The organism is Streptococcus sp. KHUD_010 (genome assembly GCF_040207525.1).
GTDB lineage: Bacteria > Bacillota > Bacilli > Lactobacillales > Streptococcaceae > Streptococcus > Streptococcus hominis.
In genome coordinates this window covers 57,672-115,342 of sequence record NZ_CP157941.1, presented here as the reverse complement: position 1 = coordinate 115,342, position 57,671 = coordinate 57,672, and the positions used below count along the sequence as shown (strand labels likewise).

54 protein-coding genes and 2 pseudogenes (2 of these 56 cut by a window edge) are annotated in these 57,671 nt (G+C 38.1%); 25 read left to right on the top strand and 31 right to left on the bottom strand.

All coding sequences use genetic code 11. The features are described from left to right. The 15 genes from nrdD to ABKA15_RS00505 all read right to left on the bottom strand — a co-directional run. On the bottom strand, nucleotides 1–1,062 hold the 5' end (the start) of the coding sequence (gene nrdD, locus ABKA15_RS00575; protein WP_049514669.1) for an anaerobic ribonucleoside-triphosphate reductase. It extends 1,149 nt beyond the left edge of the window; only the first 1,062 of its 2,211 coding nucleotides appear in the window; its start codon is at nucleotides 1,060–1,062; its stop codon lies off the left edge, out of view. A 106-nt stretch (nucleotides 1,063–1,168) separates the two neighbouring features. Further along, nucleotides 1,169–2,710, bottom strand: a complete 1,542-nt coding sequence (locus ABKA15_RS00570) for a hypothetical protein (RefSeq protein ID WP_049514667.1) — start codon at nucleotides 2,708–2,710, stop codon at nucleotides 1,169–1,171. Between the two features lie 54 nt (nucleotides 2,711–2,764). Next, complete coding sequence (locus ABKA15_RS00565; RefSeq protein WP_021002194.1) at nucleotides 2,765–2,899, bottom strand: hypothetical protein; 135 nt, start codon at nucleotides 2,897–2,899, stop codon at nucleotides 2,765–2,767. A 63-nt stretch (nucleotides 2,900–2,962) separates the two neighbouring features. Next, nucleotides 2,963–4,495, bottom strand: coding sequence for a cardiolipin synthase (gene cls / locus ABKA15_RS00560; protein ID WP_049514666.1), 1,533 nt, complete (start codon nucleotides 4,493–4,495; stop codon nucleotides 2,963–2,965). 392 nt (nucleotides 4,496–4,887) lie between these two features. Beyond that, the gene (locus tag ABKA15_RS00555) at nucleotides 4,888–5,325 is read right to left on the bottom strand and encodes an SP_0198 family lipoprotein (RefSeq protein WP_049514664.1); all 438 of its coding nucleotides are present in this window, start codon (nucleotides 5,323–5,325) and stop codon (nucleotides 4,888–4,890) included. A gap of 48 nt (nucleotides 5,326–5,373) precedes the next feature. Continuing rightward, the gene (locus ABKA15_RS00550) at nucleotides 5,374–6,615 is read right to left on the bottom strand and encodes a folylpolyglutamate synthase/dihydrofolate synthase family protein (protein WP_049514662.1); all 1,242 of its coding nucleotides are present in this window, start codon (nucleotides 6,613–6,615) and stop codon (nucleotides 5,374–5,376) included. A gap of 200 nt (nucleotides 6,616–6,815) precedes the next feature. Continuing rightward, nucleotides 6,816–7,127: a DUF1292 domain-containing protein gene (locus ABKA15_RS00545; protein ID WP_003027765.1), complete on the bottom strand. Its 312-nt coding sequence runs from the start codon at nucleotides 7,125–7,127 to the stop codon at nucleotides 6,816–6,818. 17 nt (nucleotides 7,128–7,144) lie between these two features. Further along, on the bottom strand, nucleotides 7,145–7,564 hold the full coding sequence (gene ruvX, locus ABKA15_RS00540; RefSeq protein WP_049514661.1) for a Holliday junction resolvase RuvX: 420 nt from the start codon (nucleotides 7,562–7,564) through the stop codon (nucleotides 7,145–7,147). Next, nucleotides 7,564–7,830 carry an IreB family regulatory phosphoprotein gene (locus tag ABKA15_RS00535; RefSeq protein ID WP_009569646.1) on the bottom strand — a complete coding sequence of 89 codons (267 nt, stop codon included), beginning with the start codon at nucleotides 7,828–7,830 and terminating at the stop codon, nucleotides 7,564–7,566. The genes ruvX and ABKA15_RS00535 overlap by 1 nt, the downstream gene beginning before the upstream one ends. Before the next feature lie 122 nt (nucleotides 7,831–7,952). Further along, entirely contained in the window at nucleotides 7,953–8,510 is a 558-nt protein-coding gene (locus ABKA15_RS00530) for an SP0191 family lipoprotein (RefSeq protein ID WP_049514659.1), read from the bottom strand. Between the two features lie 104 nt (nucleotides 8,511–8,614). Further along, nucleotides 8,615–9,184: an SP0191 family lipoprotein gene (locus tag ABKA15_RS00525; protein WP_049514657.1), complete on the bottom strand. Its 570-nt coding sequence runs from the start codon at nucleotides 9,182–9,184 to the stop codon at nucleotides 8,615–8,617. 82 nt (nucleotides 9,185–9,266) lie between these two features. After that, nucleotides 9,267–9,665 carry a transcriptional regulator Spx gene (gene spx, locus ABKA15_RS00520; RefSeq protein WP_049514656.1) on the bottom strand — a complete coding sequence of 133 codons (399 nt, stop codon included), beginning with the start codon at nucleotides 9,663–9,665 and terminating at the stop codon, nucleotides 9,267–9,269. Nucleotides 9,666–9,751: 86 nt separating this feature from the next. Then, nucleotides 9,752–10,885, bottom strand: a complete 1,134-nt coding sequence (recA, locus tag ABKA15_RS00515; RefSeq protein WP_049514654.1) for a recombinase RecA — start codon at nucleotides 10,883–10,885, stop codon at nucleotides 9,752–9,754. A 47-nt stretch (nucleotides 10,886–10,932) separates the two neighbouring features. Then, nucleotides 10,933–12,201 (bottom strand): competence/damage-inducible protein A, encoded by a 1,269-nt coding sequence (locus ABKA15_RS00510; RefSeq protein ID WP_049514652.1) that lies wholly within the window; start codon nucleotides 12,199–12,201, stop codon nucleotides 10,933–10,935. 320 nt (nucleotides 12,202–12,521) lie between these two features. Continuing rightward, nucleotides 12,522–15,995 carry a Cna B-type domain-containing protein gene (locus ABKA15_RS00505; RefSeq protein WP_350015354.1) on the bottom strand — a complete coding sequence of 1,158 codons (3,474 nt, stop codon included), beginning with the start codon at nucleotides 15,993–15,995 and terminating at the stop codon, nucleotides 12,522–12,524. A gap of 138 nt (nucleotides 15,996–16,133) precedes the next feature. Between ABKA15_RS00505 and ABKA15_RS00500 the strand changes: the two genes are divergently transcribed. Next, nucleotides 16,134–16,334 (top strand): hypothetical protein, encoded by a 201-nt coding sequence (locus ABKA15_RS00500; RefSeq protein WP_261799154.1) that lies wholly within the window; start codon nucleotides 16,134–16,136, stop codon nucleotides 16,332–16,334. Nucleotides 16,335–16,572: 238 nt separating this feature from the next. Further along, the gene (locus tag ABKA15_RS00495) at nucleotides 16,573–16,986 is read left to right on the top strand and encodes an EamA family transporter (RefSeq protein ID WP_186832717.1); all 414 of its coding nucleotides are present in this window, start codon (nucleotides 16,573–16,575) and stop codon (nucleotides 16,984–16,986) included. A gap of 102 nt (nucleotides 16,987–17,088) precedes the next feature. Here ABKA15_RS00495 and ABKA15_RS00490 read toward each other — a convergent pair whose 3' ends face one another. From ABKA15_RS00490 to mutL, 3 genes are all read right to left on the bottom strand, one after another. After that, nucleotides 17,089–17,667 (bottom strand): DNA-3-methyladenine glycosylase I, encoded by a 579-nt coding sequence (locus ABKA15_RS00490; protein WP_186832713.1) that lies wholly within the window; start codon nucleotides 17,665–17,667, stop codon nucleotides 17,089–17,091. Between the two features lie 10 nt (nucleotides 17,668–17,677). Further along, nucleotides 17,678–18,268 (bottom strand): Holliday junction branch migration protein RuvA, encoded by a 591-nt coding sequence (gene ruvA, locus ABKA15_RS00485; RefSeq protein WP_186832714.1) that lies wholly within the window; start codon nucleotides 18,266–18,268, stop codon nucleotides 17,678–17,680. A gap of 133 nt (nucleotides 18,269–18,401) precedes the next feature. Continuing rightward, nucleotides 18,402–20,348 carry a DNA mismatch repair endonuclease MutL gene (mutL, locus tag ABKA15_RS00480; protein ID WP_186832715.1) on the bottom strand — a complete coding sequence of 649 codons (1,947 nt, stop codon included), beginning with the start codon at nucleotides 20,346–20,348 and terminating at the stop codon, nucleotides 18,402–18,404. 258 nt (nucleotides 20,349–20,606) lie between these two features. Here mutL and ABKA15_RS00475 point away from each other — a divergent pair. Both ABKA15_RS00475 and ABKA15_RS00470 read left to right on the top strand, forming a co-directional pair. Then, nucleotides 20,607–21,048: pseudogene (locus ABKA15_RS00475) on the top strand (LytTR family DNA-binding domain-containing protein). Further along, nucleotides 21,045–21,503 carry a DUF3021 domain-containing protein gene (locus ABKA15_RS00470; protein ID WP_049508830.1) on the top strand — a complete coding sequence of 153 codons (459 nt, stop codon included), beginning with the start codon at nucleotides 21,045–21,047 and terminating at the stop codon, nucleotides 21,501–21,503. Before ABKA15_RS00475 ends, ABKA15_RS00470 begins: the two are co-directional and overlap by 4 nt. Before the next feature lie 187 nt (nucleotides 21,504–21,690). Here the strand turns inward: ABKA15_RS00470 and mutS are convergent, their stop codons facing one another. After that, nucleotides 21,691–24,249 carry a DNA mismatch repair protein MutS gene (gene mutS / locus ABKA15_RS00465; protein WP_049514642.1) on the bottom strand — a complete coding sequence of 853 codons (2,559 nt, stop codon included), beginning with the start codon at nucleotides 24,247–24,249 and terminating at the stop codon, nucleotides 21,691–21,693. Between the two features lie 372 nt (nucleotides 24,250–24,621). After that, a complete protein-coding gene (gene argR, locus ABKA15_RS00460) occupies nucleotides 24,622–25,062 on the bottom strand; it encodes an arginine repressor (RefSeq protein ID WP_003027809.1) in 441 nt (146 codons plus the stop codon). Between the two features lie 103 nt (nucleotides 25,063–25,165). Between argR and argS the strand changes: the two genes are divergently transcribed. Next, entirely contained in the window at nucleotides 25,166–26,854 is a 1,689-nt protein-coding gene (gene argS / locus ABKA15_RS00455) for an arginine--tRNA ligase (RefSeq protein ID WP_049514640.1), read from the top strand. Between the two features lie 54 nt (nucleotides 26,855–26,908). Here the strand turns inward: argS and nrdI are convergent, their stop codons facing one another. The 4 genes from nrdI to malQ form a co-directional block, all read right to left on the bottom strand. Further along, nucleotides 26,909–27,364: a class Ib ribonucleoside-diphosphate reductase assembly flavoprotein NrdI gene (gene nrdI / locus ABKA15_RS00450; RefSeq protein WP_049514639.1), complete on the bottom strand. Its 456-nt coding sequence runs from the start codon at nucleotides 27,362–27,364 to the stop codon at nucleotides 26,909–26,911. Nucleotides 27,365–27,439: 75 nt separating this feature from the next. Next, entirely contained in the window at nucleotides 27,440–27,949 is a 510-nt protein-coding gene (locus tag ABKA15_RS00445) for a hypothetical protein (RefSeq protein WP_003027812.1), read from the bottom strand. Nucleotides 27,950–28,108: 159 nt separating this feature from the next. Next, entirely contained in the window at nucleotides 28,109–30,367 is a 2,259-nt protein-coding gene (gene glgP / locus ABKA15_RS00440; RefSeq protein WP_049514637.1) for a glycogen/starch/alpha-glucan family phosphorylase, read from the bottom strand. Nucleotides 30,368–30,392: 25 nt separating this feature from the next. Beyond that, entirely contained in the window at nucleotides 30,393–31,916 is a 1,524-nt protein-coding gene (malQ, locus tag ABKA15_RS00435) for a 4-alpha-glucanotransferase (protein WP_049514635.1), read from the bottom strand. 329 nt (nucleotides 31,917–32,245) lie between these two features. Here malQ and ABKA15_RS00430 point away from each other — a divergent pair, with 329 nt between their 5' ends. The 6 genes and pseudogenes from ABKA15_RS00430 (at nucleotide 32,246) to pulA (ending at nucleotide 39,714) form a co-directional block, all read left to right on the top strand. Next, the gene (locus tag ABKA15_RS00430) at nucleotides 32,246–33,508 is read left to right on the top strand and encodes an extracellular solute-binding protein (RefSeq protein ID WP_049514633.1); all 1,263 of its coding nucleotides are present in this window, start codon (nucleotides 32,246–32,248) and stop codon (nucleotides 33,506–33,508) included. Between the two features lie 73 nt (nucleotides 33,509–33,581). Next, nucleotides 33,582–34,877 carry a sugar ABC transporter permease gene (locus ABKA15_RS00425; protein WP_022526080.1) on the top strand — a complete coding sequence of 432 codons (1,296 nt, stop codon included), beginning with the start codon at nucleotides 33,582–33,584 and terminating at the stop codon, nucleotides 34,875–34,877. Nucleotide 34,878: 1 nt separating this feature from the next. Continuing rightward, a pseudogene (locus tag ABKA15_RS00420) lies at nucleotides 34,879–35,720 on the top strand (sugar ABC transporter permease). Between the two features lie 95 nt (nucleotides 35,721–35,815). Then, on the top strand, nucleotides 35,816–36,628 hold the full coding sequence (locus ABKA15_RS00415; protein WP_049514630.1) for a maltodextrose utilization protein MalA: 813 nt from the start codon (nucleotides 35,816–35,818) through the stop codon (nucleotides 36,626–36,628). 10 nt (nucleotides 36,629–36,638) lie between these two features. After that, nucleotides 36,639–37,625, top strand: coding sequence for a LacI family DNA-binding transcriptional regulator (locus ABKA15_RS00410; RefSeq protein WP_049514628.1), 987 nt, complete (start codon nucleotides 36,639–36,641; stop codon nucleotides 37,623–37,625). Nucleotides 37,626–37,638: 13 nt separating this feature from the next. After that, complete coding sequence (gene pulA / locus ABKA15_RS00405) at nucleotides 37,639–39,714, top strand: type I pullulanase (RefSeq protein WP_049514627.1); 2,076 nt, start codon at nucleotides 37,639–37,641, stop codon at nucleotides 39,712–39,714. Nucleotides 39,715–39,818: 104 nt separating this feature from the next. Here pulA and ABKA15_RS00400 read toward each other — a convergent pair whose 3' ends face one another. The 4 genes from ABKA15_RS00400 to hisS all read right to left on the bottom strand — a co-directional run bounded on the left by ABKA15_RS00400 (nucleotide 39,819) and on the right by hisS (nucleotide 44,181). Further along, the gene (locus tag ABKA15_RS00400) at nucleotides 39,819–40,754 is read right to left on the bottom strand and encodes a YitT family protein (RefSeq protein ID WP_049514625.1); all 936 of its coding nucleotides are present in this window, start codon (nucleotides 40,752–40,754) and stop codon (nucleotides 39,819–39,821) included. Then, nucleotides 40,741–42,495 (bottom strand): aspartate--tRNA ligase, encoded by a 1,755-nt coding sequence (gene aspS, locus ABKA15_RS00395; protein WP_049514623.1) that lies wholly within the window; start codon nucleotides 42,493–42,495, stop codon nucleotides 40,741–40,743. The genes ABKA15_RS00400 and aspS overlap by 14 nt, the downstream gene beginning before the upstream one ends. A 118-nt stretch (nucleotides 42,496–42,613) precedes the next feature. After that, the gene (locus ABKA15_RS00390; protein WP_049514621.1) at nucleotides 42,614–42,820 is read right to left on the bottom strand and encodes a hypothetical protein; all 207 of its coding nucleotides are present in this window, start codon (nucleotides 42,818–42,820) and stop codon (nucleotides 42,614–42,616) included. 80 nt (nucleotides 42,821–42,900) lie between these two features. Further along, nucleotides 42,901–44,181: a histidine--tRNA ligase gene (gene hisS, locus ABKA15_RS00385; RefSeq protein ID WP_049514620.1), complete on the bottom strand. Its 1,281-nt coding sequence runs from the start codon at nucleotides 44,179–44,181 to the stop codon at nucleotides 42,901–42,903. A 228-nt stretch (nucleotides 44,182–44,409) separates the two neighbouring features. Between hisS and rpmF the strand changes: the two genes are divergently transcribed. Both rpmF and rpmG read left to right on the top strand, forming a co-directional pair. After that, the gene (gene rpmF, locus ABKA15_RS00380; RefSeq protein WP_049514618.1) at nucleotides 44,410–44,592 is read left to right on the top strand and encodes a 50S ribosomal protein L32; all 183 of its coding nucleotides are present in this window, start codon (nucleotides 44,410–44,412) and stop codon (nucleotides 44,590–44,592) included. A 15-nt stretch (nucleotides 44,593–44,607) separates the two neighbouring features. Beyond that, the gene (gene rpmG, locus ABKA15_RS00375) at nucleotides 44,608–44,757 is read left to right on the top strand and encodes a 50S ribosomal protein L33 (RefSeq protein ID WP_003026692.1); all 150 of its coding nucleotides are present in this window, start codon (nucleotides 44,608–44,610) and stop codon (nucleotides 44,755–44,757) included. Nucleotides 44,758–44,835: 78 nt separating this feature from the next. Here the strand turns inward: rpmG and ABKA15_RS00370 are convergent, their stop codons facing one another. Next, nucleotides 44,836–45,009: a FanG protein gene (locus ABKA15_RS00370; protein WP_071788300.1), complete on the bottom strand. Its 174-nt coding sequence runs from the start codon at nucleotides 45,007–45,009 to the stop codon at nucleotides 44,836–44,838. A gap of 28 nt (nucleotides 45,010–45,037) precedes the next feature. On the opposite strand from ABKA15_RS00370, the gene ABKA15_RS00365 reads away from it, so the two are divergent. The 8 genes from ABKA15_RS00365 (at nucleotide 45,038) to ABKA15_RS00330 (ending at nucleotide 52,193) form a co-directional block, all read left to right on the top strand. After that, on the top strand, nucleotides 45,038–45,652 hold the full coding sequence (locus tag ABKA15_RS00365; RefSeq protein ID WP_000615750.1) for a CadD family cadmium resistance transporter: 615 nt from the start codon (nucleotides 45,038–45,040) through the stop codon (nucleotides 45,650–45,652). Between the two features lie 11 nt (nucleotides 45,653–45,663). Next, a complete protein-coding gene (gene cadX, locus ABKA15_RS00360; RefSeq protein ID WP_000711094.1) occupies nucleotides 45,664–46,002 on the top strand; it encodes a Cd(II)/Zn(II)-sensing metalloregulatory transcriptional regulator CadX in 339 nt (112 codons plus the stop codon). Between the two features lie 42 nt (nucleotides 46,003–46,044). After that, on the top strand, nucleotides 46,045–47,460 hold the full coding sequence (locus tag ABKA15_RS00355) for a helix-turn-helix transcriptional regulator (RefSeq protein ID WP_049514616.1): 1,416 nt from the start codon (nucleotides 46,045–46,047) through the stop codon (nucleotides 47,458–47,460). Nucleotides 47,461–47,783: 323 nt separating this feature from the next. Further along, the gene (locus tag ABKA15_RS00350) at nucleotides 47,784–48,233 is read left to right on the top strand and encodes a sigma factor-like helix-turn-helix DNA-binding protein (protein ID WP_003032329.1); all 450 of its coding nucleotides are present in this window, start codon (nucleotides 47,784–47,786) and stop codon (nucleotides 48,231–48,233) included. 201 nt (nucleotides 48,234–48,434) lie between these two features. Next, nucleotides 48,435–48,755 carry a hypothetical protein gene (locus ABKA15_RS00345; protein WP_049514614.1) on the top strand — a complete coding sequence of 107 codons (321 nt, stop codon included), beginning with the start codon at nucleotides 48,435–48,437 and terminating at the stop codon, nucleotides 48,753–48,755. Next, nucleotides 48,755–49,855 carry a type IV secretion system DNA-binding domain-containing protein gene (locus tag ABKA15_RS00340; RefSeq protein WP_049514612.1) on the top strand — a complete coding sequence of 367 codons (1,101 nt, stop codon included), beginning with the start codon at nucleotides 48,755–48,757 and terminating at the stop codon, nucleotides 49,853–49,855. The genes ABKA15_RS00345 and ABKA15_RS00340 overlap by 1 nt, the downstream gene beginning before the upstream one ends. After that, a complete protein-coding gene (locus ABKA15_RS00335) occupies nucleotides 49,852–50,457 on the top strand; it encodes a hypothetical protein (protein WP_049514610.1) in 606 nt (201 codons plus the stop codon). Before ABKA15_RS00340 ends, ABKA15_RS00335 begins: the two co-directional genes overlap by 4 nt. Nucleotides 50,458–51,017: 560 nt before the next feature. Beyond that, entirely contained in the window at nucleotides 51,018–52,193 is a 1,176-nt protein-coding gene (locus tag ABKA15_RS00330; RefSeq protein ID WP_049514020.1) for an IS256 family transposase, read from the top strand. Nucleotides 52,194–52,323: 130 nt separating this feature from the next. Here ABKA15_RS00330 and ABKA15_RS00325 read toward each other — a convergent pair whose 3' ends face one another. After that, complete coding sequence (locus ABKA15_RS00325; RefSeq protein ID WP_049512803.1) at nucleotides 52,324–53,187, bottom strand: cation diffusion facilitator family transporter; 864 nt, start codon at nucleotides 53,185–53,187, stop codon at nucleotides 52,324–52,326. A gap of 170 nt (nucleotides 53,188–53,357) precedes the next feature. On the opposite strand from ABKA15_RS00325, the gene ABKA15_RS00320 reads away from it, so the two are divergent. Further along, a complete protein-coding gene (locus ABKA15_RS00320; protein WP_049512812.1) occupies nucleotides 53,358–53,879 on the top strand; it encodes a TetR/AcrR family transcriptional regulator in 522 nt (173 codons plus the stop codon). A gap of 65 nt (nucleotides 53,880–53,944) precedes the next feature. Next, entirely contained in the window at nucleotides 53,945–55,114 is a 1,170-nt protein-coding gene (locus ABKA15_RS00315; RefSeq protein ID WP_049512806.1) for an MFS transporter, read from the top strand. Nucleotides 55,115–55,180: 66 nt separating this feature from the next. Here the strand turns inward: ABKA15_RS00315 and ABKA15_RS00310 are convergent, their stop codons facing one another. Beyond that, on the bottom strand, nucleotides 55,181–55,765 hold the full coding sequence (locus ABKA15_RS00310) for a DNA-3-methyladenine glycosylase (RefSeq protein WP_049512808.1): 585 nt from the start codon (nucleotides 55,763–55,765) through the stop codon (nucleotides 55,181–55,183). Nucleotides 55,766–56,018: 253 nt separating this feature from the next. On the opposite strand from ABKA15_RS00310, the gene ABKA15_RS00305 reads away from it, so the two are divergent. Then, nucleotides 56,019–56,843 carry a Cof-type HAD-IIB family hydrolase gene (locus tag ABKA15_RS00305; protein WP_049512810.1) on the top strand — a complete coding sequence of 275 codons (825 nt, stop codon included), beginning with the start codon at nucleotides 56,019–56,021 and terminating at the stop codon, nucleotides 56,841–56,843. Between the two features lie 224 nt (nucleotides 56,844–57,067). Next, a protein-coding gene (locus ABKA15_RS00300) for an ISL3 family transposase (protein WP_350015353.1) crosses the window boundary here: on the top strand, nucleotides 57,068–57,671 show its beginning. 653 nt of this gene lie beyond the right edge of the window; only the first 604 of its 1,257 coding nucleotides appear in the window; the start codon lies at nucleotides 57,068–57,070; its stop codon lies beyond the right edge, outside the window.

Genomic DNA, 57,671 nt, shown 5'->3' with positions numbered 1-57,671 from the left:
CAATCCACGCTTCAACGTGAAAATCAATTTAGGGAAGATAGCTGTACGGTGCTCAGAGCCAAGACCTTTGATGCGGATTTGAAGAATAGCTTTTTGAATTTCACGCTCAAAACGATTGGTTCCAAGTCCAAAACCAAGTGAAGTAAACGGCGTTTGTCCATTTGAGGTAAACAAGGTATTGATTTCATACTCCAAAGATTGCATAGCATCATAAATGTCTTTTTTAGTCTTTGCCCATGCATACTCTTCCTGCTTTTCAAGAAGCACCCATTCACGCGCATCCTTCAAATGTTTTTCATAATTTTTTTCAGCGTAAGGCGCCAAAACTTCATCAATTCGGTCAGCAGAGCAACCACCATATTGGCTAGAAGCTACGTTTGCAATGATTTGAGAAATTTGCGCAGTCGCAGTTTGAATTGACTTCGGACTTTCTACCTCTGCATTTCCAATCTTAAAACCATTTCCCAACATGCCTTTAAAATCAATCAAACAACAGTTCGTCATCGGAGTATAAGGGCTGTAATCCAAATCGTGATAGTGGATGTCTCCTTTTTGGTGTGCATTTGCCACATGTGGTGGCAGCATTTGCAAACCAATCGATTTCCCAACAATTCCCGCCGTCAAATCACGCTGGGTGTTGAAAACATCGCTATCTTTATTGGCGTTTTCATTGACAACTGCTTGGTCTTTGTTAAGCAATTTACCGATTGTGAAGTTGATATCTGTTGCTTTTGAGCGCGCAAAATCACGTTGTGTGCGATAAGTAATATAACTTTCAGCAATGGCATATTCATTAGCATTCAGTAATTCGTGCTCCACGATATTTTGAATTTCATAGATTTTAACGCCCGCAGGAAAACGTGAAATCACTTCGGCCACGATTTTATTGGTAATACCTTCAAGTTTTGCTTCTAACAACGGAGTCATCGTCGTAACTTCTTGGCTAGCCTTGACAAGAGCTTTGTAGATCTTGTCTGCGTCAAACGCCACACGACGACCGTCACGTTTTTCTACATAAATATCAGCAAATCCTTGTACTGTTTCTTCTTTTAATGCAATCATGAGCTCCTCCATTCGTATAAAACATATTATATCACTCAAATAAAAAAAATCAATATCTTGTGGTAAAAAACTTTAAATTTTATTTTAAACACAAGATATTGATTTGTTATTTCAGCTTATAGAACTTGAAATGATTGAGTTTTAGGTCTGTCTGTTGATAATTTTCTTTTAATTGTTTTTTGATATCCGACAGAAGAGGTACTTGATTGTTGACCAAAATAAAAGTTGGTTTCGTTTCTTTTAGGCTACTCACTAAGGACATTTGATTTTCACCTGTCCCTTGGTACAAGCTAGGAGATAAAATCGGTACCGAAGATAAGCGCCCACTCGCTCGGTAAAGAGCTGCCGTTGTGTCCCAAGCATAGATTTTATCAGTATTCTTTGATTTGCTCTTGATATAATTTGCCGCAGAAATACGCTCACTTGTTTCACCTGTCGATAAAACATACTGATTGACAAACGGAAAACCAATTAAATAAATCATTGCTAGAAGCGGTAGAAAAGCATTCTTTGTGATATAAGTTCCGAAAGCAGACGAAGATTTTTGAACTCTACTGTGCCTTCCACCTCTATTGAACGACTGTTTCCCAAGCCACATACTGACTAGAACCATAAAAAATGGCAAAATCGGCAACAGTTGATAAGCTCCCCGATCTGGCAAAAAGAAAACAAACACAACAAGAAAGAGAGAGGCTAAAAAACTAAATAGCTGCAGAAAGCGCTCCAAAGAATTCGTTGGCAATGAAAAACTTCTCACCCAAGTCACAACTACGCCAAGCCCAATAATGAGCCCGCCATAAAGTAAACCATTATACAACAAGTGCTGCCCTGAAAAATGCAGACTTTCCAACGGATAAAGAATCTGACTAATGGCGAGACCAAAACTACCATTTAAAACTGTATAATATCCCAAAGGATAAAAAACAAGCGAAAAGCCTACAAGCGTAGCCAAAAATTGATAAAGACCGTGTGCTTTTTTCTTTGCCCCAATATTATAGACTAATAAAGCAAGGAAAGCCACCAGATAAAACACAAGACTTGTCATTGGGTCCGTCATAAACATCAGCGCACCAAGAGCACCAAAACCAATAAAGCCTCTGTCACTAGCTTCTCCTGCCACATAGCGCATTAGAAAGTATAACGCCCCAAATACAAATGGGAAAGCAAATATACTAGAGTATAAGCCACCCCAGCCTAAAGCGAGCGTCAAACAATAAAATAAAGAAAGTATTTTGACAGAAGTATTTTTTACAGCCGTTAATTGATATACGATTTTAAACAGATAAATCCCCGCAAAAAATAAAGCGAGGAACTGCAAGCCTACAAATAGCATACTCCCCATAAAAAGGCTACCTACCCAATTCATTAGGTAGTATAGCAAACCACTCGTCCCATAGATATTCCGATAAATAATCTGCCCTTGTGTCATTGCCCAACCTGCATATAAATTTTGAGATTGCAGATTTGTGGCAAGATTAGTTAGCAATGGATTTGCAACACTCAGAATACTAACTAATAAACTCCATAAAAATAAAATAACAAAAGGTGTTGAAGTAGGCTCTATAAAAATCGATTGCTTTTTGCTCTCTTCGTGAAGCGTCTCTGCTACTGTCTCTTTCATCTCTTGTTCAGGCATTGTATCGTACATAAAGATTCTCCTTGATATCAGTCTTATCTAGTATATCAAAATCTTCCCTATCTGTCAGCTTGATTCTGACAAGTTCTGCATCTTTTGCAAAAGTAAAGTGTAGTATTCCAATTCTCGAAAACGATGATAACTTACAGCCGCATACTCTTTCAAAAATTCCTTTTCTTCACTTGTTAAATCGATGACCATTCTGCCTCCTTTTACTAGATTATTCGTAAAAAAGAAAAAATTCCTCTTATTGCAAGAAGAATTTTATAGCATCGGTGCAAATAATTCGACAATTTCTTTAATCAAGCGTTGATACCAGGTATTTTTAATGGTATCTTCATGTATTTCTTGTGAGGTTTCAAACAATTCCTCAAAATCTCGCTTCAAGTCAAACATAGAAGGCGTTTTATACATCAAAACAGCATTTTCATAGTGATGAACTAAGCTGCGGTAATCAAAATTGATTGTTCCGACAACACCAAAATCATCATCAGCTACTACATGCTTACTGTGAATAAAGCCCGGTGTATACTCATAAATCCGAACCCCAGCCGTCATTAAATCCGGATAAGCTCCTCGCGTAATGAGCTGAATAATTTTTTTATCCGGAATATAAGGTGTCACAATTCGGACATCTACCCCCCGCATAGCAGCATTTTTGATGTCTTCCGTCAAATCATAATCAATGATTAAATACGGCGTGGCAATATACACATAATCTGTCGCCTGGCTGATTATATTTTGATAGACATTTTTACCCACTTGAGCTTTGTACATGGGCTTCGGTCCGCTTCCATACGGAATATAGAGCCCTGGCGCATCTACAGCTTTGTTATCCAAATGATAGCGATCGAAATCACTGATTTTCCCACGGTTGATATACCAGTTCATCAGAAACAGCCGTGTCAAGGCTTTTACAGCGCGCCCATTCAAACGAATCCCGCCGTCTTTCCAGTGACCAAATCGCTTGATGTGATTGATGTATTCATCTGCCAGATTAATGCCACCAGTATAGCCAATCTGCCCGTCAACGACGAGGATTTTCCGATGATCTCGATTATTATAAGCCACCGTCATCCGCGGAATCACTTTGTTAAACTTATGAGCGTCAATCCCCATAGCCTGCAATCGGCTGGTATAATCTCCCGGAAGAGTTGCCATACAGCCAATGTCATCATAGAGCATTTTCACTTCCACACCTTGGGCTGCCTTTTCACGTAGAATATCTAAAATACTATTCCACATGAGGCCTTCTTCTACAATGTAATATTCTAAAAAGATAAATTTTTCTGCATTGCGTAAATCTTCCAGCATTTTCTGGAACATCTCTTCTCCCAAAGGGAAAAATTGCGATTCCGTTCCGTCGTAAACATCCGCATTATGATCCATGCTGAGAAGCGACTTGATAATCCCGTAAGCTGATTTATCTGTCTTTTTCAAGTCTAACCGCAACTCATAGCTATTGTCCTCACGAAATTTCATTTGATCCATATTTTTCAACTGTTTCAGCTCACTTCTGGACAATCGGCGCTCACCAAACATCAAATAAAGCAAGGGACCAATGACTGGAACAAACGCTACCAAGAGCCAAGTTACTTTACTTTCCGGTGTCATTGAACGATTGACAATCGCTAAAATCGTTGCCAGACTGAATAAAATCACAAAGACAATCCATAAAGTAGGTGTCCAGCGACCAAGCCAAAAGAAAAACCAAAAAATAAATGCAAGTTCTAGTATCATGATAATAATACTAAAACCATATTTTGACATCAATAGTTGAAATTTCCTAAGATTCATTTTCTCTCCCTGTTTTTACTTAGTACTAGTATAACGGGGATTTCCTAATAAATCAAGCCAGAATCACTCATTCTTCGATATTCAAAGTATTTTTTCATTAGAGCAAAAAAGAGTAAAAGAAAAGTTGTGATTCGTAACCATCAACTTTCTCTCCTACTCCCTATTCTACATTTTAACTAGAATACTGATTGTCGTCCACTACCAATTTAGAAAGCAGTTAGAGGCAACAGATAAAGTTCATGAAGCAAGCCCCTTTGTGAATAATTCGCTAAAACAAACGTAGCTTCTCCTATCGACTTGTATGAATCAATAAACTTAAATCTAACGCGTCCTTGTTCTCGCAAACTCATATCAAATTTTTATCAAGAAATTTTGTACCAACATTAGACAGGTTATTGCTTCGTTAAAACGAACGTATCATTCTCACCATTTTCTTGCTCAATATCCTCAATCGTTAACCGTTTGCCATCAATCATATAACGCTCAATGTCATCACCAATCGTCATTCGCTGATTTGTCGGGTCAATGCTCACCTGTTTTACTTTCTCTTTACCGTTTGGCTCTTTTTCTGTCCACATACCACTATTTCCTTTGATAACCAAAGTAATCTCATCTTCTTCGTCCATACCTTTATAAGTACCGTCTAATTTTTCTGACGAATTTTCTGCAATAGTTGACGAAGCACTACTCTCACTTGAGACTGTAGTTGATTGGCTACTTGAGACAGATTGAGAAGACGGTGAAGTTTGGTTAGACTTGGCGCATGATGCCAAAATGATAAGTCCTATCAGAAAAAATGCGATGTAGCTGAATTTCTTTAATTGTATCATTTTTATCCTCCTTTACTTACATTTCTATTATACCATCCACCATTCTAATCAGTCAATTTCTTTCTCCAAAAGAAAAGCACGAACTTCCGCAATGAAATAAAGAGAACCTGTCACAAAAAGAAGCTGATTATCAGTAGAATTTTTAATGAATTGTTCAATAAACTCCCGATAAGAGGAAACATAGGTTTCAGTTGTCAGATTCCGCTTATCTATTGCACCGTCATCCTCAAATGTCGTTACGAATAACTGCACATGAGGCAATTCTTGTTTTAGATAAGACAGCATCCCCTGATAATTTTTGCGTTTCAAAGCACCGAATAAGAGAAAAATTTCTTTTTGTTCTTGCTGGCGAATAAACTCCACCAAACGGGACAAAGCTGGTAAATTGTGAGCCCCGTCCAGATAAATTCCTCGCTCAAAATATTCCAGCCGCCCTGCCCAATGTGTCTCTTGCAGAGCTTTTCGTACTAGCTCTATTTGCACTTGCCAGCTGTGTTGCCCCATAAACAAAAGAAAACTTTGCAAAGCAACAGCGGCATTTTCTTCCTGATAAGTACCTGCTAGGCTCAACTTTAGATGAGGAATATTCACATCTGGGCTGAAAAATTGTCCTTTTGAAAATGAAAAATCTCTGCCATATTCGTACAAAACAACATCTAGCTTTTTCGCACGCAGTTCACAGATCCTTCTCGCTTCTTCAGCCAGTGGTCCGATGACAGCCACTTTTTTCTCCTTAAAAATCCCTGCTTTCTGCTCCGCAATGGCGGCTATGGAGTCTCCTAAGGTTTCTTGATGATCCAAACCCACAGACGTCACCACCGCAATATCTCCTGCCACTACATTTGTCGTGTCTAAAAGCCCACCAATGCCCACTTCAATTAAAGCCACATCTACTTGCTCTTCTTTGAAATACAATAAAGCCATAAGGGTTAAAATTTCAAAATAAGAAAGTGGGTCATGTGTTTGTCGAAGCTGTCTTTCCATTTCCCGAACTTGGCGTCCCAGTCGAGTGAAGTCTTCATCGGAAATGGGTTCATGGTTAATACAAATCCGGTCATGAACACTTACCATGTGAGGCGACGTAAAGGTCCCTACTTTCTTTTCATGCTGCACGAATAGCTGACTCATAAACGCAATCGTTGAGCCTTTCCCGTTCGTTCCTGTCACATGAATAATGGGATAATTTTCTTCAGGATGATTCAAAAGACTTACCGCCTGACTCATTCGATCTAAACCAGAGCGAAAGTTTAGTCCAATGCGACTTTCCAACCACATTTCAATTTCATTCATATTCTTCTCCCAGCAAAAAGGGAGTGAAACAGAACCAGATTTTGGTTCATGTCACACCCCACAACTCATTTGAATAGTTAGCACTCTTACTCCACATAGAAATTAAACCAACCACTCATTCGTATACCATAAAATAACGATTCACACAGCCTTTTAATCTCTTCATCGTCTGTAATATAAAAAGCTAGTGTACACAATTTTTATTCTTCCATAAAGCTGTTGAAAACTTCTTCAATCATGTCCCATTCAGCATCTGAATCTTCTGGGATTGGTTGCAAATCGCCTTCTGTTCCGTCCTCATTTTCAGTAAACGAGTAGGCTTGAATTTCTACCTCGCCATTTTCATCTTCTTCTGCGCTAGCTGGAATCAAGAGAACATAGTTTTTACCAAATTCTTCTTTCCCGTCAATAGTCAAGAGAATTTCAAACAAAGTTTCATTCCCTTGCTCGTCTACTAGCGTAATCAATTCACGTTCTTCGTGTTCATGGTCATGGTTATGATCGTGTGCCATGTTTTCTCCTTTATTTATTAAAAATTTCGATCTAAATAATTTTGTAAAATGAGCTGCGCTGCGAGCTTATCAATCACTTTTTTCCGCTTCTTTCTGCTCACATCTGCCTGCTCAATCAACATTCTCTCCGCAGCTACTGTTGTTAGGCGCTCATCTTGGTATTCAACTGGCAAATGAAATAACTGCTCAATCTTAGTCCCATAAGCCTGACTTGCTTCTACACGTGGTCCGCTTGTATTGTTCATATTCTTAGGAAGACCTACAACAAACTTGTCCACCTTATATTCTTGGACAAGTTCAGTCAAACGCTCAAAACCAAATTCCCCTTTTTCTTCATCAATAGGAATAATTTCAAGTCCTTGAGCTGTAAAACCAAGTGGATCACTAACCGCGACACCAACCGTTTTTGAACCAACATCTAACCCCATAATTCTCATTAGAGATCAATGCCTTGCCCTTTCAAATAATAACGAACTAATTCTTCTACAATCTCATCACGTTCATATTTACGAATTTGATTTCGTGCATTATTATAGCGAGGTACATACGCAGGATCACCACTAAGCACGTATCCTACGATTTGGTTGATTGGGTTATAGCCCTTTTCATTCAGCGACACATAGACATCTTTCAATGTTTCACTAATCTCTTTTTTGTTTGAATCATCAAGATTAAAACGTACTGTCTCATCTGTAAATCCCACAATTACACCTTCTTTCACCAGAATATCTATATTATAGCACATTTCAAGAGTTTTCACAAATGAAAGGGGTTGAAAAAAGCTGAATAAATTCAGCTTTTTTTGTTTCATATACACCTATAAAATCATGGATTTGCAACTTCTTTAGCACCAGCTGCTTTGACAGATTCAATATATTGTTTGGGTGTTAAATTTTTGATAGTTGAAAACATAGAGCCATATGTATCCAGTTTTGATGCTTCATCAAGGTTGATTTTGCTCATATCAATATTGATTGTAACTTTAATAATATAGTCTTTTGTAATGTCTGTTTTAACATCAACACCGCCCAAAGACTTAAATTTATCCAATCCTGCAGCCTTTTCAAAAGCAGAAATCAAGTACGGCTTAGTGCTTTCTAAATCTTGACCCGCTAATGCACTCTTCATATTTTCAGGAAGTATTTGTTCAAGATTTATCACAAACTTCTTAAAGGTTTTTCCTTCATAAGAAATAGTTTGCGTAAGTGTTTGTTCAATCCCTTGGACAGTCTGTTTTTGTTGAAAAGACCTGGTCACAACAGAATCCTTTTTCACAACACTCGAACCAGTCTTACTGTCCCCTGACTGATTCTGACCGGATTTTTGACCACAAGCTGTGAGCAGCAACAAACTTGTTCCTAACAAAACAACCGATTTTCTCATAAAAATATCCTCCTTGTATTTTAGAGCTTTATAAGAATAGTATACCCTCTTTTGTAAGCGTTGTCAAAAAGAACCGTCTAAAAAATCAATTCGTGTTTAACAAGTTATTGATTGACTTCCGTTGCACCACTGGCAATCTGATCTTCAATATATTCTTTTGGTTTCATTTTTAAAAATTCTTTTAATTTCATATTCTTTAAATACTCAGTATTTGCGGCTCTATTAATATCCAAAACTTGAAAATCAAAGGTCTGGACTCGCCTCAATTCTTGTTCGTTTATAATCTTCAAAGAAGTCGAAAATCCTTCTAAATCCTTTGCTTTCACAAATTCGCTATCCTCATCCAAAGATTTTTCCAGTATATTTTGTGCCTCAGCAACTCCAACTTCCGCAACTACTTTTTTCATTTCTTCTTTCATCGGCATGATTTGCTCAATCGTTAAACTTAAAAATTGATCACCTTTGTAAGTAATTGTTTGTGTTTGTTGAACCCCTTCAGCTGTTTTAGGGAATGATAAGGTTTTTGTCACAACTGTTTCTTTTTCAGCGTTTGCAATAACTGGCAACGTACTATTAATTGATTGCTTGCTTGTTTTTGATTTTGTTTCTTTCTTTTGACCACATCCTGCTAAGACTGTAAGAACAATGGTTAATAGAATCAGGCTTCTTTTCATGGATTAACTCCTCCTCGTTTTTTATTTTACCACATTTCCAAACATAACAAACTGTAAAATAAAAAGAGCGGAAATCCACTCTTTACAAGGCTGCACGTAAGCGTGCTTCTGTATTTTCAACATTACGAACTGAACGAGGCAAGAATGCACGAATATCATCTTCTTTATAACCCACTTGTAAACGTTTGTCATCTACCAAAATAGGACTTTTTAGGATACGCGGAGTTTCCATAATCAAATCAATCACTTCACTCACACTTAATTCTTCAATATCTACTCCTAAGCCCTTTGCATAGCGATTTTTTGAAGAAACAATACTTGCTACTCCATTTTCAGTCTTTGTTAAAATATCCAGCAACTCTTCTTTCGAGATTCCTTCTTTACCAAGATTTTGTTCTTTATAAGTTAACTGGTGAGCATTGAGCCATGTTTTTGCTTTTTTACAACTAGTGCAACTTGAGACAGTATAAATTGTAATCATGTAAGTACTCCTTTCGCCACACGGTACTATTATCATACTATATTATACCACAAAATCCCTCCGTCTTGCGACCTATTTTTAAAAAATTATTCCTCAATCTCAATAGCATCATCCAAATCTAGTGTGACTTCCTCTACTTTATTTGCTTCTGCATCTTTTTCATCTTCAGTGTCATCCTCGATCAAACCATAGTGAACTCGAACTTTGTGATCAATCTCTTCAAAAATCTCGGGGTGATCTGCCAAATATTTCTTAGCATTTTCAGACCCTTGACCAATCTTTTCATCATTATAAGAATACCAAGCACCCGCTTTTTTGATAATATCAAGGTCTGTCGCAATTTTAATCAACTCGCCTGTTTTAGAAATTCCTTCGCCATACATGATTTCTACGAAAGCTTCCTTGAATGGCGGAGCAACCTTATTCTTCACAACCTTAATTTTAGTTTCCTTACCAACATTGGTATCTTTTTCATCACCAGTTCCCTTGATTTGGGTATTCCCGCGAACATCCAAACGAACAGACGCATAAAATTTCAAGGCACGACCACCAGGTGTTGTTTCTGGATTTCCAAACATAATACCAACTTTTTCACGCAATTGGTTGATGAAAATCGCAATTGTCTTCGTTTTGTTAATAGAAGCAGACAATTTACGCATAGCTTGACTCATCATCCGCGCTTGCAAACCAACGTGACTATCTCCAATGTCTCCATCAATCTCAGCACGTGGTACGAGGGCTGCCACGGAGTCAATAACTACCAAATCTACCGCACCAGAGTCAATCAATTTCCCAGCAATCTCAAGACCTTGCTCACCAGAGTCTGGCTGAGAAAGTAAGAGTTCATCAATATTAACTCCAAGGGCTTGTGCATAAGCCGGGTCAAGAGCGTGTTCTGCATCAATAAAAGCTGCAATACCGCCTTCTTTTTGAGCTTGCGCTACTGCATGAAGAGCTACGGTCGTCTTACCAGAAGACTCTGGTCCATAGATTTCAATAATCCGCCCCTTTGGATACCCTCCTGCACCAAGAGCGATATCTAGCGCCAAGCTACCTGAACTCATGACTTGAACTTTTTGTTCAGCGCGCTCACCTAGGCGCATAATCGCCCCTTTGCCAAAATCTTTTTCAATATTTTTAAGTGCAGTATCTAGTGCTTTTTGACGTTCCTCGCCAAATTTCTTTGAAATTTCTTCTAATTTTTTTTGTTTTTTCGCCATTTATTTCTCCTGTATACTGATAAATTATTTTTTTACCTATCTAATTATTATAGCATATTTTCGTTTTTTAACAAAGTTTTTCGTAGCAAATTGAAAGCATGCAGAACGGCTATTTTACGTACATCTGTCCGACTGCGACCCGCAATATTAACCTTAATAGACTGAACATCCTCTGTGGTTGCTAAGCCGATATAAACTGTCCCTGCTGGATGTCCTTCTAAGCTATCTGGACCTGCCACACCTGTCAAGCTCACCGCATAGTCACTAGCGGTCAATTTTCTTGCCTGCTCTGCCATTTTCTCCGCTGTAAAAGCTGAAACTACCCCATGCTTTCCCAAGTCTGCCAAGGAAATGCCCAGCATTCGGCTCTTTTCCTCTATACTGTAGGTAACAAAGCCACCACTAAAGACATTTGAGGCTCCAGCAAAGTTTGCCAAAGTTGCTTGAAAGAGTCCTGCAGTCAAACTTTCAGCTGCTGTGACGGTCTTTCCTGCTCTCCTCAGCAGTTCAAAAGCTGTTTGCCCCAGAGAATTATCATCTCCATAAGCGTAGAAAAGGTCTGCTAAATGTTGTTTCTCAAAAGTCTGTACTGCCAAAATTTTCTTTTCTAAATGAGCAAACTTAACATCTGCTTCCTTTTGACTGCCAGCCTTAGTGGACAATCGCAATGTCACCTCTCCCGTCTTAGCATAAGGAGCAATGGTTGGATCGGTCTGATTATCAATTAAATCTCCTAAAAGGGTTACTAATTGACTTTCACCAATACCAAAGAAACGCAAAACTCTTGAATACAATTTTTGACCAGTTGCTAAAAGCGGAACCAGCTCATTATTTACCATAGGTTTTAATTCACTAGGCGGTCCAGGCAGAACGACATAAGTCACGCCACTGACTTCAATCACGCCTCCCACCGCAAGTCCGGTTTCGTTTTGGAGAGGAGTCGAGCCTTCCACTATCTGAGCTTGCCGCTCATTATTGGGTGTTCGCACATAGTCTGATCTGCTTGCGAAGAAACGGTCCAATTTCTCCGTAGCCATTCGGTCAAATACCAATCTACGATTTAAGAATTTTGACAAAGTCTGCTTAGTCAAGTCATCTTCTGTTGGGCCTAATCCTCCAGTTAAGATGACCAAATTACTCCGATTCCGAGCAATTTCTAAAATGGATAACAGACGAGCTTTATTATCTCCGACCGCAGTTTGAAAATACACATCTACTCCCAGACTCGCTAATTTTTCAGATAAAAATTGGGCGTTTGTATTGACAATCTGACCTGTCAGAATTTCAGTACCCACAGCAATAATTTCTGCTTTCATAGAACCTCCCCTACCTTACTATTCGCAATTGATTTTATTTTATCACAAAAAATCTTAAAAACTGCATTTTAAGAAAAGAATCTCCCATAAATTAGCGAGAAATTTTGATAAAACAAAGGTATTGTTCTTCATGAATCCTTCACAAGCCATAGACAATTTACTAATTTTTTAGCTCTGTATACAAATTGAGGAAGCTAATTTGATTTCACCTCAATGTTAAGATAAATCAACTAATCATCATCCATATCCGTTGCCAAAGAATCTGAAAAAGCCCACTAGATTTCTCTAATGGACTTTCATTGTTCTACCTGATGATAGAATTACACCTTCTTCTTTAACAAGTAAACAGCTCCACCTAATGTGAACAAACCTGCAAATAATGCCAAGAATGAACTGTGACTACCTGTTGATGGGAGAATGGTCTTCTTTGGCTTTTCTGGTGTACTTGGTGGGGTTTGTGGTTTCTCTGGCGTATGACGATTCGTGATATTCATGCCTTCTACCTTCGCTGTGTATCCTTCTGGTACCGCAACTTCTTCCACCGTATAAGTGATTTCCTTACCTGCTTCATATTTGGCAAGCTGTTCAAAACTATACTTCCAACCAGTTGCTGCGCTTGCTGTTGCTACTTTGCCTGTATCTTTTCCATTTGCAAGCAATCTTACTTGAATCTCTTTTGGACGAAGACCGTCTTTGTCATTGTCATCTTCCCAAGTCTTTTGACCTGTCAAGTTTACCTTTTCTGGAGTACGCTTGTTGGTAATCGTGTATTTACCGTCTTGAGATTTTTCAACTATTGGCTTTTCGTAAGATTCTACAGCAACTTCTTTGACATCATATTCGATTTCTTTACCGTTTTCATACTTCGGTAATGGTTTGGATTCAAATGCCCAACCTTTTTCTTCTGAAGTTTCAACTTCATCAACGATTGTGCCGCCTTTCAGAATTTGAACCTTGACTGTTTTTGTTCGCTTGCCGTCTTGGTTGTTAGCATCTTCCCAGACTTTCTTACCAGAAATGACGATTGTTTCTGGGTCATGGGTGTTTGTGATTTCTTGACCCTTGATAGATGTTTCATATCCTGCTACGGCATCTTCCTTAACAGAATAGACAATTTCTTGACCTGTTTCGTATTTTGGAAGATTAGTAAAGGTATGTTTCCAAACATTGCCATTCGCTGGATCTGCTTCTGCGACTTTGATATCATATTTCTCAACTTCGGTAGTCACACCGCCAACTGTCTTCAGCAAGTGAACCGTGATATGGTCTGGACGTTTGCCATCTTGGTTATTATTGTCATTCCAAGTCTTCGTCACTTGATAATCAATCATTTTTGGTGTGTATTTGTTGGTAATATTGAAATCATTGATTTCGCTGGTGTATTCAGAAACGACTTCTTCGGTCAGGCTATATTTAATCACCTTCCCATTTTTGAATTTAGGAAGTTTTGTAAAGACTGTAGACCAAGTGCCGTCAGCTGCTGCTTTCACTTCTTGGGAAGCTACTTTTTCACCGTCGGCCATGAGGTTGACCGTAATCGATTTCGGACGTTTGCCATCTTGGTTATTGGCATCATCCCAGTTCTTTGTGGCTTTAATGTCAATCGTTTCTGGAGTATATTTATTAGTGATTGTAAAACCAGTTGTTGCATCTCCGCTGATTTCACTTGTATAACCAGCCACCGTGCTTACTTCAACCACTTTATAATCAATTGCTTTTCCGCCTTTATCTGCGTCTAAATCCGTGAAGTTACCTGACCAGCCATTAGCTTCTGACAATTCAAGAGTTTTGCCTGTATCTTGACCGTCTGCCAGGAGCTTAACTGTGATAGAAGCAGGACGTTTGCCATCTTGATTGTCGGCATCATCCCAGACTTTCTTCACTGGAATTTGTGTTTTAGCAGGGGTATATTTATTCGTGAAGACAAGGTCACTGGCTTGTTTAGAAACCGTTGCTTTTAATTCAGTGGCACTGATTTTTTCAACCTTGACTTCTACTTCTTGAATAGTTTTATCGTAAGTAATACCCGTTTCAGTTCCTGCAACTTCTTCAACCGTATACTTGTGCGTACCGACTTGATTTTCATCGTAAGTCAATTCATCGAAAGCGAAGTTTCCGCCTACGTCATTGGTAACGGTTTGAACGACGCTACCATCTGCTTTCTTCAGAACAAAGCTATATTTTCCTGCTTCGAGTATTTTACCTTCCAACACTTTCTTACCAGCAATTTTTGCTTTGGTATCAGGTGCTGGGGTGTAGGTGTTAGTAATCGTATAACCATCTGTAGCATTTCCTTCTACTTTAGATTGGTATCCTTCTTCAACCTCTACTTCTTTAACGGTATAATCGATAAGTTTCCCATCTTTATACTGTTCCAAATTATCAAAAGTATGTTCCCAGTTATTTGCTTGATTTAAAGTTGCTTCAGCTACTGTTGTACCGCCAGCCTGAAGTTCAACTTTCACTTCAGATCCTGTCTTACCAACCCATTTTTTATTTACCTTAACAGAGGTTTTTGCTCTCTTATTCGTAATGGTTTTAAGGGTTGCATCATCCGATGTGATCGTGACAGTATATGTTTCCGAGTTCAGCTCATACCCTGCAGGTGGTGTTACTTCTGTAATTTCATATTGACCCGGAACCAGCTTATCAGATGTTGCTTCACCATTTGCATCTGTAGTTAGCTCAAATGTTGTGCCATCTTGAAGTTTTTTGATTGAAAACTTAGCACCAGCTAGCTTAGTTGTGTTATTTTCTGCATCGACTTTAAGAATACGAAGCTTACTCAATAAACTTCCCGAACCACTACCACTAGAAGTAGCATCGTGGAAAGTCTCGTTGTGTTCATGGGTTTCTCCATTTGTATAAGTGCCCTTAGCCTTGTTTCTAAGAATACTACCAGGTATATAGGTAGATTTATACTCCAATTTATATTGAGTTTTATTAATATCTCCTATGGCTAACTCAAATTTTGTATTATTATCAGTAAGGGTTAATTTATCCTTGATATCTACCTCTTTTATAACTCCTTGTTGACCACCATATTGATCATATTCAACTTCATAAAGATGAAATGAGTCTGGAATAAGGTGTACACCACCTAAATCCCCACTTTTTGTCCAAAGTCCATCTTTGTAAACAAAGTTTTTGTAAGTTCCTTTTTTATGATTGATTCGAACATACCATTGAACAGTATTATCACTCTCTTTAATAGCTGTTCCCCATTTACCAATTTCTTCATCTTTCAGAGGATTCGGTCCCGTAATTTCTATTTCAGTTGTTTGAACTTTTCCATCAACTGAAACTTCAAATTTATTCTTTTCATCGTATTTTATGTTAGTAAAACTAGCAGCCAGCTCCATTTTACCTTTGATATTATAATGATTCTCTACTTCTTTTGTGAAAGTAACTTTGACCATTCCTCCTTGTTCGTTTGCATTAGGTGAAACAACTGCATTGGCTATTACTTTCCCACTGCTATCTTTTATTTCAAATTTTGTAGCAGATGTATTTGTAGGAAATTTCATATTATCTGGTAATTTTATATTAAAATAATCACCTTCTTTTAACGTATTGCTATATGAAGAAGCATCCCATTCCATATTAATCTTAAATCGTTCATTGTAGTGAAATTTCTGATTAGTCGACCCATCTTCATGAGATAATGTAAAATTGGTTATCTTCACATCAGGTTTTACCTCACCGGCAAAAATCTTATGAACATTAGTAGCACCAAACACGGTAAATATTGCTAACAATGATAAGAAATAACTTATCCATTTATGCTTTTTCATTGCATATTTCTCCTGTAATTAATATTATACTAATATCAGTATACCCCCCCCCCCCCGGAAAAGTCAACGTTTTTTTACCATTTTGAAAATTTGGCATCTGTTTTTTCGAAGGCCTAGAGAACTACAAAAGTTGCACAAATGTTCAAACGCTTAACTTCAGTCTCAAATTTAGCAGGAATTTATTTGTACCATCATGAATTTCAACAATATGAAAAAATTGTCACACTAGCTTTAGAAGCTCAAAAGTTAAAGAGGTATGATGCTTTAGCTTTGTGTAATATTAGATTAGGAATTTGCCAAAATAATAACAAACGAATCGAAAAAGGATTGGCCTATTAAAAATCACAAACGAACTTGAGTTACTACAAGATATGAAATATGAAACATGAAATCAATCATTTCCACAGGTCTTAGCTTGTGACCTTTTTATCAACTAGATTCAAATCCTTTTCACGCTTTGATTTGTACAAAGAAACCCAGACAGTTCTTGTTGTCTAAGTTTCTTTGGTTTTACTATGTTTAGATAGAATCAAATGTGATAAAATAAAGAAAACAAAACTTTTAAAGAGATTCAATGATGTGGGCAGTTTTTGCATTTCTTTCTGCTTTGTTTGCAGCACTGACATCTATCTTAGCCAAAATCGGGATTTCTGGCGTCAATTCTAATCTAGCGACAGCTATTCGGACAGTGGTCGTTGTTTTAATGGCTTGGGGTATGATCGTTTTGACCAAAGGACAACTCAGTCTCGCTAACATCAGCAAGAAAAGTTGGATTTTCTTGATTTTATCTGGATTAGCGACGGGCGCTTCCTGGCTCTGTTATTACCGAGCATTGCAGGAGGGAAAAGCCTCCAAGGTCGTTCCTATTGATAAGCTTAGTGTTGTCCTCACACTCATTCTTGCTTTTATCTTTCTCCACGAGGATTTTACTATGAAATCCTTGATTGGTAGCATTTTGATTACGATTGGAACTTTGGTCATGGTTTTGTAGTGATGTCATATCATCACAAATACGGCAATATTACGAAAAATATAAAACAGTATCGGTCAATAAATATTGCACTGACTGCTCACATAAAAAATAGCAAAGCTATTAACATCGTTTGTTTGTTTTTCTTGCTGGATTAAAATCGCAAGTCTCCTCATGGTCATTGACGAGACCTGCCGCCTGCAGGAAAGAATAGACACAAACTGGTCCTACAAACTTGAAGTCTCGTCTCTTCATGTCTTTAGCCAGTTTTTCAGACAATGGAGTCTTGGAGGGCATCTGCTTGTAATCCTTTACAGGATTGTCAATTGGTGTAAAGTCTACAAAAGACCAGAGATAATAATCAAAACTGCCAAATTCTGCCTGTATTTTCAGAAAAGCTTGGGCGTTGGCACGTGTTGCATAGATTTTCCGACGATTTCGGACGACGGCAGGATTTTGTAAAATACCTTCTAACTCCGCGTCTGTCATGGCTGCCACCTGATGAGCATCATAGCCATGAAAAGTTTGTCGAAAGGCTGCTCGTTTATTGAGAATAGTCTCCCAAGATAGTCCTGCCTGATAGGTCTCTAGGCAGAGCAACTCAAATAAAGCCCGCTCATCATGCAAAGGAATCCCCCACTCTTGATCATGATAAGCGACATATAAAGGATTATTCTCTTTTACCCAGCTACACCGTTTCATCTTTTCTCCTTTATTTTACCAGCATTTTGAGAGCGGATTTGATATAGTTTTCCGCGGTATCATTGGTTCCTTCAAAGAATTTCTTAATTTTCTTGAGTTCAGCCGCCTTGTATCCCAGAGCTAGCATGGCTTCCATGGCTTCTTCCAATTCTTGATTGTCACTAGTAGCTGCAACAGCAACTTGCTTAGGAGCAACACCTGTTGCCACAACCTTACCTTCTAAGTCCAGCACCATTTGTTGGGCTGTTTTTTTGCCGATTTTAGGAAATTTTGTCAGATAAGTAATGTTTTTCTGCTCAATGGCTTGCACCAAGCCAGCATTATCATCAGCTGCGATTATCGCAAGAGCAGAAACGGGGCCAATACCAGAAACCGAAATCAAATTGAGAAAAAGCTGCTTTTCATCCTCTGTGCGAAAACCGTAGAGGAGCTGGGCATCCTCTCTGACCACCTGATGAACAAAAACTTGAAGCTCCTGATTGACCTGACCTGAATAGGCATAGGGATTTGCCACATGCAGGATATAGCCAATTTGCCCCACCTCCACTACAATATATTTGGCTGTGATTTTACTTAAAATTCCTTTAAAATATTCGTACATGACTTCTCCTTTTCAACCCTTTTAGTATATCATATTTTCAACTAGAAAAAATTGAAGCTGTTGGAAAAACCTCACATTGGATAGAAAAAAGCTAAAAAACAGAGAATATGGTAACTCTCTGTTTTCAGGATATTTAGTATTTCCCCAATTCTCTCAGACTGGTATGATTTTCCTGAATCCGACGGAACATTTTTTCCATATCAGATTTAGTGAAGTTGACCAAAACGGGACGACCGTGAGGGCAGTTGTAGGGATTGTCGCATTGTGATAACTGAAAAATCAAATCACGTGCTGAATAGTCATCCAAACTGTGATTAGCTTTAATAGAGCGTTTACAACTCATCATAATAGCCAGCTCAGCGCGATATTTCTTGATAGAGACTTCCTTGGTTAGAAGGAGCATATCGCACATCTCATAAATACCTGATTCGATCTCCTCTTCCTTAAGCCAAATGGGATGTTCACGAAGAATAAATTGATTAGTTCCGTATTCTTCAAGGAAAACACCGGCTTCTTCCAAAAGAGACATACGTTGTTTCAGACGTAGCATATCATCGGCTGGAAATTCAAAGATATAGGGAACCAGAATCTGCTGCTGACTAGCATCTACATCTCCGATTTTTTCACGGTAATATTCGTACTTCACTCGCTCTTGAGCCGCATGCTGGTCAATGATATAGAGACCACCGTTTCCTTGAGCAAAAAGGTAGGTGCCATGCATTTGCCCGAAATATTCCAATTCTGGAAAAGTTGAAGTTTCTTCTCCATCTAGCTTATCTAAAGCTCTCTCTAAGCTCGCCTGATCCAGCTCTGGATGATCTAGTTGATTGTAAGAAGGAGATTGCCTTTCTGCAAATTTGACAGAAGCAGCTTTTGAATTGAGTTCAGCTGTATCAGCAGATTGTTGGTCTAATCGGTCAGATTCCTCAAAAGAAGGTTGGGCTTCTGACACCTGTGATTTCACAAAGAAGTCATTTCTTTCTTTATCGTAATAGAGTCGGTTTTCTTTGAGTGGGAGACTCGTCTGCTCAGGCTTATTTGCTCGGTTAATGGTTGATTTTGCTAAATTTTCCAAAGCATCCGGAATCAAATCCTGCTCTTTTAAACTCGCAGAAATGGCTTGCGAAATCAAGGCCATCAGTTCTCTCTCTTTTGAAATCCGCACTTCTTGCTTGGTCGGATGAACATTGACATCAGCAAGATATGGGTCAATCCGAATATCAATCACAGCAATCGGAAAACGCCCCACCATGAGCTTGCTACCATATCCATCTAAAATAGCTCGATTGAGCAGGAAATTCTTGATGTAGCGACCATTGATGAGAATGGTGATGTAATTCCGATTAGCCCTTGTTAATTCTGGCAAACTAATATAGCCTGATACTTCAAAATCCAAATCAGATGCTGAAATTTCAATCATTTTTTTTGCTGTTGTTAATCCATAGATACCAGCAATTGCTTGACGCAAATTTCCTGTTCCTGCCGTCCGAGTCAACTCTTTACCATCATTGAGCAAGATAAAAGCGACCTCTGGATGTGCTAGACTCAAACGGTTCATTACATCTACAATGTGAGACAGTTCTGCTTGTTGACTTTTCATATATTTTAAGCGAGCAGGTGTGTTGAAAAAGAGATCTTCCACCTTGATTTTGGTGCCTCTAGGACAGCTACTTGGTTCTATAGTTTCAATTTCTCCACCTTGCGCAATCAGAAGCGTTCCATGTGTTCCACCATTTGTCGCAGTTTCAATCGTCAAGCGTGAAACAGAAGCAATAGACGGAAGCGCCTCGCCCCGAAAGCCCAATGTCCGAATTCGAAAAAGGTCGGCTTGTTTCTTAATTTTACTAGTAGCATGCCGCCGCAAAGCCAAGGAAACCTCCTCATGCTCAATTCCTTCGCCATTATCGATAACTTTAATGCTCTTGAGTCCCGCTTCTTCAATCTCAACTATAATCTGAGTTGCATTAGCATCAATAGAGTTTTCTATTAACTCCTTGACAACGCTGCCAGGCCGCTCAATAACCTCACCCGCCGCAATCTGATTGGCAAGATTTTCTGGTAGTTCAATAATTTTTGACATAGTTTTCTCCGTAAGTATTCTAGCTACTATTATAACATAAAGCTGTTTTTCTATCAGAAGTCTGGTGTGAGGGGGCCTGGACCAGCTTCTCCTTTTAAAAGAAACCAAATAGACAAACAAAGCAACCACTTAGGTAAAAGCCCTTGTTTTCCTAGTCGAAATAATGTTTAATAGATTTAGGAAGAGGGAGGTAGTTAGTATCCTCTTGGTATGAACGAAAATCAGCAACAAGCTAACATCTGGAAAGAAGGGATGTTTATGAAAGTTCAATTGCATATTGACGAAAAGTTTTCAGAGGAAAAAAGTCATTATTGAAGCACCGGCTTTGTCAGACGCCATTCAGCAATCGCTGAAATTTGCTCAACAACTCGATAAAAACAAAGTTATTCGAGCTAAAAAAGAGGAAGAGATTTACCTATTAGATACTGCTGAAATTCAGCGGGTTTATATTGAAAACCGCCAAGTTTGGGCTGAAACAGCGACAGACAATTATCACATAGGGCTCCCACTTTATCAAGTTTTGGAATTGCTTCCTGCTGATTTTCTACAGATTTCCCAATCTGAAATCATCAATACCAAACAGATTGATCATCTGAAATTGACCGGCAGCGGTCTGATTCAGATTACACTAAAAAACGGTCAGATAACTTATTCATCTCGCCGTTATCTCAAAGCTATAAAGGAGAAATTACAACTATGAAAAAAACATTATTCAGAGATGCTCTAGGAGGCATTGTTATCGGACTCCTCCTATCCGTCATCTTTTCTTACTTTTTTGCACCTGCCTATCATCCGCTCAACCCTTATTCAGCAGTTGGTCTTTGGATGGAACAGTATCATATTCACGGCGCCTTAGTCGTTCTCTATTGCGCAGCTATATGGGGTCTAATCGGCTTACTCTTTAGCTTAGGAAAAGAGCTTTTCAAAAAAGATTGGAGCATCCTCAAAGCAACTATCTGTCACTATGGGCTTATGATTCTAGGATTTATTCCCTTAGCTCTTTTAGCTGGCTGGTTTCCAAGTGAACCCATTTTCATCTTACAGTTGATTTTGGAATTTACTGTTGTTTATCTTATCCTTTGGGCAATCCTGTCTTATCTGACTAAAAAGAAAATTGAGAAAATCAATCATCACTTAAAGGAACAATGCAAATAGCAAGAAATAACCGCTGTGAAAAAACTCACGGCGGTTATTTGAGCCCAACTAAAAATGCAGATTGATAGAAAACATCATAGCTTGCTAAATTGTTGTGGTTTGAAGATTAGACCCTAGCTGCAATTCTGGTATGACATTTCAGCAAATTGAGCTGTTAGCCAGCCACACCCACTATAGCTTCAACATTTTAAAGTTTCTTCTTCAGCTCTGCCACAGCCAACATCACTTCCATTGGGGTCATATTATAAATGTCCAACTGGCGCAACTCGTCTAAAATAGGTGATTCGGTTATTTCTGGAAATAAAGATATCTGCTCAGATACTTGATTTTCCTTACTATCATTAGCTCCTTTATTAGAAGGATTGAGAGATGACTTCTCATTTGCTTGGCTTTCTAATCGTGTCAATATTTGATCCGCTCTTGTCAACAAATCATTTGGCAAACCTGCAATTTTTGCTACATGAATCCCATAAGATTTATCAGCAGGTCCAACTTCAATCTTATGAAGAAATGTTACTTGACCATCTCTTTCTAGGGTTGCTACATGGACATTTTCTAGTTGTGTCAAGCTAGTTGACAGTTCTGTCAACTCGTGATAGTGAGTCGCAAAAAGTGTCTTGGAGCCTGTCCGATTGTGAATATACTCAATAATCGCCTGAGCAAGCGCCATGCCATCATAGGTCGCTGTTCCTCTTCCTAACTCATCGAAAAGAATGAGTGAATTTTCTGTTGCTTGAGAAATAGCATGGTTCGCTTCCATCATTTCAACCATAAAGGTTGATTGTCCAGAAACCAAGTCATCCGCTGCACCAATTCGAGTAAAGATTGCATCAAAAATCGGCAATTGAGCGCTTTCAGCTGAAACATAAGAGCCCATTTGAGCCATAATCACAATGATTGCTAACTGCCGCATATAAGTTGACTTCCCACTCATATTTGGACCTGTAATTAGCTGAACATTAACATTCTCGTCCATTGAAATGCTATTAGGAATATAGGTTTGTGCACCCATAACTTTTTCTACGACCGCATGCCGCCCTTTATCAATTTGGATAGAGCGCTGCTCAGTAAATTCTGGTCTCACAAAGTGTTGCTTTTCAGCTACAGTTGCAAAGCTTTGCAGCACATCAACCGTTGCCAGAGTTTGCGCCAAGGATTGCAGACGTTTGATATATTTACCAGCTTCCTCACGAATGCGCATAAAAATCTCGTATTCCAAATTAGCTGATTTTTCACGCGCTTCCAACATCTCGCCTTCAATACGAGCCAGTTCTTCCGTACCAAAACGCTCCGAATTTTTCAAAGTTGCCTTGCGGAAAAAATAACTGGGTACGTGTTCAAGCTGGGAATTGGTGACATGGAAATAATAACCATCTTTTTTATTGTAATCAATCTTCAGGTTGTTAATTCCACTAGTTTCTCTTTCTTTCGCCTCAATATCTGCAATCCAGCTCGTTCCATCTCGCATGACCACTCGATACTTGTCCAAAGTTTCATCAAAACCTGTTTTAATAATATTACCCTCTGTAATGACATTTGGAGCATCCGACGAAATTGCTGACTGAATCAAGGCCGCCAATTCAGGAATTTCATCCAATTTAGCAATCAAATCTTCCAAAACTGGGCTGTCAATTCCTTTTAAAATTCCCTTAATTTGTGGTACATGACTCAATGTCGCAGCAAGTTGTAATAAATCTTTCGGATTGGTCTTGCCAAACGAAACCCGACTGGCTAAACGCTCAATATCATACACTCCTTTGAGACTGTCTGATAAGTCACTGCGCTCAAAGAAATGATCTAAAAAGACTTGCACTACATCCTGCCGCTTGACGATTCGCTCTTTATCAATCAACGGACGTTGAATCCACGCTCTCAACAATCGCGTTCCCATAGCTGTCTTGGTCTCATCCATCAACCAATAAAAGCTACCGTGCTTCTTTCCTGTCCGAGCATTCTCTGTTAAATCCAGACTTGCCATAGTTGAGTAGTCCATCTGCAAGAAATCTTTGACTTCATAATGATGAACTTGTTTCAAATGACTAAGCTCACGTAGCTGCGTTTTATGAACATACTCTAATAACTTTCCAGCTACTTGGTGCTCTAGCGGTGACAAGTCCTTTCCTAGTAGCTGAACATCATCAAATGTAGTTTCTACTCGCGATAAAAGGAGATTCATTTGAGTCTCCAATACTTGGTGCTCCATTTCAGGCAATTCATACCCTAAGACCACTTCACGCGCTCGCAGGTTTCGGATTTCTCCACAGACTATGTTAAAGTCACTAAGACTTGTGACTTGAAATTCACCCGTTCCCACATCCATATAAGCCAGCCCATATATACCTGACAGCTTATCCAAAGCCACTAAAAAGTTATTCTGACTGTCTGGTTTTGAAGAATCAACTACTGTCCCCGGCGTAATCACCTGTACTACTTCGCGTTTGACTACTCCAACCGCTTTTTTAGGATCTTCCATTTGCTCTGCAATCGCAACTTTATAGCCTGCTTCAATTAAGACATCAATGTATTGCTGCACCGAATGATAAGGAACTCCTGCCATTGGGATTGGATTTTCCGAGTTTTTATTGCGGCTAGTCAGAGCAATCTCTAAAATCTGTGCCGCATTGGTCGCATCATCATAGAATAATTCATAAAAATCTCCCATGCGAAACAACAAAAAAGCATCTGGATAATCTTTTTTTATATCTAAATACTGTTGCATTCCTGGAGATAGTTTTTCTTTTGTCATTCTCATCCTTTCTGTTGGTTGATAGTGATAAGAGTGGGATAGAAATCAATAGTTTCGTAGAAACTTGATTTCATCGTCCCACATCCGCATAGCTGGGAGTGGGACAGGACTCATCTTGAAAATTTTCAGTTCGTCATCTCACCCCGCAAGGCTTGCTCAACAGTCTGAAAGACTGTTGAGGTGGTGGATAAAGAAAACAAAGTTTTTGTCAAAAGTGTTTTTCCGAACCTGAAAAACAACAGCTTTGAGACGTGTTTCGCAAGTTCTATCCGCCACCTCAAAGCATTGCTTTGAGCAATCAGCTACTGCGTCTTGTTGACTACATAAACAAAGGAAGCTGAGCTCTTTGTCCCAGCCTCATCATTCATTCTCTTAATCCATTTTCTCAAGGAGCTGCTCTTCCATTTGTTTTGCAGCTGCTGTATCACGACAGATAACTAAGAGCGTGTTAGCCCCTGCTACCGTTCCTAAAATCAGCTCACCTTTATTGGCATCCACAAAGTTAGCCAGAATAGAAGCATCTCCTAAGCGAGTATGAAGAACCAAGGAAAATTCCGCCCGAGAAACACCCTCTACATGATAAGACAAGAACTCAACCAAATCGATTTTATTTGTTTCATCTGCTAAAACATAATAAACTTCATTGTTTTTCTTAGCTTTCGTCAATCCAATTTCACGTAAGTCCCGAGAGAGGGTTGTCTGTGTTACAATGATGCCTTGTGCCTTTAAACGATCCTGTATATCTTTTTGTGTACTCAGTTTTTCTTCCTTAATCATTCGCTTAATTAGTTTATGACGTTCACTCTTTTTCATTTTATCCTCAATAATGTATATTTATACTCAAAATTATACCAAAAAAATTGAAGATTCGTCAAAAAATATGTTAAAATATTAGTAAAAGACCAAAGGAGAAACCATGGATAATAAACAATTGATTGCAAGTGAACTGGCTAAGGTCATTGACAGCTTAGACCAAGACGCTATTTTAAATTTACTAGAAAAACCAAAAAGCTCAGATTTAGGTGATATTGCTTTTCCTGCCTTTTCTTTAGCGAAAGTAGAACGAAAAGCGCCTCAAGCGATTGCAGCAGATATTGCAGAAAAAATTGATTCAACAAACTTTGAAAAAGTAGTGGCAACTGGTCCTTATGTTAATTTCTTCCTTGATAAATCAAAAATTTCAGCTCAAGTTATCAAAGAAATTGTAAAAGAAGGAAATAACTATGGGCAGCAAAATGAAGGAAATGGAGAAAACATTACCATTGATCTCTCCAGCCCAAACATTGCAAAACCATTTTCAGTTGGTCATTTGCGCTCAACTGTTATTGGTGATGCTCTTTCTAATATTTTCCGTAAATTGGGTTACAACACCATTAAAATCAATCACTTAGGTGACTGGGGAAAACAATTCGGTCTTTTAATGGTGGCCTATAAAAAATGGGGCAGCAAAGAAGCCGTCGAAGCAAATCCAATTGATGAATTGTTGAAACTGTACGTTCGTATCAATGCGGAAATCGAAACAGATCCTGAGCTTGATGATGAAGGTCGCCTCTGGTTCAAAAAATTAGAAGACGGTGATCCTGAAGCTACTGAATTGTGGCAATGGTTCCGCGACGAAAGTCTGAAAGAATTTAACCGTATCTACAAATTGCTTGGCGTTGAATTCGATAGTCTAGCTGGTGAAGCCTTCTATAATGACAAGATGGACGAAGGTATCAAAATCCTTGAAGAAAAAGGATTGTTGGAAGAGTCTAAGGGGGCTAGCATTGTCAACCTTGATGATGTCAATCTGCCACCAGCTATGATTAAGAAATCTGACGGAGCAACACTTTACATTACACGTGATATTGCGACAGCTATGTACCGTGCTCGCACTTACAACTTCGTTAAAAACATTTATGCCGTAGGTCAAGAACAAGCTAATCACTTCAGACAATTAAAAGCCGTTTTGAAGAAGATGGGATTTGACTGGAGCGATGATATGATTCACGTAGACTTTGGATTGGTCACAAAGAACCGCCAAAAATTGTCTACACGTAAAGGAAATATCATCCTTCTTGAGCCAACTCTTCAAGAGGCTATCAGTCGTGCTAAATCACAAATTGAAGCCAAAAATCCTGACCTTGAAAACAAAGAAGCTGTTGCTCGTGCTGTCGGGGTAGGAGCTGTCAAATTCTACGATTTAAAAACAGACCGTCGCAACGGTTACGACTTTGATTTGGAAGCCATGGTATCCTTTGAAGGAGAAACAGGTCCATACATCCAATACGCTTATGCACGTATCCAATCAATCCTTCGCAAAGCTGACTTCAAGCCAAGTGCTGAAGCAACATACAGCCTAGATGATGCTGAAAGTTGGGAAATCATTAAACTGCTACAAGATTTTGCCCGTGTTGTCAAACGTGCAGCTGACAATTATGACCCATCACTCATTGCAAAATATGCGATCAGTCTTGCACAAGCATTTAACAAATTCTACGCACACACTCGTATCTTGGACGAAGGCCCTGAACGTGACAGCCGTCTGGCTCTCAGCTACGCAACAGCTGTTGTTCTAAAAGAATCTCTTCGTCTTCTCGGCGTTGATGCTCCAGAAAAAATGTAATTTCCTAACCCTATCAAAAAATCCTATCGGTATTTACAACGATAGGATTTTTTATTACATTCCGTATAATTCTTCAATTTTCAGACCAATTCGTTTGACGTCTTCATTCAAGCCACGAAGTTCAAATGTATCCAAGACTGGAAAATTAAATCGCTCTGCATATTGCTTAGCTGTTAGACAATATTGGTTGTTAAAATTACGATTGCCACTGCCAACAATGCCAAAACAGCGCTTGTAATTCTCTTCAAAAGCGATAAAGTCACCTAAATCATTGGTAAGAATCTCCACATCTCCATTATCCAAACCATTCCCACCTTCTAAGTAGGTTGGCAAAAAGGCTACAAAGGACTGAGACATGGCGTAAAATGGTCGCTCCTCTTTCACCATATCTTTTATATCCACCTGCTCAATCTCAACATTTTCATGTCGCTCTTGCAAAAAAGCAGACAAACGTTTGATAAAACTCGCTGTGTTGCCACTTAAGCTAATATAAACTAAGGAAATTTTCATATTTTCTCACTTTCTAAAAATAAAACACATCTATCATTCTCTTAAAATTTTAAGCTGATAGATATGTTTTGTCAACTATTGTAATTCTTCTTTTGCTAAGTCTTGTTGCTGCCGTTTCATCTTGAAAAAGACAATAACAAGGAAAAGAATATTAAATGCAAAATAAATAATGGTCAAAACTCTTGTCGATGAGATTGCTGTGGCACGCATCGTTTGATCTTTATAAAGATTGTTGAGTGGCATACCACCGATATAATTGTAAATTGTCCCAATAATTCCTAATAACACATAAGCAATATAGGCAAAATTAGCGTATAAAATGTTTTTCTTGACGATAAACACAATAGCAGCAATCAACAATAAAATTGAAAGGACAACTAATATTTTATGCGGAATATTATGAAGAAAGACAAGACTTCTTTCAGTTACTTCCACGATTTGCTTCACAACCGTTTCAGACAGTCCTTTATAAGAACTTGTATTCGTTATTTTTTCACTGCCAAAAAAGGTTCCTACAAATGTAAAAGATGATAGAATGGCTGATAGTGTCAGCAAGACATATAGATAAATTGGTCGTTTTTTCACAATAATCCTCCTCGTTGTGAAAAAGTTTTCAGTTTTATTTATTATAACGTAAGCAGTCAAAAATGGCAACAAAAATAAACAAAAGTTTCACTAGTGTCCTTTATTTTTTTCAAACAAAAGCCCCTCAACTACCAATCAAGGGGCCTATTCGCTATTGAACTAGTTCAAATGCCAAATTTCATCGTTATATTGAGCAATCGTACGGTCAGCAGAGAAAAAGCCTGCTTTTGCAATATTGACAAGAACTTTTTCAAGCCAGACATCACGGTCTTCATAATCTGCAAACATGCGTTCTTTTGTTTCGATATAATCTTCCAAGTCAAGAAGCGTCATGAACCAGTCTTTGTTGATCAATTCATTGTAAAGTCGCTCCAAGCGCTCTTTCTTACCAACTGCAAGAACAGCATCACTGACAATGAAATCAACCAGCGGTTTAATTGCTTTACGAGCATAGAATTCACTTGACTTATAAGCTTCTTTGGCATACAAATCAATAACTGTTTCAGAATCTTCACCGAAGATATAAATATTGTCATCGCCGACTAATTCATGAATTTCAACATTCGCACCGTCTGAAGTACCAAGCGTTAAAGCACCATTTAGCATGAATTTCATGTTACCAGTACCTGAAGCTTCTTTAGAAGCAAGGGAAATTTGCTCAGAAATGTCACCGGCTGCAATTAAGAAGCTAGCTGCTGTTACATTGTAGTTTTCAACCATGACGACTTGCAAGTATGGAGAAACTTCTGGGTCGTTAGCAATTACTTCTGACAAGCAAAGGATTAAATGAATAATATCTTGCGCAATCGTGTATGCCGGAGCAGCTTTCCCACCAAAGAAGACTGTAATTGGACGTGCAGGAATGTTTCCAGCCTTGATATCCAAATATTTGTGAATGACATAAAGAGCATTCATTTGTTGGCGTTTGTACTCGTGAAGGCGTTTGATTTGGATATCAAAGATCGATTCAGGATTGATTTCAACACCTTGGTGCTCTTTCAAGTGACGAGCTAATTTCCGTTTGTTGTGAGCTTTGATTTTTTCAAGTTCAGCTTTCACATCAGCCTTACCAGAAAATTCAAGTAAGTCTTCTAATTTTGAAGCATCATGGTGCCAATCGCGGCCAATCAAGCTATCAATGTAATTTGACAAGCGTGGATTTGCGTGCATGAGCCAGCGACGGAAGGTGATTCCGTTCGTTTTATTGTTGAATTTTTCTGGATAAATGTCGTAAAAGGCTTTGAGTTCTGAGTTTTTCAAGATTTCTGTATGAAGAGCTGCAACCCCATTGACACTATATCCATAGTGAATATCCATGTGAGCCATGTGTACACGATCGTGTTCATCAATGATTTGAACAGCTGGATCTGCGTATTCATCCTTCACGCGCTTATCCAATTCTTTGATGATTGGAACCAAGTGTGGAACAACTTCTTCCAAGAAATCAAGCGGCCATTTTTCAAGCGCTTCAGCAAGAATTGTGTGGTTTGTATAAGCCGTCATATTCTTAACGATGTTGATTGCTTCATCAAGAGAAATGCCACGTTCTGTCAAGAGACGAATCATCTCTGGAATGACCATAGATGGGTGTGTATCGTTAATTTGGATAACAGCATAGTCAGCCAAGTCATGAAGATTGCTACCTTTTTCAATCGCTTCATCAATAATCAATTGTGCGCCATTTGACACCATAAAGTATTGTTGGAAGATACGGAGCAATTCACCTTGCTTATTACTATCATCTGGATAAAGGAATAGAGTCAAATTACGAGCAATATCTGTCTTATCAAAGTCAATCCCCTCTTTAATGATACTTGCATCTACTGAGTCAAGGTCGAACAGACGAAGACGGTTTTTAGTAGCTGTTTTATAACCAGGCACATCAATGTCATAAAGAGTTGATGTTAAAGTGAAATCAGCAAATGGTACTTGATAGCTACGGCTTGATTTTACCAACCAATTTTGCTCTGTTAGCCAGAAGTTTGGTACTGTTGTTTGCTCATTGTTTTTCAAAACTTGCTGGAACAGACCAAAGTGATAGTTCAGACCTACACCGTCTCCATTCAAACCAAGTGTTGCAATAGAATCAAGGAAACAAGCAGCCAGACGTCCTAAACCACCATTACCAAGTGAAGGTTCTAATTCGACTTCTTCCACTTCAATCAAGTCTTTACCAGCGTCTGCTAATTCTTTTTTGACATCATCATAAAGACCAAGGTTAATGAGGTTGTTTGATAACAGTTTTCCAATCAAAAATTCTGCTGAAATGTAATACAATTTCTTTTTACCGGTATTAACTGGATTTTGTGCACTAGCCAATTTTGTATAGTTTAAAAGGGCAATATACAATTCTTCATTGCTGCATTCAGCAATTTCTTTTTGATAAGTTTGTTGGATAAATTCTTGTAAATTTGACATTTTTTCTCCTACCTAGAAAAGAACGTTACAATTCATTCTCTTTCTTTAATAATTTTTTATTTAAACGACGATATGTTTTTGTTAAGCTATATAATTTTGCCTCAATCACAGGGTCCAATTCATCTGCTGTCATACGCCATGACCAATTGCCACCGATAGTTGATGGATAGTTCATACGAGCTGAACTGTCTAACTCTAGTAAATCTTGCATGGTTGCAATTGCCATAAAGCTGACAGAAGCAAAGATAGTTCGTAACATTGCATGAGGAACTGTTTCATATTCCTTACGATTGGTGTATTGAGCCATATACTCACGTGTAGCATCATCAATCTCATCACGGTACCAACCAAGAACAGTATTGTTGTCGTGTGTCCCTGTGTACATAACAGAATTGTTCGGAGCAAGATGTGGGCTATCAATGCTTTCATCATTTGGATTAAAGGCGAATTGAGTGACTTTCATACCAGGGAAGCCTGTTTTTTCCCGCAAAGTAATCACTTCGTCGGTCATAAAGCCTAAGTCCTCAGCAATAATATTCAGATCACCCAACTCTTCTTTCACTGCCTTAAACAAAGCATAGTCAGGTCCCTTAACCCATTTACCAGGAGCTGCTGTATCGGAACCAGCAGGGATTTCCCAGTAAGATTCAAATCCACGGAAGTGATCAATACGCACTACATCGTAGATTTTGAAGCTTTCGCGTAAGCGTTCGATCCACCAACTATACCCATCTTCATCCATTGCCTTCCAGTCATAAATTGGATTTCCCCAAAGTTGACCGGTCGCAGAGAATTCGTCTGGCGGACATCCTGCTACACATGTAGGCTGTCCTAATTCATCTGTTTTAAAGAAATGCGGTTGCGCCCAAACATCACAGCTATCAGCTGCCACATAGATTGGCATATCGCCAACGATTTCAATATGATGTTCGTTAGCATAATTTTTCAATTCTAACCATTGTTTGAAGAAGAGATATTGCGTAACACGATGATAGGTCAATCGATCAGCTAGCTTTTCGCGATAAGTTGCCAAGCTAGACGCTTCACGATGACGTACCGCTGCATCTGGCCATTCAGTCCAAGCTTTCAAGTCGAAATGCTCTTTAATCGCCATGTATTCAACAAATACTTCAAGCCATGATGCATTATCTGCTACAAATTTTTCATAGGCTGCTAAGTCTCCACGTTCTAAGAAACGTTTCACAGCTTTTTCCAAAACAGGCCTGCGATTGTTAAACACTTTCGCATAATCTACTTTTCTTGGATCTTGACCAAAGTCTAATCCTTCAAGATCACTTTTTACAAGCAGTCCTTCTTCAATCAGTCGGTCAAAATCAATAAAATGTGTATTTCCCGCAAATGCAGAGAATGATTGGTAAGGAGAATCTCCATAACTGGTTGTGCCCAAAGGCAAAATTTGCCAGTAGCGTTGCTTTGTTCTTACCAAGAAATCCACAAAATCGTAAGCACTTTTTCCAAATGAGCCGATTCCGTATTTCCCTGGAAGAGAAGAAATATGCATGAGAACACCACTTTGACGTTCTTTCATCTTATCACCTCAATAAATTTTTCTGTTAAATTTTGTATTCATTTAACGAAAACGTTTGCGTTGATTTGATTATAACTTAATTCCAGAATGGACGCAACCATTTTTCTGCTTTTTTTGTAATTTTTTAAAATGTTTTGGACAATTGAATCATTTTCTTCTATATTTTATCAGGATTTTTGGAGTAGAAAATAAAAAATTTTTAAGATTTTTTTAAAAAAGTGTTGCAACCGTTTTCTATTTGTGGTATACTAAGTATAGTTTAAGAAAACGTTTGCGTAAACTATTTTAAATTGTTATCTTATTATTTTATTCTTTAGGAGGAATAAATCATGAAACATAAAATGTTGAAAAGTGTTGCAGTTCTTGGAACTGTAGGATTAGCTAGTTTGTTACTAGTAGCTTGCGGTAGCAAAAATAATAAATCAGCTTCTTCTGGTGATGGTAAAAACCTCACTGTTTACGTAGAAAAACAATACGAAGGCTACATGAAGAAAGCTGCTGCTGCTTTTGAAAAAGAAAATGGAACAAAAGTTACTATTAAAACTGGCGACCAACTTAAAGGTCTTGAAAATCTTTCACTTGACAACCAATCTGGCAAAGCTCCAGACGTTATGATGTCTCCATATGACCGCGTAGGTAGTCTCGGTTCGGACGGCCAACTTTCAGAAGTGAAACTTGACAAAGGTTCAATGACTGATGACACAACAAAAGCACTCGTAACTACAAAAGGTAAGATTTATGGCGCACCTGCTGTTATCGAAACATTAGTAATGTACTACAATAAAGACCTTGTTTCTAAAGCTCCAACTACATTTGCTGAATTAGAAGAACTTGCAAAAGACAGCAAATATGCTTTTGCTAACGAAAATGGCAAAACAACTGCTTTCCTCGCGGACTGGACAAACTTCTATTATGCTTACGGTCTGTTAGCTGGTAACGGTGGTTACGTATTTGGTAAGAACGGTACCGATCCTAAAGACATCGGTCTTGCAAATGACGGTTCTATTAAAGGTATTGAATACGCTAAATCTTGGTACGAAAAATGGCCAAAAGGAATGCAAGATACTAAAGGTGCCGCAAACTTAATTCAAACTCAATTCCAATCAGGTAAAACAGCTGCTATCATTGAAGGTCCTTGGAAAGCTGCATCATTTAAAGAAGCTAAAGTAAACTATGGTGTTGCCACTATTCCTACACTTCCAAATGGTAAAAACTATCAAACCTTTGGTGGTGGTAAAGCTTGGGTCATCCCTGCAGGATCTAAAAATGCCAAAACAGCTCAAAAATTTGTCAACTTCTTGACATCAACAGATCAACAAAAAGCTTTCTATGATGCTACAAACGAAGTACCTGCTAATACAGAAGCTCGTAAATATGCTGAAGGTAAAAATGATGAATTGACTTCAGCTGTTGTTAAACAGTTCCAATCTGCTCAACCTATGCCAAATATCTCTGAAATGAGTACTGTATGGGATCCAGCAGCAAGTATGCTCTTTGATGCTGCAAGTGGTAAAAAAGATGCTAAAACTGCTGCAAATGACGCCGTGAAATTGATTAAAGATACTATCGATCAAAAATTTGGTAAAAAATAAAACAGATTGAGGTAGGATAGAACTCGATTGGCAGCACCAGTCGAGTTCTATATTTTAGACAAAGGAGGCTCTGATGACTACACAACAACAGCCACGTAAAGCATTGCTGCTCTCCCTCATCCCAGGACTTGGGCAAATTTATAATAAACAAAAAGCAAAAGGGGCTATCTTTTTAGGAGTTACCATCTTATTTTTGATTTACTTTTTCGCCATTGCTGCTCCTGAGTTAGGAAACTTAATTACTCTCGGTGAGGTGCCTGGACGCGATAACTCTCTTTTCATGCTGATTCGTGGTGCATTCCACTTTATTCTTGTCATTGTTTATTTCATCTTTTATGCTCTCAATCTAAAAGATGCTTATACTATTGCGAAACGTTGGAATAATGATTATCCAGTTCCTACGACTTTCAAAGATATGTTAAAAGGAATTTACGCTAATGGTTTTCCTTACCTATTGATTATTCCTTCATATATTGCAATGACTTTTGCTATCATTTTCCCTGTATTGGTCACTCTTTTAATCGCCTTTACAAACTATGATTTCCAACATTTGCCTCCAACCAAGCTCTTGGATTGGGTTGGCGTGACAAACTTCACTAATATTTGGCGACTTAGCACTTTCCGTTCTGCTTTTGGAGCCGTTCTTGGTTGGACTATTATCTGGGCACTGACTGCCTCAACCGTCCAAATCGTTATTGGTATTTTTACCGCTATTATTGCAAACCAACCATTTATTAAAGGAAAACGCATTTTCGGCGTTATCTTTCTACTGCCTTGGGCCGTCCCAGCATTCATCACTATCTTAACTTTCAGTAACATGTTCAACGATAGTATCGGTGCGATCAATACCCAAGTCATTCCGCTTCTTGGTAAAGTTTTGCCATTCTTAAATGGACATCTGATTCCTTGGAAAACAGATCCAACCTGGACTAAAATTGCTCTAATTATGATGCAAGGTTGGCTTGGATTCCCTTACATCTATGTATTGACACTTGGTATCTTGCAATCCATTCCAAACGATCTTTACGAAGCAGCTTACATTGATGGTGCAAATGCATGGCAAAAATTCCGCAATATCACTTTCCCAATGATTTTAGCAGTTGCTGCCCCTACACTCATCAGTCAGTATACTTTCAACTTCAACAACTTCTCTATCATGTACCTCTTTAATGATGGCGGTCCTGGTACAGTTGGTGGTGGTGCAGGTTCGACCGACATCCTCATTTCGTGGATTTATCGTTTAACGACAGGTGCAGCTCCTCAATACTCAATGGCTGCTGCGGTAACACTTATCATTTCTCTTATCGTGATTTCAATCTCCATGATTGCGTTCAAGAAACTACATGCATTTGATATGGAGGATGTGTAAGATGAATAATTCTATTAAATTTAAACGCCGTTTAAACCACTTTTTAACTTATTTCTATCTAGTGGCTTTATCTATTATCATTATCTATCCTCTCTTGATCACGATTATGTCCGCTTTCAAGACAGGGAATGTCCTTGCGTTCAAGTTGGATACTGATATTAATTTCAGTTTTGAAAACTTTAGCAAACTCTTTACCGAAACTCTATACGGTACTTGGTACTTTAACACCTTAATCATTGCCATCTTGACAATGATCATCCAAACAAGTATAGTTGTACTAGCTGGTTACGCTTATAGCCGTTATAATTTCCTCGCTAGAAAACAAAGTTTGGTTTTCTTCTTAATCATTCAAATGGTACCAACAATGGCAGCCCTTACTGCCTTCTTCGTTATGGCTTTGATGTTAAATGCGCTCAACCACAGTTGGTTCCTCATCTTCCTTTATGTCGGCGGTGGTATCCCAATGAACGCTTGGCTCATGAAAGGGTACTTTGATACTGTACCTATCTCGCTTGATGAGTCCGCTAAATTGGACGGAGCTGGTCACTTTAGACGCTTCTGGCAAATTGATTGCCACTCGTTCGCCCAATGATTGCTGTACAAGCTCTCTGGGCTTTCATGGGGCCATTCGGAGACTATATCTTATCTAGTTTCTTACTTCGTGAAAAAGAATTCTATACAGTTGCTGTTGGTTTACAAACCTTTGTTAGTGATGTGAAGAATTTGAAGATTGCCTACTTCTCAGCAGGTGCTATCTTGATTGCCTTGCCAATCTGTATCTTATTCTTCTTCCTACAAAAGAACTTTGTATCTGGTTTAACAAGTGGTGGCGACAAGGGATAATCTTGTCCCACCCTCTTTTATTTATAGTTGTATGATAGCCAATAAACACAGTTTATTGGTCGTCACCTGATTATAAATTTTAGAAAGAAATGCCTATGTTACCTTATCCATTTAATTATTTTTCCAGTATTTATGGTTTTAAAAAGCCTTTTGCTAATCGGAAATTGCTGACATGGTTTCAGCTGATTTTCACTAGTGCCTTTTTAGTTTCCTTATCCATGATACCAATTGCGATTCAAAATGCTTCACTCAAAAGTTACCCACTCACCACTTTTGTAGACGGTGTTTTTGACTCGCTAACAAAAGAAACGATGGTTGATATTGCAGAGAACGCTAAAATAGAAAATCATCAATTTAGCTACTCTGGTCAGCAAGCCACTCACAATAGCAAAACGGGAACTGTCCTTCTTGGAAAAGAGAATACAACCTTAGAAGAAAAGTTAACGCTTGCTTTTGAGCCAAAGCAATTGGTTATTAGTAAAAAAGGAAGAAAACTAGCAGAAATTCAATACCAGTATATTAATCAAGCTGCTTTGAAAGATAAAGCCGCTCTGAGTGCTGCCATTTCTCAAGACTGGTTCCAACAAAATCGTGTGACAGTCAGTCTATTTTTGGTTCTGATTTCAGGATTTCTATTGGCATTAAACTTCTTTATTGTCCTTCTAGGTGCTACTTTTTTCCTTTATTTAACGAAAAAATCCCGTCTCTTCTCCTTTAAAACAGTCAAAGAATGCTATCACTTTGCTTTGAACTGTTTGGGATTGCCAACTTTGATTGCTGTTGCAGCAGGGTTATTGTTCGGTCAAGCCATGACCACTATGATTACCATTCAAAACATTCTTTTTGTTCTTTATCTCGTCATTATTTTCTATCGGACACATTTCCGTGATGAAAAAATGAAAAAGTAGGAGGTTTTTTATGCGAGTTACTATCAAAGAAGTTGCTAAATTGGCAGGAGTTTCGCCTTCTACCGTTACCCGTGTTGTCCAAAATAAATCCAGCATCAGCGATGAAACCAAAAAAAGAGTCCGTAAAGCTATGAAGGAATTGAATTATCATCCTAATCTCAATGCACGTAGTCTGGTTAGTAGTTATACTCAAGTCATTGGGGTTGTTTTACCTGATGATTCGGATGCTTTCTATCAAAACCCATTTTTCCCTTCAGTCTTTCGCGGGATTGCTCAGGTTGCTTCCGAGCATCACTATGCCATTCAAATTGCGACTGGAAAAAATGAAAAGGAACGCATGGAAGCCATCTCCCAAATGGTTCTTGGCAAACGAGTAGACGGACTCATCTTTCTCTACTCTCAAGAAAATGATCCACTTGTAAAAATGGTCAGCGAAGAACAATTTCCTTTTTTAATTTTAGGAAAATCGCTTTCTCCGTTTATTCCTTTGGTGGATAATGACAATATCCAAGCTGGATATGATGCAACAGAATATTTTATCAAAAAAGATTGCCACAATATTGCTTTTATTGGTGGTAGCAAAAGACTATTTGTAACGCAAGATCGCTATAAAGGGTATCAAAAAGCACTAGAGGATTACCACTTAGAGCTTGACCCTCAAAATACAGCCTTTGTAAATGAATTTTTGGAAGACAAAGGATATCAATTTACCAAACGCCTTCTCAATCATGATTCAAAAATTGATGCTATTATCACAACAGACAGTATGCTGGCAGAAGGAGTTTGTAATTATTTAAATGAAAATCAATTGTCTGTTCCCACTCTAGCCTTTGACTCTATTAAACCCAAACTTGATTTAACAGCTTATGTAGATATTAACACATTAGAGCTAGGGCGGGTTTCGTTCAAGACTATTCTACAAATTATCAATGATACCAAAGAAAATCGACAAATTTGCTACCGCCAATTGATTCCACATCGCATTATCGAACGATAAAGAAAGGAAGTTTATGGCTTTCCGAACATTCCAAGCCTATTTAGATGACCAAAGTCTCATCACTATTGAGTTAGAAAATCAATTTTATGCCGAACCATTACAATTTACAATTGAAACGGTCGATAGCACACAAACCTTACAGATAAGAACTCTGGAAGAACAAGATGACTTCGTGCAATACAGTCTTGCTCCTCTTGAACCGTTAGATTTAACCAGTCATTATTGGATTTACGACCAAGATCGCAATAAAACCTTTTTGCAATTTCGCCATATTGTGAGAAAGCCGATTTTTGACCAAACCTTTGCTTATGATGGCAATGACTTAGGAGCTCATTACACTCCCAAAGTAACGACTTTTAAACTCTGGGCACCAATTTCTGAACAAGTATTACTTCATTTGCAAAATGACATTTACCCAATGATGCTCGGAGAAAAAGGAGTTTGGCAAACAGAAGTCTCTGGAGACTTTGATGGGGCAGCTTATTACTATCTACACAAAGTGAATGGCCACTGGGTGGAAGTTCACGACCCTTATGCCTTATCTTCAGAAAGCAATTCTGGGGCTAGTTACGTGATTAACCTAGAGAAAATTTCTCGTCCTATCCAACGAGCAGCAACACAAATTTCAATGACAAAAGCCATTATCTACGAGATGAGTGTGCGAGATTTTTCCATGCAAAAAGAAGCTGAGTTTTCTTACCCTGGGAAATTCAAGTCCCTAACAGAGTCTCCTGATTTACAAGAACACACTTTGGGAATGGATTATGTCAAACAACTGGGCGTTACTCATATCCAACTCATGCCAGTGTATGATTTTGGCAGTGTTGATGAAAATCACCCAGAACTCGTGTATAACTGGGGATACGACCCTATGCAATACAATCTTCCTGACGGTAGCTTTGCAACGAATCCACATGATCCTTATACAAGAATCGTTGAATTGCAAGAAGCAATCGCTACTTATCATCAAGCCGACATCAGTGTGATTATGGACGTCGTTTACAATCATGTCTACGATCCTAAAGCCTATGCTTTTGAAAAAATCGTCCCAGGCTATTTCTTCCGCTACGATCACAACGGCAATTTGACAAATGGGACTTTCTGTGGGAATGATGTGGCAAGTGAGCGGGCAATGGTTCGTAGCTATATTAAGCATTCCCTCAAACAATGGCTAACTCTTTATGGAATGGACGGCTTCCGCTTTGACCTCATGGGTATTCTAGATATGGAAACCATGAAGCAGATTGCAGAGGAATTGAAGTTTCTTTATCCAAATGTTTATTTGTATGGAGAAGGGTGGCGTATGGCTACCGGACTGGATAGCAATCGGCTTGCACATCAATTCAACGCCGCTCAATTACCAAACTATGGTTTTTTCAGCGACCACTTCCGCAATACAATCAAAGAAACGATTTTAGAAGGCAGTCAAATCCAAGATTCCAAACCAATAGATACGATAGAAAATGTATTGACAGCTAATGTTGGATTAACGGAAACAGCATATTTTATCGCGCCCCAGCAAGCTATCAACTACGTGGAATGCCATGACGATGCAACGGCTTTTGATTATTTTGCAATTAAAAAGCCAGATATCTCTCTAAATGAGCGGCTAGCAGATGCACGACTCGCTTTGCATATTACTTTGTTAGCTCAAGGAGTACCGTTCATCCATAGTGGGCAAGAGTTTTTCCGTAGTAAAAACCTCATGGATAATACTTATAATGCTCAAGACGCCATCAACCGTCTTGATTGGCTACGCTCCATTGAATATGAGAAAGACGTAGATTTTGTTTGCCAGTTGATCCAATTCAGAAAAGCAAATCCGCTTCTCAGTTTGGAAACAAGAACAGAAATTAAAGATTACTGTTCTGTCGAATGGCTAAGTGATTCTGTGGTCGAATATAAAATTAAAGAAAAAGAAGATCAAATCACAATCCTCATTAACTTTGGAAATGAAGATATTGCTTATCAAAATCAAGAAAAACAAGCTATTTTTATCAACTACCCAAAAATCAGCCTTGACGTTCCTCTCAATACTAACAAAGATTCCTATACTGTCCCTGCAAAACAGGTTCTCGTACTTAAATAATCGTAACATCTATTTTATTTGTTTCGTACCGAAAGTCACGAGACAGATTTAAAATCTCATAACAAAAAAACAATCAGATTGGCTAAACGAACCAATCTGATGTTTTATTCTTCTACGAAACGTCCAAGAATGTGAACATTATCTGCTACCGATACAAAAGCATGCGGATCGGTTTTACGCATAATATGTTTAAATTCATTAAATTCAGCACGCGTAATGACTGTAATCAAAACAGTCTTTTTCTCATGATTGTAAGTTCCTTCTGCACCATTAACCATGGTTGCACCACGATGCAATTTGTTATGAATTTTATCAATAACTTCTTCGGGATGACTGGTAATAATCATCGCCTGCATCTTCTTTTGCTTAGTAAATACTGCATCTGTCACACGGCTTGACACAAAAATCGTAATCATCGAATATAGTGCATATTTCCAGCCGAAAGTCACACCGGCAATAATCATAATCATGCCATTGACCATAAAGGAAATATTTCCCACATTTCTGCCGGTTTTCTTCCGAACCGTCAAGCTGACAATATCCGTCCCACCACTAGAAATATTGGAACGCAAAGCAAAGCCGATTCCCATTCCCATGATGACCCCACCAAACAAGGCATTGATAATCGGGTCATTCGTTAAAGTCACTTCAGGAACAAACTGGATAAACAGCGAGCTCATGGAAACGGTTATAAAAGTAAATACCGTAAACTTGTGCCCAATTTGATACCAAGCCAAAATCATCAGCGGGATATTGATGAGGTAGAAAGTCACAGAAACCGGAATAGTAAATCCTAAAAAACGTGTACTTAAAGCAGCTAAAATCTGTGCCAATCCAGTCGCACCACTTGAATAAACATGTCCCGGTTGAAAGAAAAGATTTACTGCAACCGCAGATAGAAAACCATAAATGAGCGAAGCAGAAATCTTTTCATCGTACTTCTCACGAGAAATACTCTTAAGTACTCGTATCAACTTAAAATCATAGGCTAGACGGCGCAAATAATAACGCAATCGTTTGTAAATCTTACTTTTCTTCATGAGTTTCTACTTGTAAACTTAATTCTTCAAGTTGTTTGGCGTCCACTAGGCTTGGTGCCTGAGTCATTGGATCACTTGCTTTGTTGTTTTTAGGGAAAGCAATCACTTCTCGGATATTTTCCTCACCAGCCAGCAACATGACAAAGCGATCGAGTCCAATTGCCAGTCCACCATGCGGCGGAAAACCATAATCCATTGCTTCTAGCAAGAAACCAAATTGATCAGTAGCTTCTTCTTCAGAAAAACCAAGGGCTTTAAACATTCGTTCTTGCAAATCTTTGTGGTTAATACGAAGACTTCCACCACCCAATTCATAACCATTCAAGACAATATCATAAGCAATAGCACGAACCTTGCTCAAATCACCTTCTAATTCATGAGCCGTGTCCGCTTGTGGAAGAGTGAATGGATGGTGCGCACTCATGTAACGACCTTCTTCTTCCGACCATTCAAACATTGGCCAATCCACAACCCAAAGGTAATTAAATTTCGATTCATCAATCAAGCCCAACTCTTTTGCCAAACGTATACGCAAAGCACCTAGTGCTGCATTGGCAACTTCCAGTGTATCCGCTACAAAAAGAACCAAATCATTGTCTTCAAGCTGTAAAGCATCTGTCAAGTCACTTGTCAAGTCTTTCAAAAACTTAGCAACTGGTCCATTTAGTTCACCTGATGCCACTTTCACCCAAGCAAGTCCTTTTGCTCCATACTGTTTTGCTTGCTCTGTCAACTTATCTATATCTTTTCGCGAATAGCTGTCAGCAGCATTTTTCACAACAATAGCTTTAACGGCTGGTGCTTCTGAGAAAACTTTGAAGTCAATTCCCTTGACAAGATCTGTCAAGTCTTGCAATAGCATCTCAAAACGTGTATCTGGTTTATCACTTCCATACAGAGCCATTGCATCATCATATTTCATTCGTGGGAATGGTAGTGTAACCTCAATCCCCTTTGTTTCTCTCATCACTCGACCAATCAAGCCTTCTGTAATATCTTGAATTTCTTGATCAGATAGGAAAGAAGTTTCTAAGTCAACCTGTGTAAACTCTGGTTGACGGTCTCCACGCAAATCCTCATCACGGAAGCATTTTACAATTTGATAATACCGATCAAATCCAGCATTCATCAACAGTTGCTTGGTAATTTGAGGGCTTTGTGGCAGAGCATAGAAATGACCTTGGTTCACTCGACTTGGTACCAAATAATCACGCGCCCCTTCTGGAGTTGACTTAGTAAGAAACGGCGTTTCCACATCAATAAATTCTAATTCATCCAAGTAATTGCGGATAGAATGTGTTACCTTAGCTCGCAATTTCAAATTTGCCAACATTTCAGGACGACGAAGGTCTAAATAACGGTAACGGAGACGGGTATCATCATTCGCTTCAATACCGTCTTTGATTTCAAATGGAGTCGTTTTGGCCGTATTGAGAACTGTCAGATTCTCCACGTGTAGTTCAACAGTTCCCGTTGCCAATTTATCATTCGCCTGCGTACGGGCTTCTACTTTTCCAGTCACCTCAATCACATATTCGCTTCGTAAACTTTCAGCGATTTCCATGACTTCTTTATCCACATTTTCAGGATTGATAACTAGCTGCATGATGCCTTCGCGGTCGCGCAAATCAATGAAAATCAACCCTCCCAAGTCACGACGACGGGACACCCAACCTTTCAAAGTGATTTCTTGACCAACATGTTCACTACGAACACGCCCAGCATACATTGAACGTTTCATTTTTATTCTCCAAACTTTTAATTCTTTTACTATTTTACCACAAAAGCGATGAAAAAGAAGATATGCTTTTCAAAATCTTCATATCTTAACGTAATATTTCACAAAAGAAGATGACGACTCACCTCTTACTTTCTTTGTCATATAATTCAGGATGCAAAACCATGACCACATAACTTGATGCTAAGCGCAATAGCCCTGCTGCTAAGCCAAAAATCGGTGCTAAAAACCGAAAAAAGAAATCCCCTCTCACAAAATAGGAAATTCCTCCTATAATCAAAAAAACAATTAGAAACTGAATTACAGACGGAATGATTATTTTTTTCATTGCTCTCTCCACTTCTACTTCAACATTCTACTATAGTTATGAGAAAAAAAGCCATTTGACTGGCTTTCTCCCTTTTTAAATTAAAACCCCAGTTGTTCAAAAATTGTTTGAAAATCTTCTTGGATCTGATTTAAATCAACCGTTAATTCTTCACGAGTGTGATTGTTTTTGACGGTAGCTTGGTTGCTTTCAATCTCACTTTCACCAAGAGTTATCAAAGTCTTAGCAGAGAAAGCATCTGCTGACTTGAATTGCGCTTTCAACTTACGGTTTAAATAATCACGTTCAGCTGTAAATCCTTGCTTGCGAAGTGCTTGTACAATTTCCAAAGCTTTGTTATTAGCAACATCTCCCAAAACTGCAATATACGCGTCCAAACTATCCTCTAGCGGCAAGACTACACCTTGCTTTTCCAGAACGAGGAGCAGACGTTCTACGCCCATCCCAAAGCCAAATCCAGCCGTCTCTGGGCCACCAAAATAAGCAACAAGGCTATCATAGCGACCGCCTGCACAAATAGTCAGTTCATTACCGGCTACATCTGCAGTAAATTCAAAAATCGTATGATTGTAATAATCCAATCCGCGAACCATGTTGGTATTGATAACATAAGGAATTCCCAGCGCTTCTAACATTGAGCGCACAGCCTGAAAATGAACTTGACTTTCTTCATCTAGATAATCCAGGATAGAGGGTGCATTTTCAACAGCGAGTTTATCTTCTTTTTCCTTACTGTCTAGCACACGGAGAGGATTCTCTTCCAGACGACGCTGACTATCTTTAGAAAGACTGTCTTTCAACGGCGTCAAATAATCAATCAATGCTTGACGATAAGCGGCGCGACTCTCCGCATTCCCCAAACTATTCAACTGCAACGTTACACCTTGAATACCAATTTCATTGAAAAATTGAGCTGCCATGGCGATTGTCTCCACATCAGTCGCAGGATTGTTGGATCCAAAACACTCTACACCAATCTGATGAAACTCACGCAAACGCCCTGCCTGTGGACGCTCATAACGGAACATAGAACCCATATAATAAAGTTTCACCGGCTTTTGGACTTCTGGGGCAAAGAGTTTATTTTCCACATAAGAACGCACAACTGGTGCTGTTCCTTCTGGGCGTAATGTGATATGACGGTCGCCTTTGTCATAAAAATCATACATTTCTTTGGTCACAATGTCAGTCGTGTCGCCAACAGAACGACTAATCACTTCATAATGTTCAAATAATGGCGTACGGATTTCTGCGTAATGATATTTTTTAAATGTTTTGCGAGCAAATTCTTCTACATATTGCCATTTGACAGACTCTTGAGGAAGAATATCCTGAGTCCCTTTGGGTTTTTGTAATTTCATAGCTTTCCTCTTCATTCATATAATATAATTATTTTACCACAAGTAGCAGATTTTGAGGACAGTTTCAGTATATTTTCTCTAAAAAGCTAGCACGCTATGCTATTTTCCAAAAAGTAAAAGAAAATCTGTCAAGTAACTTTACTTTACAAATTTTTTTTGATATACTATTACAGTTGATGAAAATCAAAGAGATTGAATCGAACTTATATTAAAAGGAGAATAAAGAAAATGGCAGTACCTGCACGTCGCACTTCAAAAGCGAAGAAAAACAAACGCCGCACTCACTACAAAATTACAGCTCCATCTGTACATTTTGACGAAACTACTGGAGATTACTCACGTTCTCACCGTGTATCCCTCAAAGGATACTACAAAGGACGCAAAATCGCCAAAGCTGCAACAGCAGAATAATAGAAGGGAGCTATCATGCGCGTAAATATCACACTTGAACACAAAGCATCTGGTGAACGCTTGTACCTTACTTCTAAAAACAAACGCAACACTCCAGACCGTCTTCAATTGAAAAAATACTCACCAAAATTGCGTAAACATGTAGTGTTTACAGAGGTTAAGTAAGGGTTTCAGTACACGTCAATAGACGTCAAAATATTGATTTTAAGAGATTTTTGATTTTTTGAAACTCATTATATCGCACTACAAATCAATAAAAACTGTACCTTTTTTAGATAAATATATTATCTGGATATTGAAGTTAAGCCCTGCTGTCATTTCGATGGCAGGGCTTTTTAATATTTGGTACACTAACTTCTTATCTATATTTTGGTGGATTTTAAGTTGACATCTACAAAGTTTAATGTTAGAATACATTCAAAAATATATTTGAATGAGGTGTTTTATGATTCAAAATGTTGTTACTTCAATAATCCTGTATTCTGGGACAGCCGTAGACTTACTTATTATCCTAATGTTATTTTTTGCCAAAAGAAAAAGCAGAAAAGACATCATTAACATCTATTTAGGACAATTTCTAGGCTCTGTTAGTCTAATATTGCTAAGTTTGCTTTTTGCATTTGTCTTAAATTATATTCCTAGTAAAGAGATTTTAGGTTTACTCGGTTTGATTCCAATTTTCCTAGGTCTCAAAGTTTTGCTTTTAGGAGATTCTGATGGAGAAGCTATTGCCAAAGAAGGTTTGCGCAAAGATAATAAAAACCTGATATTTCTAGTCGCTATGATTACTTTTGCAAGTTGTGGTGCTGACAATATTGGTGTCTTTGTTCCATATTTTACTACCTTAAATTTAGCAAATTTGATAGTAGCTTTACTTACCTTTCTAGTCATGATTTATCTCTTGGTTTTTTCTGCCCAAAAATTGGCACAAGTCTCTTCTGTTGGAGAAATTTTGGAAAAATATAGCAGATGGTTTATTGCAGTTGTTTATTTAGGATTGGGGATATATATCCTGATTGAAAATAACAGTTTTGACATACTATGGACTATATTAGGCTAGGAGAAAATATTATGAAAAAAGATAGTATCTGCCAAGTGAATGTTATAAATCAGCAAAGTATTACCACCGCAACGAACTACCTTGAAAAGGAAAAAGTCCAAAAATCACTTCGCATTTTAACAAAATTTACCGATAATAAACAGATAAATATCATCTTCTATCTTCTTGCTGTTGAAGAACTCTGTGTCTGTGATATAGCCTGTTTACTAAATCTCAGTATGGCATCTACTTCCCACCATCTTCGTAAACTAGCCAATCAAAACATCTTGGGCACTAGAAGAGAGGGGAAAATTATATATTATTTTATAAAAGATGAGGAAATCAGGGATTTTTTTAATCAACTAGGATAACAACTATTTTTACTACTTTTCCATGATTATAGGGGATTATATATGAAATTTTTTGAAGAAAATTATTCACAAGAAATACCTACTCGTATCAAAAATTTAAGAAAAAAACACAATATTACACAAAGCGAACTAGGCAATGCAGGTCAAGTTAGTCAAGTTGAAAGTGGTAAGCGACCAATTACGAGTTCGATGTTAGTTTATTTAAATGCTCTAACCGCTTCGAGCTATACGTATATCGTTTTTGGAGAGTTAGATGAGTTTATTGAGAATCTGTTTCATTATTTTTTCAGTTCTATTTTATATAGAGATTTAGAGGCTGTAGATGAAAACCTATATTCTTTCATGAGTGATGATTTAATTTCAATCCAATCAAGTTGTCTAAGTATTGCCAAGACATTTGCAAATTTCAATATTCAAAGAAAAAGATTTATGATTTCTACTGAAACTGAGATGGATACTTTTCACAAGAAAGATGACATTGACATTACTGTTGGTGAAAAAAGTTATAACCTCGCTAGAAGTTTTAGAACCTGTACCATCAATGAATTGACTGTCATTGATTTTGAAGAAATGTTTGATATTCTTTGGTTGATGTTAGGGGATAATTTAATTAAATCATTTGAAGTTAATGTCTGTGGTATCCTATTTGAATTAGGCGGAAATGACATACCCTCAACATTTAGGCAAGAAAACATTGACCCTCTCATCAATAAATGGTGGTATGATAATGTTTCGACAGAAATTATCCCTAATCTAATAAAAAAACTCAAAGAAAATCCCTTGTTTAATATCGGATTTATAGTAAATGATATATTAGAAAGAATGTATAAAGAGAATATTCCAAAATCTTACCTTACATCCGTCCCGTTAGTTATTTCTAAAAAAGGAAGAACAACCTCTTCGTTTAGTATAACTGGTGGTCAACAAATAGATGAAGTGAAATTCAAACAGATATCTGAGGACTATATGAAATTACTCAGTCAAGGTAAGGATATCACAGAGTTATATCAAAAATATTCTAAAGAAGAGTTGGCAAATCTAGGCATTAATATTTATCAATCCAATGATATAGAAAGGACTGAGGAAAGAACTTTTGATGAAATTATCAGTTGGGTTTCCAACCCTTATGCAACAAGACCAATTCAAGAAAGGCACACTATTCAATTAGAGCCAACAAGATTTTCACTAGAGGATAAGAAACGTATTGAAAAAATTGCCTCTCAGGGAATAAACGACATCGACCTTGTTGATTTAGTTGAACTCTATGATATCAATTTAGATAATACAAATGTCACTCGCTATATTGAGGGATTATTGACGAATAATACACAAGTAACATACTATTTCCAAGAACAATTAAACGAGGAATTACTCGCAATGGCTTCGACTTTAGATAGAGTTCAACAAGCATTTATTAAACTATTAAGCGAAGAAGAGATACGAAAATTTGCTCTTTAAAAACTAGGTGAATCGCCTAGTTTTTTTTTGCGCTTCGTTTTACAAATTAGTCTATTGAAGTAAAAAAAGAAGTAAAAAATAAAAGAACATTATGCCTTATACTGAATATATCAAGAAAAACTCTTGATAAAAATTTTAACAGTCCATATTGATGGCCATCAAAGGACAGATTGAAACAAATATGATGATATGACGATAAAGGTCATGTCTTGCATAGAATTGTTTCGCTGTTTCTTTGTTGTGCCTTTTAGCATACTCAGCGTTCAATATTTGCTCATATACGTTTCTTTCTGTCCAAGGACGAGAAAGGATCATATATTACTATGAGTAATAAAGTACAAGAACGCCGTGAGCGTAAAATCACAGAAGCTATTAAAGCTAAAAATTGGAATGAAGTAACTCGTTTGCTTCAACAAGAACAAAGTAATGCAGAACGGCGTGACCGATACCACCATAAACGAAGTATGGAAGAAAACATAGCTCGTAATGACGGTAAACGACGTGAACGCTATGAAGTAGTTGCAAGTTCTGATTTGAATCCCGAAGAAGCTTTAATCCTAGAGGAGTTAATACAAGCTATTCGTGAAGCTAAAGCATCCCTATCAGAAATTGACAGTAAGATTGTTGAAATGATAGCGGAACAAGGTTCAAGCTATAAAGAAACGGCTCGCTATGTCACTGAACATTATAAAAAAATGAGTGATGTAACAGTTAAATCCCATTATTGTAAAGCGCTAAAAAAATTAGCACCTTTATTAAAAACTTATCGCTAATCCCTCAAATCCAGTGTCTCTTATCACTGGATTTTTTTGTAAAAAAATTAAAAATTCAACAAATAACTTTGCGTTTAGCTGTCTCATTCTCCTTAGTAATAAGGAGGTGGTACACAACCAAAACAACTACGTCCAGCTCACGACCAAAACCGAGCAACTCGCATTCGCATTATTTCTCAATAATAAAGGAGGAACAGCCCTATGGCGTTTAAAATGAAAACCACAAAAGGTGGTTATACAACTACATTGCCTGATAAAATTATCAGTCAAAAACAACCGATTTACTCACTTAGTACCGAACTTGAACCACAACAACGGTTTGAAGAAGGAAAACCAACAGGAGAAATCGTAGCCTATAAAGCATGGTTTGTACAGGAAGGACAAGACCCTTTCCAAGTAAAATTCGAAGATAGGATTGAGCTTCCATCGTTCCAATCCATGATTCAATTTGACACCCTACAAGCTTGCGAAGTAAAATATAACGTTTACTTCAAAGCAAATGGTATCAAGGAGGTGCGGTAATGACATCACAATCTCGTGATGCGCTGAACCAATCTTTCCTGCAATCTTACCTGCTCCAGAGCCTAAACATGGCTCTGGGGGCTTTAATGCAGGGGGAAACCAGCTATACTAATTCTTTTAACGTCATTATTCAAGAAGACGGCTTTGTCTTTGTCCCTCGCCTGCCTTGTGCTTATATTCTTGATGATGACTTGTACAAGAAAATTTTTCTGATTGCTAACGCTTCTCTCTACCCTCAATTTACTCTCTTGAAACAAAATGCAACCTATTTTGTTCCACTCAAAACAGATGACTTACACATTCAACGTGGATTGTTTTTCCCTTGGAAAAAGGGAATTTCAGAACGTTTAACTATTCCTGATTTGGATAAATTTTCAGCTAGCCTATCACAAGAAAAAATTCCCATTATGAAGTACTTTGAACTAAACCTTGAAAAGATAAATCACTGGGCTATTGCTGGAAATTCAGGCTCTGGGAAAAGCTATGCTTTAACGTACTTTTTGAGTGTTCTGAAACATATGTCTGACTTAATTATAATTGACCCAAAATTCGATACACCAAGCCGATGGGCAAGGGAAAATCAAATTGCAGTTATCCACCCTGTCGAAAACCGTTCAAAGTCTGATTTCGTTTCACAAGTCAATGAACAATTAAGCCAATGTGCAACCCTCATTCAGAAACGACAAGCTATCTTATATGATAACCCCAACCATCAATTTACTCATCTAACCATTGTCATTGATGAAGTCCTAGCCCTATCAGAGGGAGTCAATAAGAACATCAAAGAAGCCTTTTTCTCTTTACTCTCACAAATTGCCTTGTTGGGACGTGCTACCAAAATCCATCTCTTTTTAGTAAGCCAGCGTTTTGACCATAACACTATCCCCATTTCAGTGAGGGAACAGCTAAACGTATTATTGCAAATTGGAAATATCAATCAGAAAACCACTCAACTCTTATTTCCAGACCTAGACCCAGAGGGGATTGTCATTCCGACAGGACACGGAACAGGTATCATTCAAGTTATCGACAATGAACACCCCTACCAAGTTCTACCCTTACTCTGCCCAACCTACTACACTAAACGAGGTATCCTATGACCAATAAAACCTACTTTATGAGAAGTTTTAATCTCATACTATACTTATTTCTATTTGCTCCTATCTGTTCTGCATTTGGCTGGTTATTCAACTTTCTTTCAGTTCAATTAACCAACATCACATTTGTCAATCCAGATGCGGTCAAAAGTACTACGGATATCATTGGTTCCGTTTGCCATAGAATTGCTCTTGTTTCACTACTACTTGCCTTATTATTGGCTGGTTCAGAGATAATACAACGGTTGAAAACAGATAGTTTTTGGAACTATATCCAATCTGTCTATCACACTTTCCTGTTGCGACACTTCCTGTTTCAGCGTGAACGAGTACAGAAGATAAGCAACCTTGAACACCAGACCGTTACCACTATCAATCCAATCCATAACGGATTTAACCGAGCTGTTCGCAAGTGTATTGTAGATATACGAAAAGATACCATCACTATTTTTCTAAAAGTCCCTAGAGACCAACAGGGGCAAAAAATCCTAAAAGAGATGGAAGCACAATTAAAAGAAGAAATCGTCAGCCAACACGCAGACTATTATTTCTCCTCTCCTATTCGAGTTCGTAACCAATTGTGGTTCACTGGACAAAAACGTTAATACCTTGGGGCTGTGGCTTGCGTTAAGCAAAAGCCAGACAGCCCCTTTTTATATTCCTATCTATCATGACCTATTGGGGTTACTACGACAACGAAAGTTAGAAGCTGTGGGGATTTATCTTGAAAAGATTGCTGAACTAACGCAATAACTACTCTACCATTCACTCTACCTTTTATTATGTAGCATTCTAGAAACATTGATGTACCAACGTTTCTAACAGCTAAAATAGAAATTATTTAACTCTTACAGAAGTGAAATAATTGAGATCAGAAAAGCCTATGGAATCAACGTTTCAGAGGCTTTTTTTATTTAAAAAAATAGCATTTTAACTAATTTTCAGCTGATTAGATATTAGTCAGATAAGTTTTCATTTTTCCAAAAATAAAGCTTCGTTTCCCTTATAAATTAATGCTCTATTGATTAATTATTTGAAACACAATTATCCATATATTCCAAACTATGACTGTAAAAGGTAGTGTAAAATAAGTTGTGTAAACACAAAAAGGAATAAATCCGTTATAGTAGAGTTGCGAAACATTACTAGAAAGAGATTTATTCCTATGACTCAGTTTACCACAGAACTACTTAATTTCCTAGCCCAAAAGCAAGATATTGATGAATTTTTCCGTACTTCTCTTGAAACAGCTATGAACGACCTGCTTAAAGCAGAGTTATCAGCATTTTTAGGGTATGAACCTTACGAAAAAGTAGGCTATAATTCTGGTAATAGTCGTAACGGAACCTATTCACGGAAATTTGAAACCAAATATGGGACTGTTCAGTTAACTATTCCAAGAGATCGTAATGGGTACTTTAGTCCAGCTTTGATCCCCGCTTATGGACGTCGAGATGACCACTTGGAAGAGATGGTGATTAAACTCTATCAAACCGGTGTAACGACTCGAGAAATTAGTGATATCATCGAGCGTATGTACGGTCATCACTATAGTCCTGCCACAATTTCTAATATCTCAAAAGCAACTCAGGAGAATGTCGCTGCTTTTCATGAGCGAAGCTTAGAAGCCAATTACTCTATTTTATTTCTTGACGGAACCTATCTTCCATTAAGACGGGGGACCGTTAGTAAAGAATGTATTCATATCGCACTTGGCATTACGCCAGAAGCACAGAAGGCTGTTCTTGGATATGAAATCGCCCCAAATGAAAACAATGCTTCTTGGTCGACTCTGCTAGACAAGCTTCAAAACCAAGGAATCCAACAGGTTTCTCTTGTAGTGACTGATGGCTTCAAGGGGCTTGATCAGATTATCAGTCAGGCTTACCCATTAGCCAAGCAACAACGTTGCTTCATTCATATTAGTCGAAATCTGGCTAGTAAGGTGAAACGATCTGATCGAGCGGTTATTCTGGAGCAATTTAAAACGATTTATCGTGCCGAAAATTTAGAAATAGCAGTACAAGCTTTAGAGGACTTTATCGCTGAATGGAAATCAAAGTATAGGAAAGTCATGGAAAGTCTGGAGAATACGGATAATCTTTTAACTTTTTATCAGTTTCCCTACCAGATTTGGCACAGCATTTATTCGACAAACCTCATTGAGTCTCTCAACAAAGAAATCAAACGTCAAACGAAAAAGAAGGTTCTTTTTCCTAACGAGGAGGCTCTGGAACGTTATTTAGTTACTTTGTTTGAAGATTATAATTTCAAGCAAAGTCAACTAATCCATAAAGGGTTTGGCCAATGTTATGACACACTTGAAAGCTTATTTGATTAACACTCAATAACTCTACTTGAGTGTTTACACAAAATTATTGACAGTATCTTTATAAAAGATTTTCAACAATCATAAAAAACAAAACATACAAATAAAGAGTTTAAAACATCTGTCTTAAACTTTTTGCCCCTCACTGTTGCTCGCCAATACAGCATTCTTCGTGCTCATCTAAACTTTCGTCTGTCTGAATGGTTACTTTTGTAATTCCATACATTTTAAGATGTTGGCGAATGAGCTGCTGAGTTTCTGCTTGTTGTTCGGGATGTTTCATGCAAATATGAATCATCGCAAATTTTTCTAGCCCATCGGTTGTCCAAACATTTAGCTGAGTGACTGTTTGGATATTCTCGATTGTTTGAATTTCTGCATAAAGGTCATTCAGATTTACATCGCTCGGTACGTGATCAAGAAAGATTTGAACATTTTCCCAAAACTTAGGCAGTGCTTTACTCAAGATAAAGGTCGAAATGATGAGCGAAAGTAATGGGTCAAGGAAATACCAGTTTGTAAAACGAAGAATGACGGATACAAAAGTCACAGCCAACCAGCCTAAAATATCTTCTAGAAAATGCAGACTCAGAATGGATTCATTGTGCGTCCGTCCATGGCTAACCACTCTGCTGGCTGCAAAGTTGATTACAATTGCAAAAATTCCCAAAATAAGCATACCGTCGTAGTTCACCCGTTCAGGCGCAAACAGCTTGGGAACATTCTCAACCAAAATAAGAATAGATCCCACTATCAAAATGGTAGAGGTCAACATAGCCCCCAGCAAACTATACCGTTTATACCCTAGTGTGTATTTCTTATCATCTCGTCTGTTGGAAATTTTTTCAAAAAACGCCGACAAGCCAATCGCTAAGGCATCTCCTGTATCATGTACCGCATCTGCCAGTACAGCACTGGAGTTAAATAGAGCTCCAAAGATAAATTCAATAATCGCAAACGAAAAATTTAACAGAAATGCAATCCAGACATTTTTACTTGATTTCATTATTGTCTCCTTCTAATCGCACATTGAGATTTGATTTTATTTATTGTATAATGTATTCAAAACAAAACACTCTGTTCAATTATATTATCTACTATTTTAACGGAGGAAACAAGAAACAAATCTAATGCTTCGTTTGATAGCGTACATTTATTAGGATTTGTTCGGAAATGATGGATAGACGAGTTAAAAAATCACGCGCAGCCATTTACCAGGCTTTTCTCACTCTTTTGAATCAAAAAAGTTATGAATCCCTCACAGTTCAAGAAATCATTGACCTTGCAGATGTCGGTCGGTCGACTTTCTATGCTCATTTTGAGACGAAAGAGGCATTACTTGAAGAAATGTGCCAAGATTTGTTCCAGCATACGTTTGTTGAGCGCTACCAAGCAAGTGAACTTTTTGACGCAACAGCTCATATTTTTTACCATTTCAGGAAAAACCAAGATAAAATAGCTACTTTATTATTGTCTAAAAATATTTATTTTATCAATCGTTTAAAATTAGAACTAGAGCATTATCTTTTTCCTCTCATTCGTGAAAAGCTATTGGCACAAAAGTCTGAGCTACCAGAACCATTTTTAAAAAATTATGTCACGACAACTTTTATCGAAACGGTTACTTGGTGGTTGGGACAACGAAATAAAATCGATGAAGCCACTATTACAGCCTACTATCTTGAGCTAATGCACTAATATAGGGCTATAATTTTGGCTATCTCTATGGTATAATTTTTTTAAGAACTCTTCTAGGAGAATTTATGAAAAAACAACATTCTATCTTTTTATTACCAGGAATTATCATGGTGGGTGTCGCTTTGCGGACGCCCTTTACAACGCTTCCAACTGTCTTAACAGACATTGCCAACGGACTTCATGTTTCAGTTAATTCCCTCGGTCTTTTGACCAGTCTGCCCTTAATCATGTTTGCTCTCTGCTCTTCATTTTCGGCGCGTTTAGCGAGCAAAATTGGGCTCGAACGGCTTTTTACTCTCGTCCTTGCTCTGCTTACCATTGGATCCTTCATTCGGATTTTTAATCTACCACTTCTTTATGTGGGGACGATTCTCATTGGAGTTTCCATTGCAGTACTTAATGTTTTACTTCCAAGTGCCATCCAAGCCAATCAACCGCATCGGATTGGACTCTTGACAACCATGTATGTAACCTCTATGGGGCTATCAACCGCTATTGCTTCTTCTATTGCAGTGCCGATAACAAAAGCAACTTCATGGCAAGGTCTTGTCCTTTTTTTGACAATGGTTTGTCTTTTAGCATTTTTGATTTGGCTACCAAATACATCTTATAACCATTTCTTAGTGAACAAAAATAAAGAGCACCAAGGTAGCTCTATCTGGAAAAATAAAAAAGTTTGGGCTATTATTATTTTTGGTGGCTTGCAATCATTGCTTTTTTATACTTGCCTAACCTGGCTACCAACTATGGCAACACAAGCCGGCATTTCAAATGCTTCTGCTGGAGTTTTAGCCTCTGTCTTTAACTTGATTAGTCTACCTTTTTCAATGACCATTCCTAGCTTGACAACACGGCTGTCTCCTCGTCATCGTATGATAATGTTAGCAATTATCTCTGCTGCGGGTGTCCTTGGTATTAGCATGCTCTTAATTCAAACGAATGATTTCTTTTATTGGCTTATTGCCAATATCCTCATTGGGTCAGCTGTGAGTACTCTTTTCCCATATCTTATGGTTACTTTTTCAACAAAAACGAGTAGCCCTGAACAAACTGCTCAGCTATCTGGCTTAGCACAAACAGGTGGTTATTTACTAGCTGCTTTTGGACCAGCTTTATTTGGTTATAGTGCCGATTTCTTCCATTCTTGGCTACCTGCTGTATGTGTCTTGCTCATTCTTACAATCATTATGATTATTGCCCTCTTTTATGTAGAGAAATCTGATAAAATTTTATAAAAATCAAAAACAGAATGGAGAGTGAACCTTTTTCAGTTGTTGGACTCTTTTCTCCACTCTGTTTTTTTAATTATCTATTTTCCATGTCTTAGAATCTGGCAATAAACCTACCTTCGAAATTTTAGAAACATGCCGATTGCCCATAACATAAAAGCCTAGAGGCGCAGCTCGCCATTCATCTGTACAGGTCACGCCAATTCGAGAGCGCGAGCCAATTTGAAACGGGACAGCATTTCCTACCAATTGCAATCTTGAAGTGGTCAAACCTTGACCATCAAATTCCTTGGTAATCCCTGCAAATTTGGTTAATTTTCCTGGACCGTTGGCAAGCAATGTACCGTCTGGCAATTCCAAGGCTCGAATCAAGACAGCTTCTGCGACATTCTCAGCCCTTGTGACTAAATTCAGTATTTGATGTCCGTAGATTTGATAGACATACCAGTGTCCAGCAGATAAATACATAGACTCGTTTTTCGGTGTTCGTTTGCCATGCGCACTATGACAAGCACTATCTTTAGCTCCCAAATAGGCTTCTGTCTCAACAATTCGTCCCAACACTTGTCCGTCTAAGCACAATTGCATACCTAACAAGGACTTAGCCGTTGCGACTGTATCTGTCTGCATGATATGTTTAAATTCTTTTGATAACATGATTTCATTATAACATGAATTCCATACAAAAAAGCAATCGAGAAAGACTGCTTTTTTGTTTAGGAGATTATGATGAAAAAAGTTTTTTTAGGATTAGTTATAAGATACCTTGTTTTGCTTAAATTTGTCTTAATAGAAAACAGTTAAACCGCTTTCAAAAATTCTTTTTTGTGTTAAAATAATAACAAAGAAGAAAAATGAACATTCTGATTATCACCCCACAATGATATCATGCTTATAAGGAAGAAATTTTATGAACAAACGACCTATCCGCCTTGTCATAAGCGATATTGACGGTACTATTTTAAATGACCAACACCAAGTTGATTATCAGCTAAAAACACAGCTTCCTCTTTTGCAGGAAAAAGGAATCCCTTTTGTGTTGGCATCTGCACGTTCACCACTTGGCATGGAGCCAATCGCACAGCAGCTTGGTCTCATTGACAATCCATTAGCTTGCTACAATGGCGCTCTTGTCATCAAAGGAAATCCTCAGAATTATGATATTTTAATGGAACACGCTTTGGATAAAAAAGAAATTCGTTGTCTGCTAGAGCTCGTCCAAGAGAAGTTTCCAACTGTAGCTATCAATCTCTATTCAGGAAAGGTTTGGTTTGCTGAACAAATTGACAAATGGGCTCAGGAAGAAGCAGATATTACCGGTGAAAATCCTATCCTTCAATCTCTAGTTTCTGTTGTAGAAGGGCGGACTTCTATTCACAAACTTCTTCTGATAGGTGAAGCAGCCACCATTCAAAATCTTCACGACTCTCTGCAAAACACAAATTTTCCTAAAACAGCCTTTTATCTTTCAAAAGAGAATTATCTAGAAGTTACAGCTAAACAGGTTTCTAAGGAAAATGCTCTTCAAGAGATTGCTCATTTTTACCAAATTCCTCTCCAGCAAGTCATGGCAATTGGTGATAACTTCAACGACCTCCCCATGCTGAAATTGGCCGGATTAGGAGTGGCTATGGGAAATGCTCCTAAAGCAGTTAAAGAGCAAGTTGCAGCCGTTACCCACACCAATAATAATCATGGAGTCGCTCAAGCAATAGAGCAATACGTCTTGGATTAACAGCTATCTTTCCTAAATACAATAGAAAAACTAATGTCTCTAGTTCTCCATATAAAAAATAAAACACGGACAAGCAAACTAGCAACCAACTAGTTAAAATCGGCTCTATAATTTCTGTAGTGGGTAAAACTACCGCAGAGATTATGGAGCTATTTTTGTGTATACAAAAAGTCCCATATGACCTATAATGAAAAGCGACGAAACTACTCATTAGAAAGACTCATATGGAACAACTCGATTTTATCACAAAACTTCTTGGAATTGAAGACAAAAATATCAAAATAGACAATCTTTTTGATGCCGACACTCACAAAGAAATCATAGCCCACCTTGACTATGATGCCCCTCCATGCCCTGCCTGCAAGGGACAGATGGCCAAATACGACTTCCAGAAACCTTCTAAAATCCCTTATCTGGAGACAGCAGGATACAAAACTCTTATCCGACTCAAAAAGCGGCGCTTTCGCTGTAAGAACTGTGGAAAAATGGCTGTCGCCGAAACCTCCCTCGTCCAGAAAAATCACCAGATTGCCTCTGCAGTCAAACAGAAAATCGCTCAATTATTAGTTGAGAAGCAAGCCATGACTGATATTGCGCACAGGCTCTCAATTTCGACCTCAACCGTCATTCGCAAGCTCAAGGAATTCAAATTTGAAACGAACTGGCAGAGACTGCCAGAGATCATGAGCTGGGATGAGTATAGTTTCAAGAAAGGGAAGATGAGCTTTATCGCTCAGGATTTTAATACCAATGAGGTCCTAGCCATCCTGGACGGCAGAACCCAAGCGGTCATTCGAAATCATTTTCTACGCTATCCTAGACAGGTTC

Bases quoted from the DNA above. Each gene is read 5' to 3' on its own strand.
- pulA (WP_049514627.1), top strand. From the start codon at position 37,639: ATGGCTTTCCGAACATTCCAAGCCTATTTAGATGACCAAAGTCTCATC.
- ABKA15_RS00470 (WP_049508830.1), top strand. From the start codon at position 21,045: ATGAAAAAAACATTATTCAGAGATGCTCTAGGAGGCATTGTTATCGGA.
- ABKA15_RS00430 (WP_049514633.1), top strand. From the start codon at position 32,246: ATGAAACATAAAATGTTGAAAAGTGTTGCAGTTCTTGGAACTGTAGGA.
- ABKA15_RS00525 (WP_049514657.1), bottom strand. From the start codon at position 9,184: ATGAAAAGAAGCCTGATTCTATTAACCATTGTTCTTACAGTCTTAGCA.
- ABKA15_RS00510 (WP_049514652.1), bottom strand. From the start codon at position 12,201: ATGAAAGCAGAAATTATTGCTGTGGGTACTGAAATTCTGACAGGTCAG.
- cls (WP_049514666.1), bottom strand. From the start codon at position 4,495: ATGAATCTTAGGAAATTTCAACTATTGATGTCAAAATATGGTTTTAGT.
- ABKA15_RS00495 (WP_186832717.1), top strand. From the start codon at position 16,573: ATGTGGGCAGTTTTTGCATTTCTTTCTGCTTTGTTTGCAGCACTGACA.
- glgP (WP_049514637.1), bottom strand. From the start codon at position 30,367: ATGTCAAATTTACAAGAATTTATCCAACAAACTTATCAAAAAGAAATT.
- ABKA15_RS00490 (WP_186832713.1), bottom strand. From the start codon at position 17,667: ATGAAACGGTGTAGCTGGGTAAAAGAGAATAATCCTTTATATGTCGCT.
- ruvA (WP_186832714.1), bottom strand. From the start codon at position 18,268: ATGTACGAATATTTTAAAGGAATTTTAAGTAAAATCACAGCCAAATAT.
- ABKA15_RS00350 (WP_003032329.1), top strand. From the start codon at position 47,784: ATGAGTAATAAAGTACAAGAACGCCGTGAGCGTAAAATCACAGAAGCT.
- hisS (WP_049514620.1), bottom strand. From the start codon at position 44,181: ATGAAATTACAAAAACCCAAAGGGACTCAGGATATTCTTCCTCAAGAG.
- malQ (WP_049514635.1), bottom strand. From the start codon at position 31,916: ATGAAAGAACGTCAAAGTGGTGTTCTCATGCATATTTCTTCTCTTCCA.
- ABKA15_RS00340 (WP_049514612.1), top strand. From the start codon at position 48,755: ATGACATCACAATCTCGTGATGCGCTGAACCAATCTTTCCTGCAATCT.
- spx (WP_049514656.1), bottom strand. From the start codon at position 9,665: ATGATTACAATTTATACTGTCTCAAGTTGCACTAGTTGTAAAAAAGCA.
- ABKA15_RS00320 (WP_049512812.1), top strand. From the start codon at position 53,358: ATGGATAGACGAGTTAAAAAATCACGCGCAGCCATTTACCAGGCTTTT.
- ABKA15_RS00345 (WP_049514614.1), top strand. From the start codon at position 48,435: ATGGCGTTTAAAATGAAAACCACAAAAGGTGGTTATACAACTACATTG.
- ABKA15_RS00315 (WP_049512806.1), top strand. From the start codon at position 53,945: ATGAAAAAACAACATTCTATCTTTTTATTACCAGGAATTATCATGGTG.
- ABKA15_RS00325 (WP_049512803.1), bottom strand. From the start codon at position 53,187: ATGAAATCAAGTAAAAATGTCTGGATTGCATTTCTGTTAAATTTTTCG.
- argR (WP_003027809.1), bottom strand. From the start codon at position 25,062: ATGAAAAAGAGTGAACGTCATAAACTAATTAAGCGAATGATTAAGGAA.
- ABKA15_RS00550 (WP_049514662.1), bottom strand. From the start codon at position 6,615: ATGAATGAAATTGAAATGTGGTTGGAAAGTCGCATTGGACTAAACTTT.
- ABKA15_RS00305 (WP_049512810.1), top strand. From the start codon at position 56,019: ATGAACAAACGACCTATCCGCCTTGTCATAAGCGATATTGACGGTACT.
- aspS (WP_049514623.1), bottom strand. From the start codon at position 42,495: ATGAAACGTTCAATGTATGCTGGGCGTGTTCGTAGTGAACATGTTGGT.
- recA (WP_049514654.1), bottom strand. From the start codon at position 10,885: ATGGCGAAAAAACAAAAAAAATTAGAAGAAATTTCAAAGAAATTTGGC.
- ABKA15_RS00365 (WP_000615750.1), top strand. From the start codon at position 45,038: ATGATTCAAAATGTTGTTACTTCAATAATCCTGTATTCTGGGACAGCC.
- ABKA15_RS00410 (WP_049514628.1), top strand. From the start codon at position 36,639: ATGCGAGTTACTATCAAAGAAGTTGCTAAATTGGCAGGAGTTTCGCCT.
- ABKA15_RS00330 (WP_049514020.1), top strand. From the start codon at position 51,018: ATGACTCAGTTTACCACAGAACTACTTAATTTCCTAGCCCAAAAGCAA.
- ABKA15_RS00545 (WP_003027765.1), bottom strand. From the start codon at position 7,127: ATGGCACACGATCATAACCATGACCATGAACACGAAGAACGTGAATTG.
- ABKA15_RS00335 (WP_049514610.1), top strand. From the start codon at position 49,852: ATGACCAATAAAACCTACTTTATGAGAAGTTTTAATCTCATACTATAC.
- ABKA15_RS00370 (WP_071788300.1), bottom strand. From the start codon at position 45,009: ATGTATTCTAACATTAAACTTTGTAGATGTCAACTTAAAATCCACCAA.
- ABKA15_RS00425 (WP_022526080.1), top strand. From the start codon at position 33,582: ATGACTACACAACAACAGCCACGTAAAGCATTGCTGCTCTCCCTCATC.
- ABKA15_RS00565 (WP_021002194.1), bottom strand. From the start codon at position 2,899: ATGGTCATCGATTTAACAAGTGAAGAAAAGGAATTTTTGAAAGAGTAT.
- ABKA15_RS00555 (WP_049514664.1), bottom strand. From the start codon at position 5,325: ATGATACAATTAAAGAAATTCAGCTACATCGCATTTTTTCTGATAGGA.
- argS (WP_049514640.1), top strand. From the start codon at position 25,166: ATGGATAATAAACAATTGATTGCAAGTGAACTGGCTAAGGTCATTGAC.
- ABKA15_RS00570 (WP_049514667.1), bottom strand. From the start codon at position 2,710: ATGTACGATACAATGCCTGAACAAGAGATGAAAGAGACAGTAGCAGAG.
- ABKA15_RS00415 (WP_049514630.1), top strand. From the start codon at position 35,816: ATGTTACCTTATCCATTTAATTATTTTTCCAGTATTTATGGTTTTAAA.
- ABKA15_RS00355 (WP_049514616.1), top strand. From the start codon at position 46,045: ATGAAATTTTTTGAAGAAAATTATTCACAAGAAATACCTACTCGTATC.
- ABKA15_RS00530 (WP_049514659.1), bottom strand. From the start codon at position 8,510: ATGAGAAAATCGGTTGTTTTGTTAGGAACAAGTTTGTTGCTGCTCACA.
- ABKA15_RS00505 (WP_350015354.1), bottom strand. From the start codon at position 15,995: ATGAAAAAGCATAAATGGATAAGTTATTTCTTATCATTGTTAGCAATA.
- mutS (WP_049514642.1), bottom strand. From the start codon at position 24,249: ATGACAAAAGAAAAACTATCTCCAGGAATGCAACAGTATTTAGATATA.
- cadX (WP_000711094.1), top strand. From the start codon at position 45,664: ATGAAAAAAGATAGTATCTGCCAAGTGAATGTTATAAATCAGCAAAGT.
- ABKA15_RS00390 (WP_049514621.1), bottom strand. From the start codon at position 42,820: ATGAAAAAAATAATCATTCCGTCTGTAATTCAGTTTCTAATTGTTTTT.
- mutL (WP_186832715.1), bottom strand. From the start codon at position 20,348: ATGTCAAAAATTATTGAACTACCAGAAAATCTTGCCAATCAGATTGCG.
- rpmF (WP_049514618.1), top strand. From the start codon at position 44,410: ATGGCAGTACCTGCACGTCGCACTTCAAAAGCGAAGAAAAACAAACGC.
- nrdI (WP_049514639.1), bottom strand. From the start codon at position 27,364: ATGAAAATTTCCTTAGTTTATATTAGCTTAAGTGGCAACACAGCGAGT.
- rpmG (WP_003026692.1), top strand. From the start codon at position 44,608: ATGCGCGTAAATATCACACTTGAACACAAAGCATCTGGTGAACGCTTG.
- ABKA15_RS00310 (WP_049512808.1), bottom strand. From the start codon at position 55,765: ATGTTATCAAAAGAATTTAAACATATCATGCAGACAGATACAGTCGCA.
- ruvX (WP_049514661.1), bottom strand. From the start codon at position 7,564: ATGAGAATTATGGGGTTAGATGTTGGTTCAAAAACGGTTGGTGTCGCG.
- ABKA15_RS00400 (WP_049514625.1), bottom strand. From the start codon at position 40,754: ATGAAGAAAAGTAAGATTTACAAACGATTGCGTTATTATTTGCGCCGT.
- ABKA15_RS00500 (WP_261799154.1), top strand. From the start codon at position 16,134: ATGTTCAAACGCTTAACTTCAGTCTCAAATTTAGCAGGAATTTATTTG.